Raw genomic sequence first — 56,557 nt, forward strand, 5'->3', positions numbered from 1 at the left:
GGCTGGTACGCCGACACGGTCCTCGACGTGACCGGGCGGCACCGGGCGGCGGCTGAGCAGCCCCGCTCCAGCGCGCTGACCGTGTGCACCGGTCCGGTCGCCGTCACGTTCGCCGCGGCGGCGCTGTCCGACAGGCCGAGCGATCTCGCGCACGTCTCGTCCGGTCCGGGAGCGTGCGCATGAGCGTCATCGACCTGATCGACGTGCTTCGCGAGCACCCGGCCCTCGCCGTGCTCATCGCCCTGGTGCTCCTGTCGCTGCGCGCGGTGTTCGGCGGCAGTGACCGTACTGCACGGACCGACCCGCAACGGCTGTTCACCGCTGCCCAGCGCGCGCAGGCGTTCGCCCGCGCCGGGCAGCAGTGCGAGCACAAGCCGATGCTGGGTTTCCGGTGCTCAGCACGCCCCACCCACGGCGACCACATCCACCCCTGGTCTAAGGGCGGGGCCACCACCTTGTCGAACTGCGCGGCGCTGTGCGCCCGGTGCAACCGACGCAAGGGCGCGAAGGTGCCCTCGCGCGCGTACATCTGGCGGCTCGAGCGTCGCCGCCGTCGCTATTTCCCGACGGGCGCGAACCCGCGTGTCGAGTGGCGGATCGGCGTCTCCGCCTGACCCCGGGGCCGGGACGCGTTCGCCGTCCCTTTCTCCGGTGAGAGGACCAACCACCTGGAGGAGACGTGGCGGTGCTGACCATCCGCGAACTGGCGACCGACCGTGTGACGCACGGCGGCTGGAGAAGCATCATCGAGCTGGCCCAGACGCATGCCGTGGTCAACCTGCAGGGCGGGCCGCCTGCCCGCGACCGGTACGCCGGGGCGCTCATCCGCGCTGCACTGCGCCGCTCGGGCCCGGGCAGCGACGCGGTCGTCACCGCACCCGGCGTCGATGTCCGGGTGCGCCTGGACGTCGACGAGTGGGCGCAGTGGGCCGCGGCCAACCCTCTCCCGGGTGGTGCATGGTGAGCGTCTGGGTCTGCTCGGACCTGCACCTGGGGCACCGACGAGTCGCCGAGCTGCGGGGCTTCGACTCTGTCGACGAGCACGACGACGCGATCGCGACCGCCTGGGGCGACGTGGTGCGCGACGGCGACCAGGTCTGGGTGCTCGGCGACCTTGCCGGTGGCTGCCCCACGGGGGCGCTCACCATGCTCGAGGCGCTGCCAGGGGAGAAGCACCTCGTCTGGGGCAACCACGACCAGGGGCACCCGATGCACCGCAACGCCCACCGCAAGGCAGGGCAGTACCTCCAGGTCTTCGCGTCGGCGTCCGCGGCCGCCCGACGGCGCATCGGTGGGCGAGAGGTGCTGCTGTCGCACTTCCCCTACGCCGCCCCGGCCTCCGAGGCGGACCACACGTCCGACGTGCGGCACACCCAGTGGCGTCTGGCCGACGAGGGTCGGTGGCTCGTCCACGGGCACACCCACCGGCACGAGCAGCGGGTGCACGGACACCAGATCCACGTCGGCTGGGACGCCTGGCAGCGCCTCGTCCACCTGGACGAGATCGGGGCGATGATCCGCGGGGGAGTGGGAGCGCCGTGAACGTCACGCCGCGAGGTCTGGCGCTCAGGCGGCTGCGTCTGATCGCTGGTCTCACTCGCGCTGACCTCGCCGACCGTGTGCACCGCACGGGCACACCCATGAGCGCGGAGCGCGTGCGCGACGTCGAGCTCGGGAGCGGCGATCCGACGCTGGGGGAGCGCATCGCGTGCGCGTGGGTGCTGACCGCGGCCATCGAAGAGATCGCCGGAACTGCACCCGGCGGGCGCCGCCTACGGTTCCTGCTCCGTCTCGATGGCCGCGCAGCGCACGCGTGGAAGGTCGCGTCGTGAGCTTCACTGACCCCTACCGCAACTCCAGCGCCAACGCGCATCGCGCGCGGCGGGCCCTGTACGAGGCGCGCGCCGAGCGTCCCGACGTCGAGCTCAGCGGCGCCGAGGTGGCACGCCTGGCGGCGCGTGCACGTCAGATCGAGCCGGGGTGCGGGTACTTTCGGCACTCGCTCGTGCTGACCTGGCTCACCGATCCCGACTGGTGCCCGTTCGTCGACGAGGTGCTGGTCGAGCGTGCCGCCGCGTTCGACTGGGACGCGATCCGCACGTTGAACCATGTCGAGTACGAAGAGCTGCTCGACCGCCTCGCCCGCAGGTTCGACCCGTTCGGCGACCTCGACGTCGACACCTCGCACCGCGCATCGCTGTGGGAGCAGGACGACCGCGAGGTGCGGATGGGAGATCGTGCCCGGGCGTTTCGATCGGCCAGCGTCCAGGACCGTCGCACACTGCGGCGCGCGCTCGCCGCGCGGGTCGCCAAGCCCGTCGCTCCGGACGGTGCTGGCCCGGCGCGGACCCAGGCACAGATGGCTGCCGAGCTCGGCGTGTCCCCCTCGACGCTACGCGCGGCGTTCGCACGGTGCGGAGCGCGCAAGGTGCGCGGGCGGTGGGTCGTTGACGATGCCGTCTTCGAGCGCGTACGCAAGACCGTGTCACGTCCCAGCGAGTGCTCGGTCGACGGGTGCCGCAGATCTCCGCGCCGAGTAGGGATGTGCGACATGCACTCCCAGCGCGCCCGCCGCGCGACGCCGGACGCAGCACCCTCGCTGCAGGCGGTCGCCGCGTGATGGAACCCTCGACACAGTCCCCGAAAGGCATGAGATGAGCCCGACCTACGCAGCATCGACCGAGGTCCCGTCCGAGCGTTCGCGCGCCGAGGTCGAGCGGACCCTGGTGCGCTACGGGGCAACGGGCTACCAGTACGCGTGGGAGCCTGGTCGGGCCGCGGTTGGGTTCGTCATGAACGACCGTCGGATCCGCCTTGTGCTTCCGCTGCCGGACCGTGAGGATGCGGCCTTCACGGTGACCCCAAGCGGACTGGAGCGCAAGCCGTCGGCGGCGGCCGCCGCGTACGAGCAGGCGGTGCGTCAGCGCTGGCGTGCGTTGGCCCTCATGGTGAAGGCGAAGCTCGAGGCGGTGGAGTCCGGGATCGTGACGTTCGAGGACGAGTGGCTCGCGCACACCGTCATGCCGTCCGGGCGCACGGTCGCCGAGGAGGTGCGTGAGCAGGTCGACGCTGCCTACCGGCTCGGGAAGGTCGCTCCCCTGGAGATCGGTGACTGACCTCGCACGTCAGGTTAGGAGGCCGCTGCTTCGAACGCCAGCGCAGACCAGATGTCGGGCTTGTCGGGGTTCCATCCATGCAGGGCGAGGGCGAGCTCGTCGGCGAACCTGGCCGATTCACGGGTCTGGATCGCACGCAGCAGCAGGTGCAGCTCCCGGACGAGCGCGTAGACGTCCGACTCGGGGTCGCGCAACGCCTCTTCGAGACGCGTCATCGCCTGGGTGGTCTCCGGCTCAGTCGGGCGCCGGCGCCGCAGGTACACGCTCAGCGCCTCCTGCATGGGCCAGACCGAGACCTCGACCGGAACGGGCTCGGTCATGGTGCCACCGCCGCGGCGGACGACGTCGCGAGTGACCCGCCGGCCAAGGGATCGCGCTGCAGGACAGCGACCGGTCCGTGGCCCGGGATCAGGACGCGGTCCGTGGGACGTACGACGCTCGTCACGAGCGCGTGAGCGTGCTCCGGGTCGGAGTGGAACATGGCCGGCAGCGCATGTGGGCCGCTCACCATGCCCGACAGCGGATGGCTGGTCACCAGCGCGTCCCCGGACATCAGGACGTCCCCGGACCGCAGCACCATGTGCCCGGGCGTGTGCCCACCCGTGACAGAGACGACGGGGGCTCCGGGAAGATCGAGCCGGTCACCATCGGGCACGATGGACGGCGACCCCAGGGCGACGTCGCGGATGCCTCCCGCGCGGAGCGCGTGCACGACCCAGCCCAGCACCGACGGGCGCCACAGGTGCGGTGCCGCGTCCCGGAACGTGACCTGGTGGATTTCCTCGCGCGTGGCGTTGGGTGCCTCGAGCTCGCTGACCCACACGGTGGTTCCGTGCTCGCGGGCAAGTCGTGCCGCGCCGCCGATGTGGTCCGCGTGGGCGTGGGTGACCACGACGCCGGCGACGCGCTGCGGAGTCGAGCCGACGTGGCGCAGGCACCGCTCGAGCAAGGGGAAGTCGGCGGGGTAGCCGGAGTCGACCAGTGCGACGTCACGCCCGTCGACGAGCATGGCCCAGTTCGAGCTCCGCCCTTGGACGGTGAAGACGCCCGGTGCGACCTCGGCCAGCACTGACACGGCCTCACGCATGGCACACCTCGCGGATCGAAGCGGTGGCGTAGAGCTCGGTGTACACCCGGGCGCACTCCTCGGCGTCGAGCTCCACGCGTCGGCCTTCGACCTCGCGGACGAGCCCGAGCGCGTCGAGCTCGTGGAGGGTGGCCTCGACGAGCTGAGGGGACATCCCGGTTGCGGTGGTGATCTGGGACAGCGGCAACGGGCCGTGCAGGCGCAAGGCTCTGCACACCCGTGTCGATTCGCACGAGATCAGGGAAAGAATGCGGCGCACGGCGTAGACCCCCATGGATGAGTGGTTCGTCGCTACCGCGCCAGCGCCGCCGGTCGGGTACGCCGTGAACCTAGCACGGGGATTTCACCCTGTCCTCGTGAACAGGGCAGGGGTCGCATTGTGAGATGCGGCGGCCTGCTTATCCACAGATGCGCGACATGTCCGACGTACCGCGTGTCGAGCGCGTCATGATATGCCCATGGCTGGCCTGGACATGAACCCTGCAGGAGAGTGGTTCCTCCTCGACCGCAACGGAAAGCTGCTGTTCGTCGACGACCAGCACTTCGATCAGGACCTCAGCGCGAACAAGCATCTGGGTCGTGTCGCCCGCAAGCTGGTCTTCCCGGCGGTCGAAGACGCGTTGAGCGCGCGCCGGGTACGTCGCACCGAGGTGCTGGACGGCGTGGAGTACACGCTGCGTGCGGTGCCGCTGCGCACACCGGAGTCGGCGTGGATCGTCGGTGTCCTGGTGTACTACGGGCTGCGCGAGCGGCCGGTGCCCGAGATGCCGCTCGTCGGGACGTGGGAGTGGGAGATCGACGGCCCGGACATCAAGGTGCACTGGGACGCGCTGATGTTCGAGCTGTACGACATCGAGCAGCCGACGGACGAGCAGGGGCCGTGGTCACCGCCCACCTGGTTCGACACGGTGGTCGACCCTGCGGACGGCATCCGGCTCAAGAACCAGATCGAGCGGGGGCTGAGCTACGAGGGTGAGCAGGTGCACGCCATCTCCTACTCGGTGACCGCCGGGGCCGGGACCTCGCGGGAGCGGTCGGTCGAGCTGCGGCTCGCAGGCTTCTCGGATCGGCACGACGGACACGCGAGCCTTCGCGGGATGAGCTACGAGGCGTCAGGTCTGCTGCGCGAGATCGGACCGGCGGTGCAGGGCGTCCGGACGGACGCGTACCTCGCCGCTGTGTTCGAGCTCATCGAGGCGAGCGCGATCGGGCTCGTGGACCTGCGGTACATGCACCTCTATCGGACGTCGGCCGGCTGGGACTCGTTGGGGCTGATCCAGACGAAGGGGCGCACGATCCACGATCTGGTGCACGATGCGGACCACGAGTGCCTGGGCGCGTTGCTCTCGAACGACGGCGGGCAGTGCTCCACGGTGCTGCGCATGGCGACCGGCGACGAGCAGTGGGCGGAGTTCAAGGTCGCGGCGCGGCCTGTCATCGGGACGAGCGACGTGATGATCGAGGTGTCCGCTCAGTCCTGATCCCTGAGCACATACTGCGAGTGGGCACGCACGAGCTCGGCAACGCGTTGTCGTTCGAGGGCGTAACGGGGACCCCGTCCCCGACGCTCGCCGGGCGGGAGGTCGACCGAGACGACCCCGAGCTCCTCGAGCTCGGCGAGGTGCTTGGAGAGGTTGGCCGCGCTCACCGGTACCTCGACGTGGACGTCGCGGAAGGTGGATGCCTCGCGCGATCCGAGGGCTCTGATGACCTCAAGGCGTGTCGGGTGTCCGAGCGCCCTGATGGCGTCTTCGACGATGCGTGGCAGGCGGTTCGTGTCCGGGGTGGCTGGCACGGGAAGCATTCTGCCTGAAATATCAACTATTGGCACTCCGCTCTCCCATCCGAACCTCCATCTCTTCACGTGAGGTCTAACTCTCCCATCAGTTGTATGTCTCTCGGATCGCGGTTAGCGTGCGAGCATGATCTCACCCCAGCTCCAACACGCGCCCGTCTTCGCCAGGCGGAGAGAGCCGCGCCCAGCGCCTCGCCCCAGTGAGGGCCGAGCCGCGGTCGGGCAGAGACGTCCGCAGCGTGCGCCAGAGCGCGGCGGACGAACGAGCGCGCGATGGCCAATTGGCGGAGTAGCGAGTGCATCCGCTGCCGCTCGCACGCTTCCTACGCCAATAAACTCCCGAATGTCGCGTACGAACCGTTTGGGCTTTCGCGGGCTACCCGATCGCGAGCTCACGACGGATCGCCTCCAGGCTCGGCCCGTACTCGACCGAGACGCCCCTGAGCCATCGCGTCACCACGTCCGCCGCCCGAGTCGCCGAGCCGGATTCCCGGGACCGCGCGATCGTGTCGTCGACGTCACCTGCGAACCACCACGGCGTCAGGTCCCGGTAGAGCTCGAGCAGCGCCACGACCGACGACGACAGGACCGAGTCGCTTCGCGCTGCCTCCGGGTCGAAAAGCTCGTCGAGCAGGCCGACGAGCTCCGTCGCGCCCGCCGCGAGGGCCGCATCCTCGACGACCTCGGTGATCGTCACGGCCGTCGCCTGGACCTCGTCGGTCACGGCCAGCAGAGGTCGCAGGTCGATCCCGTCCAGCTCCGGGACCGGATCCCCTTCCAGCCAGTCCCTGACCAGGCTCAGGTCCTCCTCCGACGTCCGGTCCAGTCCCGCGCTCGACAGGACGTCGAGCCACGTGCCGTCGACCGGGTCGTACAGACCGCATGCCATCGCGGCCAGGCACAGGCGGATGGCGAGCATCTCGTCCGTCTCGTCCACCTGGCCGCCGCCCTCGAGGTCGATGCGGCGCCGCGCCGCGACCTCCGGCGGCAGCCACATCATCGGGAACCACATCACCTCGGGCCGGAATCCCGGCCAGCGCCCGCTCTCGTCCCGCAGCGCGTAGTCCGGAAGCGGCGTTCCCACGACCGAGGTGACGATCCACGAGTCGACCCCCACTCCGGACGTCGACGCGAGGTTCGCGTGCAAGTCGTCGAGGTCGAGCAGCGAGGTGCACAGGAGCAGCCCTTGCCCCTGCCCGCTGTTCGCCCCGATCGCAACTCGCTCGGGCTTGGCATGTGCCAGCGACATCATGACTCCTGTTTTCGCCGGGGGCGGCTCTTCCCGCCGCCCCACCTACCGTGCATCAGGCACACGAGGAGAGGCCTATGAGCCGGCCACAGACTCGCGTCGACGACGAGACCGGCTGGTGGCGCGAGCATTATCGGCACGTGCTGGCGCACGTCACCCGTCGGTGTGGTACGCGCCATGCCGAAGATGCCACCGCGCGGGCAGCGGAAAAGGTTCTGGTGCGGCTGCGCACGCGAGGAGGCGTGCGAGACGTGCGGGCGTACTGGACCCGTGCCGCGGTGAACGAGGCAATCTCAATGGCACGCACGGACGCACGCACGGTCCTGACCGACCTTCCTCCAGAACCACGCGACGCTCCGGACGACGCGGTCGATTCCATCGTCGAGACATGCTCCCGAGAGCGCAACGTCGCCGCGATGCGCCAGGCGCTCGGAGAGCTCGGGCCATCCGACCAGGGCCTGCTGCTGGCCCGGCACGTCGACGAGCAGAGCCTGGACCAGATTGCCGCCGCCGAAGGAACCTCCGCGCGAACCGTGTCGATGCGGCTCACGCGCGCCGCGACGCGTCTTAGCGACCAGTTCGTCGCGACGCACACCCGCCGCTCGAGCTCGGCGGACTGCCGAACGACCGCGGTACGACTCCGTCGGTACTACCGCGGCACGCTCGGTCCTGTCGCGCAGACCGAAGTCGAGGGCCATCTCGCGATCTGCACCGGATGTGCGGCGGCTGGCGGCGAGGCCGTCGACCTGGTGAGCCGGGTCCGTGCGGCCGCCGTCTTGCCGTTCGTAGTGATGATCGCAGCGCTGATGCGGCGCCTTCCAGAACGCGTGCCTGGAGCAGCTGGAGGACTGTCCGCACTCGCCCTCGCCGTCGGCGGCGCGTTCGTCGTCGCATTCGCGGTAGCAGTCGGAGGCGCGGTGGTCTTGGCCGCACCCACGGGCACGAGCGCGGTCGAGGTGAGCGCCGCGCCGGAGGTCACCGTCGTGAAGGACCCTGGTCCCGTGCTCCCGGCGACGACCACGGGCACAGATACTTCTGTGCGTGAAGACCGCGCGGTCGACATCCGCGTGGAGCGCGAGCGGGAGGCGATGCTCACGCGGGCACTCACGGACGAGACGCCACTTCACCACCCGCATGACCGTCCGGTGCGTCCGGGGCCGTGACCTGCTCGCACCGCGCTGGTCCAGGCCGTCGAGGACCAGCGCGGACCAGCGGCGGACCATCCCTCGGCTGGTCCGGTTCGCGGCGGCGAAACACCAGTTCACGACCACTATCTCTCTACATCTATTGATGAGACCAGTCAGACCAGCTCATACCCCTATACGCCATGCGCGCTAGGCATATAGGTTCTCGGGGATCGTCTTCAGGTAAGTACATATGTCCCTTCCCCCTATAGGGCCTACCCCCGGGCCGGTCCGGCTGGTCCACCCCGGACTGACGCACGTTTTCGAACACTGACCAGCACAAACACCGGACCAGCCGCGGGCTGGCCCTGCGCTGGTCCCGCTGGTCGACGAACCGACCTTCGTGTGCCTGATCTCCAACGAGCGCGCGCCGAACACGGCCGACCGGACGAGAGGGCACCAGTGGCGATCGAACGGCTGACCGTGAACCTGCCCGACGGCTTCGACGCCGGCCGGCACGTCAACGGCCTCATCGCCAAGGTCTCCGAGGTCAAGGGCTCCGGGTGGGAGCTCGACTCGATCGACCCCGACGCGCACACCGCCGTGCTCACCCGTCAGGTCGTCGCCACGGAGGTGCGCACTGCGAAGGGCGCCGCGCGCACCAAGGCGGTCAACCTGCCCCGCGGGACGAAGCCCTCCGACGGTGACAAGATCGCCGCCCGCTTCGAGGACGCCCACCGCGGCTACTACCTCACCAGCTTCGAGCCGTACCTCGGCAAGGCCACGCTGACCAAGCTCAGCGACGACGAGGCGCGCTGCCGCGGTGCAGTCGCCCTCGCCCTCGGCGTCAAGGCGTGGGACGTGCAGGTCCGCGCCACGCCCGACGGCGGATTCGGCCTCGACCTGCCGCGGACCTACGTCCCCAGCAAGCATCTGTCCAAGCTCGAGGAGGTCGCCACCGTCGTCGTCGGCCGGGACGGCTGGTACGTCGACGTCGACACCAAGGGCCTGTCCGCCCGCATCGTGCCGGCCGAGCCACCCACCTTCGCCCCGGTCATCCCCTACTCGCTCGCGTCCACGCCGCGCCCCGGGGACTGGTCCATCCCGGTCGGTCAGCAGCTCGCCGAACCTGGCGCCACCCCCGTCGAGCTCGCCCTCGACTTCGGCGCCACCCCAGGCGCACTCGTGGTCGGCACCGCCGGGTCCGGGAAGTCGAGCGCGATCAACGCGCTCATCGCCGGTGCGCTTCAGCGCGGGTTCGAGCTTGCCATCGGCGACGTCCCGCACAAGGCCGTCGACTTCACGTGGTGCAAGGAGTTCTGCCGCCCGGGCGGATGGGGGTGCGACTCGCCCGAGCAGACGCTGACGATGCTGCGCCTGATCTACGAGGAGGGCCAGGCCCGAGCCCGGTTGCTCGCCGAGCGCGACGTCCAGAAGGTCCAGGACTTGCCCCCGCACCTTCAGCCCCGCCCGATCCTGGTCGTGCTCGACGAGGTCACGGGGATGTTCGCGCTGGAGGAGGTGCCCAAGGGGATCGGCAAGGACCACCCGCTCGTGCTGGAGGCCGTTACCAAGAACCTCGTCGTCCAGCTCATCAAGTCCACCGTGGCGAAGATCCCTGCCGAGCTGCGGTTCGTCGGCATCCGCATCATCGTCGCCACCCAGATGGCGCAAGCGAACACCGGGATCTCCGTCCCGCTCAAGACCAACCTCGCCAACCGGATGCTGCTCGGCTCGAACCCCAACGAGGCAGCACGCGGGCACGCCTTCCTCGACCCCCGCTCGGCTCCGACCATCCCCGAGAACGTCAAGGCGGACCCGGGCGCCGTCCGCGGTGTCGGCGTCGCCGAGTTCGAGGGGCACATGCCCGTGGTGTTCAAGTCCTACCTGGCGACGTCCGCCGACTACCGCGCACGACTCGAGCTGGCGCAGATCCCCACGACCGCACACCCCGAGCCGACGCCGGCCCAGGTCGCCAAGCACACCCCCACGCTCGACGGCGCCAGCGACGACCGTCCCGCTTCGCGGCTCGACGGAGGCGGATGGGGAGAGCCCGACGGGCGTGACGCACCCGAGCCGCGACTGCGGGGCGCGGCGGCCGCGGCGCACGCGCTCCGCGCCGAGGCGAACTGACCCCGCAACGAGAGGAACCCAACATGATCCGCACGCTCGACCTCGACTACGAGCCCCGGCTCCACGGGCCACTGCTGGTGTACGGACCGTCAGGCAGCGGGAAGACGACGCTGCTGGCGCAGATCGCGACGAGCGCGGACGCACGCGGCCACGACGTGTACGCGATCGACTCCCGCGGCGACCTCACGTCCTACCTGCGCCACGTACGCGGCGAGGTCACCTCCACCCCCGAGCGCGCGCTCGCGAACCTGCGACAGGTCCTCGACCGCATCGGCTCCCGCCGGCGCTCCGCCGCCGCCCCGACGAGCAGCGATGAGCGCGAGCCCCAGGACGTGACCCCCGCGCTGCTCGTCGTCGACGATGAGCACGACCTCTTCGCGGGTATCCATGGGGCCGAGATCGCCTCCGCGGTGCTCGCCGTCGCCCGGCTCGCACGCGCGACCGGCTGCGGCCTCGTGGCCGCGGCCCACTCGCCGCTCACGTGGAGCACCGAGGGACACGACCTGCGCAGGCAGGCACGGTCGCAAGTGGTGTTCGGTCACGCACCTTCCGAGATCGTCCGGCTCGCCACCGGCGCCGACACACCTGTGCAGCACGGTCACGCACTGGTGGCGATGGGCGGGGCCCCGCCCCGCAACGTGGCGCTGTAGGACCACACGCTTCGACCACGCTCGATCGCGCACAGGACTGACGACGGGTGACCAGCACCCAGGCTCACGAGAGGAGACACGATGTCTCGGATCATCGCACTGGGCGGGTACGCCGGCGCCGGCAAGGACACCGTCGGCCAGCACCTGGTCTCTGCCCACGGGTTCCGCCGGTTCGCGCACGCCGACGTGCTGCGTGACGTCCTGGTCGAGCTCGACCCATTCGTGGACGGCACCACCAGGATCTCTGCGATCGGCAAGTCCGGGCAGTACCTGCTCGACGACCGGCTCTTCGGGGCCGAGGTGCGGCGCATCAGCGGGCTGTTCGCCGACGACCTGCTCCCCGTCGAGCTCGACGTCCAGCCACCGGCGCTCGACCACGCGCAGGAGATGACCGTGACGCTCGACCCCCTGGTCGACGGCGGCACGACCGTGCAGGGCCTGGTGTCCGAGCTCGAGTGGGACGGTGCGAAGAGACACCGAATCCACGGCCCCGAGGTGCGCCGACTCCTGCAGGCGCTGGGAGACGTGCTGCGAGCGGCGTTCGGTCAGGAGCTGCTCGTGCACGCTCTGATCGAGCGCGTCGCTCTCGCCTGGGCGCAGGACGGCGTGTTCGACGTTGTGGTGACCGACGCGCGCGGTGACGCAGAGACCTCGACGCTCGTCGAGCGCGGCGCCGAGGTCTGGTGGGTGGATCGTCCCGGCGTCGGACCCGCGAACGACCACCACACCGAGCGGCCGATCTCCATGCACCTGATCGACCACGTCCTGAACAATGACACGACCGTCGCCGGACTCGGCGCCGCTGTCGACGATCTGCTGAACCGGGCCGGCGCCCGGGTCGCCTGAGGAGATCCCGTGATCATCGCCACCGCCGACGTCCGCCACGACGCGCCCGCACATCCGACGCCGGGCCGCACATGGCCGTTCGCCCTCGTCACCGAGCAGTCGACCTGGTTCGCGGACTCCCTCACCGAGCTCGTCGGCGTGCTCGTCCCCGGGTACGCGCAGATGGGCGACGAAGAGGCCCTGGGCGCCCGGTGGGCGTACGCGGCTGCCGTCGCGGACGTCGCTCAGGCCGAGCTGGCGGCACGTGCAGGGCTGGAGGACCTGAGCGAGGACGAGCTGCAGGTGGTCCTCGCCCCGCGCAGCGCGACCGTGCACCTCGAGAGCTGGTCGTCGTCACGGGTCCCGCTCGTGCTGGTCCGTACCGACTACGCGCCGTTCACCGACGTCCCGGTGCCTGCCGGGACGGTGCGACTCATCGACCCGTCCGGCGAGCGCGAGCTGCTCGAGACGCTGGCGTCCCTGGGCACCGTCGTCCTGCTCGCTCGCCCGGACGACGTCTGACCGACGTGGATCAGCGACCGCGACACTCCTCCCCACGGACAGGAACGCGGCGTTGATCGCGCGCTGACGGCCCGGGCGCACCGCGCGCTGCACGGCGGTGCGCCCGTTCGTGTGCCTGATGCGAGGTATGAGCGATCAGACGCCCGAAGAGCCCGTGGAAGGGGCCGGCGAGGACCCATCGGTCCCCGCCGAGCCCGCCGCGCGCCCGGGCGGTCGGCGCGCAGGCAGCGCTGCGGACCGCCTCGTCCGCCGCGCCGCGGCGAACCGCAGCGCCGGGCAGCCGCGCGGCGGGCCGGCGGCACCTGAGCCGGGTCAGCGCGGCGCACAGGGTGCCGCACCGGCCCGGCCGAAGACCAGGACGCCCAGCGGAGCGTCGGGCAGCAAGCCCGCGGCTCCCGGCCCGGTGCCAGCGCCGGGTAGCGCCCCCGGTGGGGCGAGCGGCGGCGCATCGGGCTCCGCGGCGGGCAACGCGACGAGTGCGGTGCGTGCGGGCAAGGCGCTCAAGGGCGCAGCACAAGGGGCTCCCGCGGCGAAGGCGGCGGCGCCTCCCGGCTCCACGCCACAGGGGAGCCCGACGGCGCCCGGGGGCTCCCGATCCGGACCTGCAGGCGCCGAGGCAGGGGCGAACGGCAAGCAGGTCGCGCTGGGGGCGGCCAAGACAGCGGCCAACGCTGCAGCGGGAAACACCGCAGGTGCTGTCGCCGAGGGCGTCACGACGGTCGCTGGCACCAAGACCGGCAAGCGGCTCATCGGCGCGATCGCGACCGTCGCCACCGCGCTGATCGCGGTCGTCGTCATGGTCCCGGTCGCGTACATCGGTGCCGCACAGTCCGACGCCTCGAGCGCGGCACGCTCCTCGACGGTCGCAGCACAGGACTCCGGACTGGACGAGCACACCATCTCCAGCGCGCACTCCGCGGTCACCGGGACCGGGCTCCCCTGGCAGGTCGCCGCAGCGCTCCGCCTGGTGCCCGGCGACGGTGAAGGGACCTACGGTGTCGACCCTGCGAAGGCAGACGAGGCCGGCGTCGACACCGAGGACGACGCAGCGGTCGAGCGCTGGCTCGCGCTGACCCTGGCCGACACCGGGGTCGCGGACAGCGGAAGCCTCCTCACCGGATACGTGAAGGGGCTCGACGACACCACCGGGCTGCCCGACGGCACGATGGTGCTCGCGACCTCGGACGCGGCCGAGCGTCAGCACGACGACGTGGTCAAGGCGTGGGTCGAGGCGGTCGCGTCGCTGCCGGTCGGCGGGGCCGACACCGCGTGGGCCACCGAGGTCGTCGACGCGGCACAGCGTCTGTCAGCTGGGCAGGAGGTGTGCACGGCGCAGACCGTGCCGGTCACCACCACGTCGCCGTCGCCGTCGGACACGGATACGCCCGCAGCCGATGGCGAGGCTGCGCCGAACACGGAGGCAGCCGCGTCCCCCGAGCCGGACACGACCGCTGAAGAGCCGGATACCGACGACCCCACCCAGGTCGAACCGGCTGCGGTCCCAGCGGTCGAAGGGTTCAACGAGGCGCAGGTGCGCAACGCGTCCACGATCGTCGCCGTGGCGGCCGAGCTCGACGTTCCCCGCAAGGGCGTAGTCATCGCCTTGATGACGGCGCTGCAGGAGTCACGCCTCAAGAACTACGCCAACAGCGGGGAGAACCGCCGCGGGTACAGCGGCTTCCCCGCTCCGGGGACGGAGCACTGGCTCGGTGTCGTGCGCATGTCGCTCGACTACCCGCACGACGCCGTGGGCAACGACGCCGACTCCGTCGGCGTGTTCCAGCAACGCCCGTCGGCCGGGTGGGGCGGGCCGATCACCGACCCGCCGAAGGCCATCATGGACAACCTCATGGACGTCGAGTTCCAGGCGCGAGCCTTCTTCGGCGGTCCGGACGGTCCGCTGGGCCCCAAGCGCGGGCTGCTCGCCCTCGCCGGCTGGGAACAGATGGCCCCCGGAGACGCCGCGCAGCGGGTCCAGGTCAGCGCCTTCCCCGACGCGTACGCGAAGCACGAGAACGACGCCAACCGGCTCCTCGACGCCGTCGGCGACGGGAAGATCTTCGGATCGAGCGGGTCGACCGCCGCCACCTGCGGCACCACGGACGCCAGCACGCAGTTCAGCACGCCGAACCCCGGAAGCTCGGACGGAGTGATGAACGGCGGGGCCTGGGGCGGACACCAGAACGGGCGAATCCCCCTGGACGCGCTGTGCCCGATCCCCTGGCACCGGACCGAGCAGCTGCGCTGCGACGCCGCCGCCGCACTCATCACCCTCAACGACGCCTACCGAGCGGACCTCGGCACCGACATCGCGATCACCGACGCCTACCGCGACTACCAGACGCAGGTCGTCCTCAAGGCTCAGAAGGGGTTCCTCGCGGCGACCCCGGGCACGTCGAACCACGGGTGGGGACTGGCGCTGGACCTCGGCGGAGGGATCAACACCTTCACCTCCGCCTCGCACCTCTGGATGGCAGCCAACGCCCCCAGGTACGGCTGGGTGAACCCGAACTGGGCTCGGCCGGGCGGCGGCAAGGAGGAGCCGTGGCACTGGGAGTACGTAGGCGCAGCACCTGCTCAGGGTTGACGTCCGACCACGCAGTCCCTTGGAGGGGATCAGCATGAACCGGTTCTGGGTCTGGGTCGCCGTCGCGGCCGTCGTCGCGGCGGTCGTGGGCGTCCTGGTCTTCAGGCAGGCCCCGTCACCGCCGACGGACGAGCAGTCTTCGCCGCCTCCGCGCGCAGTGCTGCCGGACGCCGCGCCGGTCCCGTCCGCGACCGACGATCCGCTCGACGAGGCGCCCGACGGGCCCGACGGCGGCGATCCCACCGAGACCTCTCCGCTCGACGAGCCAGAACGCACCGCCTACGTGCCCGAGGCCGTGCGTGAGAACCCGCCCGAAGGGCACTGGTACGTCCTGGACGCGTACACAGGTGAGTGGATGCTGCTCGAGGACTCGTGGCTGGTCACCGCGCCGAAGGCCAACGACCGGTTCGGGTGGGACGTCCAGCACTGGCAGGACGCCCGTGCCGCCGGGGCGAGGTTCGCCTCGACCGTAGGGTCCTACAGCGCCGAGAAGTGGGCCGACGAGTCCTACCGGGCCGCGGCCCGGCTCGCTACACCGCGCTTCGCTGACGCGCTCGACGAACGTGCGCGCCAGGTCGGCGTGCCGTCTCAGGGCGACATCGACGCCGGTCTCGTCGTCGACGCGAGCGTGGACTACGCCGTGCTCGTGGAGAGCTCTGCGATCAGTGACGTCGGAACGGTCGACGACACGCACGCCGTGGTGATGGTCGTCTGGCGCACCTGGACGAAGGAGGGCGCCTCCGGCGCGTTCCAGCCGCAGGGGACGACGACCACCACCTGGTACCAGCTCGTGTACGACGAGAGCGTGTGGCTCGTCGACGACGAGCTCGACCCCGTGTGGCCGGAGGGCGACGAGCATGCGCACGGCGACTGAGGCGGGCCGAGTGCACCGCTCTGTCCTACCGACCGGCCGAGGCGTCGAAGTCGATCGCGAGGCGCTTCCACATGCACGGCGCGATCGGGGTAGGAGCGAACATGGACCTCGTCACGGACGTTGAGGTTGCGCTGGAAGTTCCCGAGGGGTGGGAACCTAGCGAGGAGGCGTTTGCCGTTGCGGGGCGGATCCTTCTGGCGGCCGCGGAGCGTGCGCGAGCCGGGCAGAATGAAGCGACCGCGGCCTAGAGAACGGATACTCCACCCATGAGGCTCGCCTTCTACGGACGCGTATCGACAGAGGATGCCCAGGACCCGCAAGCCTCGCGCGCCTGGCAGATGAAGCGCTCTCGTGATCTGGTAGGTCCCCTCGAGCATGAGATCGTGGCCGAGTTCTTCGACATCGGCCAGTCTCGTTCTCTGCCCTGGCGGCGTCGCCCGGAGGCCGCGGCTTTGCTCGCGGAGGTCAAGAGCGCGACTCGGCGCTTCGACGGCATCGTCATCGGCGAGCCGCAGCGCGCGTTCTACGGTCACCAGTTCTCGATGACGTTCCCGGTGTTGACCCACTATGGCGTGTCGTTGTTCGTCCCCGAGGTGGGTGGCGCAGTCGACCCGGACTCGGACGCGCACGAGATCGTGATGTCGCTGTTCGGTGGGATGTCGAAGAGCGAGCGAACCCGGATCCAGAAGCGTACGAAGTCCTCGATGCACGAGCTCGCGCGGAACACCGATCGGTTTCTGGGTGGGCGACCGCCCTATGGCTACAGACTTGCGGACGTCGGGCCGCACCCCAACCCTTCGAAGGCGGCGGCCGGGCAGCGTGCTCACAAGTTGGTGCCTGACGGCGTTGCCGCGCCGGTCGTCGCACGGATCTTCTCCGAGTTCCTGGACGGGCGCGGCTTGCGCTCGATCGCGCAACGCCTCACCGATGAGGGCATCCCGTCGCCGTCGGCCCACGATCCCGCGCGCAACAGTCACCGTGACCAACGCGGCTGGGCGCACGCGTCCGTGCGGGCCATCCTCGCGAACCCCACGTACTCGGGCATTCGGATGTGGGGTAAGCAGGCCAAGGTCGAGACCTTGGCGGACGTCGATGACGTGGCGGCTGGCAACGTGACTCGCATGCGGTGGCGCGACAAGGACGAGTGGGTGCGGCCCGAGGGCGGACGCACCCACGAACCGCTCATCGACGACGCAACGTTCGAGCAAGCGCAACACCAGCTGCAGTCACCAGGAGGGCCACGGACGGGACGGCCACGCTCCTCCCGCCGCACCTACCCGCTCTCGGGACGCGTGTTCTGCACCCTGTGCGGTCGGCGGATGCAGGCCAAGTTCATGCCGAACCGCACCCCTGGCAGCGGGCGAACGCTCTATCAGTGCGACCTGGGGCGGGCGCGGTCCGTTCCTCGCGAGCTGGACGATCACCCGAAGTCGGTCTACCTGAACCAGGCGCATGTGCTCCCGCCGATGGATGCCAAGCTGGGTGCGCTGCTCTCCGATCCCGATCGACTGCTCGAAGCTATGACCGTGCGAACGGGAGTCACGTCCGACGTGGTCCGGTGGCGAGCCGAGCTTGCTGACACGGAGACGGCGATCGCGAATCTCGTCGGCGTGCTCGCCCGCGGCCTGCAGTCGGATGCTGTCGTATCGGAGCTGACCGCCAAGGAGGCGTTGGCGGCGACGCTTCGAGCGCGACTGGAGCGTGCGGAACCGTCTGCGGCGGGACCGAGCCGGGCGGAGATCGCGCGAGCGATCGCGGAGCTCGGGTCGATGGGCGGAGCGTTGGCTCTGGCGACCGACGAGGAGCGCGCCGAACTGTACGCCTCGCTCGACCTGCGGGTCGACTACGACTCAACGACGAAGCGGGCCCAGGTTTCCCTGGACCCGCTGCGTAACTTTGGTCGTGTCCGGAGGGGGACTTGAACCCCCACGCCCGATAAAGGGCACTAGCACCTCAAGCTAGCGCGTCTGCCATTCCGCCACCCGGACGAGTGGACCTTCCCGGCGTTCCCGCCGTTCCGGTGCGGGGAAAAACATAGCACGGTTGGCGGGTGCATCCCGCATCGCGTCCGACCCGCCGGACCTGCGCCGGGAGAGCGTGACGACCGCCCGCTCGACCGTCGCCCGGCCCGTGCGTCGTGCCCGGCGAGAGGGGACGACCTGGGGCACACTGGGCGGATGAGGGTGATCACGGGACGGGGCCAGGCGTGACGGACGAGCAGCGGCCTGCGAGCGGGCCCGTGCCCACGCCGCGTCCGGGCTCCGGCTCCGAGCGCTCGGCGGCGTCCGTCAAGCACCTCGCCGGGGCGTCGCGCGAGGCGCGCAAGGTGGCGGGAGCGCGTCGGAACCCGTCGGTCGTCGGGTACGACGAGACCGTCCCGGCGTGGCTGCGCACGACCGCGGGCTGGTCGTGGCGTCTGCTCATGGTCGTGGCCGCCGTCGCCCTGATCTTCTACGCGACCGCCCAGGTCCAGCTGGTGTTCGTCGCCGTGTTCCTGGCGCTCGTCATCTCCTCGGTGCTGCGGCCGGTGACCGACTTCTATGCGCGCATCATGCCGCGCGGCCTGGCGACCGCGCTCGCGATCCTCTCGGCGGTGCTCTTCATCGCGGGCCTGCTCACCTACATCATCACGTCCGTCGCGGGCCAGTGGCAGAGCCTCGCGGACCAGTTCGACCAGGGCATCGGCCAGATCCTCGACTTCCTCGAGAACGGCCCCCTGCCCGTGACGATCACGTCGGACGACTTCGACGGGTGGATCGAGAACGGCCAGCAGTGGCTCAGCGAGCACGGCGGTGACATCGCGAGCCAGGCGGCCGCGAGCGCCGGCTCGGTGTTCGAGGCGTTCGCCGCGATCGCGCTCGCGACCTTCCTCACCGTGTTCTTCCTCGCGCGCGGCAAGGACATGTGGACGTGGTTCCTCAACCAGCTCCCGGCTCGCTCGCGCGACAGCTGGAAGATCGCCGGCGGGGCCGGCTGGTACACCTTCTCGGGGTACGCGCGCGGCACGGTCATCATCGCGATCATCGACGGCATCCTCGCGGGGATCCTCCTGGCGATCCTCGGCGTCCCGCTCGCGGCACCGCTCGCGGTGCTCGTGTTCATCGGTGCCTTCATCCCGATCATCGGTGCGCCGCTCGCCATGATCATCGCCGCCGTCGTCGCGCTCGCCGCGGAGGGCATCGTCACCGCGCTCATCGTCACGATCGGCATCGCGCTCATCGGGCAGTTCGAGGGCCACATCCTGCAGCCGCTGATCATGGGCGCCCAGGTGTCGCTGCACCCGGTGGTGGTCGCGCTCGCGGTCACGGCCGGGACCCTGCTCGCCGGGATCCTCGGGGCCGTGGTGTCCGTCCCGCTCGTCGCGGTCGCCTGGGCGGTGTTCTCGAAGCTGCGGCACAAGGACCCGCCGATGGAGGACGAGATCCCCACGGCCAAGGAGATCGCGCTGTCCGACGGCCCGTCGCCGACACCGCCGACCCGCGACGCGGTCTGATCGCCGGGGACGGGAAGCCGGACGGCGCCCGGCGGTCGGTCAGCGCCGGATCGCCGAGACCTCGGCCGCGAGCCGGAGGCTGACGTGGACCCGGTCGCCCACGCCCTTGCCGAGCCGGTCGCGGACCGCCCGCAGGACGGCGAGCAGGTGCGGGCCGCCGTAGGCGACCAGGGACGCGTGGTACGCGACGTCGTCGACCTCGACCCGCACGGGGACGCGCCCGCGCGTGCCGAACAGCTCCGTGGTGTCGAGGGGCACCTCGACGAACACGCCCGAGGCGGTGCCGGCGGCGGTGAGGACGGCGTCGAACTGCACCTCGCCGGGGTCCGTCCACGTGGGCATGGCCCGACGGTAGCGGACGGGCCAGGCGTGCGGAACCCTCCGCGTCGGGGGCGCCCACCCGCCGTCGTGCGCGGTGGGGCGCCCCGCGACGACACTGGACCATGAGGATCGGGATACCCACCGAGGTCAAGAACCACGAGGACCGCGTCGCGCTCACCCCCGCCGGCGCCCACCACCTCGTGCGGGCCGGGCACGACGTGCTCGTCCAGTCCGGGGCCGGTACCGGTTCCCACCTGCCCGACGACGAGTTCGAGCGTGCGGGCGCGCGCGTCGTCGCGACCGCCGAGGAGGTGTGGGGCGAGGCGGAGCTCGTGTGCAAGGTCAAGGAGCCGGTCGCGAGCGAGTACGGCCACCTGCGCGAGGACCTGCTGCTGTTCGCCTACCTGCACCTCGCCGCCGACGCCGCGGGCACGCGCGCGCTGCTCGACGCCGGCACGACGTCCGTCGCGTACGAGACCGCGCAGGCCCCGGACGGGAGCCTGCCCCTGCTCGCGCCGATGAGCGAGGTCGCGGGGCGCATGGCGACCCAGGTGGGTGCCTGGCTCCTGCAGCGCCCGGCCGGCGGGCGCGGCGTCCTGCTCGGAGGCGTGCCCGGGACGCCGCCCGGCCGGGTCGTCGTGCTCGGCGGAGGGACGGCAGGACGCAACGCCGCCGAGGTCGCGGTCGGGATGCGGGCCGAGGTGACGGTCCTCGACCTGTCGCTGCCGGTCCTGCGCGCGCTGGACCTCGAGTTCTCCGGCCACGTGCGGACCGTCGCCTCGAGCCTGTACGCCGTCGAGCGCGCCGTGCTCGAGGCCGACCTCGTGGTCGGGGCCGTGCTCGTCGCCGGTGCCCGCGCGCCACGGCTCGTGAGCGACGACCTCGTCGCCCGGATGCGCCCGGGAGCGGTGCTCGTCGACGTCGCGGTCGACCAGGGCGGGTGCCTCGAGGGCTCGCGGCCCACGACGCACGACGACCCGACGTTCGCCGTCCACGGCACGACGTTCTACTGCGTCGCCAACATGCCCGGCGCCGTCCCGGTGACGAGCACGCAGGCGCTGACGAGCGCGACGCTGCCGTACCTCGCGGCGCTCGCGGACGGTGGCCTCGACGCCGTCCGTGACGACCCGCTCCTGGCGTCCGGCGCGTCGACGCACCGCGGTGTGCTGCTCAACGAGGCCGTCGCGGCGGCGCACGGGCTGGGGTGGTCGCCTCTCGCGGAGGTCCTCGACGACTGACTCCCGCGCGACGGCACGGCACGACGTCCGACCTGCCGGAAAGGACGTGAGGCGTGGCGACGCACCGTGGCAGGGTGGCCCGGTGCAGCCCTTCGCCCTGGACGACGGCGTCGTCCACCTCGCCACCCCGACCCTCGACGACGTCGACGCGATCACCGCCGCGTGCCAGGACCCGGACGTGGCCGCCTGGACCGTCGTCCCCGACCCGTACACGCGCGAGGACGCGCTCGGCTTCGTGCGGGACTACGTGGCGCCCGGCTGGGAGCGCGGGAACATCTTCACGTGGGCGGTGCGCGAGTCCGCCGGGCGGTCGGGCGTGCCGGGGCCGGAAGGGGTCGGACGGCTGCTCGGGATGTTCGGCCTGGGCCTCGACGACGCCCCGGACGGGCAGCGCTCGGCCGAGATCGGCTACTGGATGTCGCCCGCGGGTCGGGGACGCGGCCTCGCGACCGCCGCGGGGCGACTCGTCGTCGACTGGGCGTTCGACCCGGAGGGCCTCGGCCTCGCACGCCTGTCGTGGGAGGCGTACGTCGGCAACTGGCCGTCGCGGCGTCTCGCGTGGCGTCTCGGCTTCCGGGTCGAGGGCACCGTGCGCGGCCACTCCCTTCAGCGCGGGGTCCGCCGCGACGCGTGGGTCGCGACGCTCCTCCCGGACGACCCGCGCGAGCCGGTCGAGCCGTGGCCCGACGGCGCACCTCGCCTCGCGACGACGTCCTGAGGTCCGTCGCGCAGCCCGGGTGGAATCCGTTTCACCCGGGCACCGCCGCGGGGCGAGGATGGGGCCATGACGTCTCAGCCTCTCGCGCCCACCGGCGCAGACCTCGACCTCGATCCCGCCAACCCGTTCGCCGCTCCGTCGCCGCTGCCGTACGAGCTGCCCGACTACACCGCGGTCCGCGAGGAGCACTACGTGCCCGCGCTGCGCGCGGCGATGGCCGCCCAGCGCGCTGCCGTCGAGGCGATCGCCACCGACCCGGAGGCCCCCACGGTCGCGAACACGCTCGAGGCGCTCGAGCGCTCGAGCCGCAGCCTGTCGCGCGTGGCCCACGCGTTCTACAACCAGCTCAGCGCCGACGCGACGCCCGGGCTGGAGGACATCGAGGAGGAGCTCGCACCCGAGTACGCGGCCCACCACGACGCGATCTACATGGACGCGCGTCTGTACGCCCGGGCGCGGGCGCTCCAGGCGGCCGCCGACGCCGGCGACGAGACGCTCGAGCCCGACGCCGCGTGGCTGCTGCACACCCTGCTCACGGACTTCCGCCGCTCGGGCGTCGAGCTCGACGCGGCGGAGCAGGAGCGTCTGCGCGAGATCAACGGGCGCCTGACGAGCCTCGAGGCCGCGTTCGGGCGCAAGCTCCTCGCCGGGGCCAACGCGGCGAGCGTGCTCGTCACCGACCGGGCCGAGCTCGCCGGGCTCGCGGACGACGCGGTCGCGGGCGCGGCCGAGGCCGCCGCCGCGCGCGGCCACGAGGGCGCGTGGCTGCTCGAGATGCAGCTCCCGACGCAGCAGGGCGTGCTCGCGTCCCTCACGGACCGCGACGTGCGCGAACGCGTGCAGCGGGCGTCGGAGGGCCGCGGCGCGACGGGCGACGACCACGACACGCGCGAGATCGTCCTCGAGACCGTGCGCCTGCGTGCCGAACGCGCGCGCCTCCTCGGGTACGAGCACCACGCGGCCTACGTCGCCGAGGACGCGACGGCGAAGACGACCGACGCCGTGAACGCGATGCTGTCCCGGCTCGCGCCGGCCGCCGTCGCGAACGCCCGCCGCGAGGCCGCGGACCTGGAGGCGGCCCTGCAGGCCGACCACGCCGACGCCAGCCTGCGTGCCTCCGACTGGTCGTACTACGCCGAGCGTGTGCGCAAGGACCGCTACGCGCTCGACGACGCGCTCCTGCGCCCGTACCTCGAGCTCGAGAAGGTCGTGCACGACGGCGTCTTCCGCGCCGCGAACCGGCTCTTCGGCATCTCGTTCACGGAGCGCACGGACCTCGTCGGGTACCACCCCGACGTCCGCGTCTTCGAGGTCTTCGACGCCGAGACGCCCGGCGCCGCGGGGGAGGGGATGGGCCTGTTCCTCGCCGACTGGTACACCCGCGAGTCCAAGCGTGGCGGCGCGTGGATGAACAACCTGATCGACCAGAACCACCTGCTCGGCCAGAAGCCGGTCGTCGTGAACAACCTCAACATCGTCAAGCCGCCGGCCGGGCAGCCCACGCTGCTCGTGTGGGACGAGGTCATCACGCTGTTCCACGAGTTCGGGCACGCGCTGCACGGGCTCTTCTCCGACGTGCGGTTCCCGTCGCAGTCGGGCACCGACGTGCCGCGCGACTTCGTCGAGTACCCCTCGCAGGTCAACGAGATGTGGGCCTGGGAGCCGGAGATCCTGCGCGCCTACGCCGTGCACCACGAGACCGGGGAGCCCCTGCCGGCGGAGTGGGTCGACACGATGCTCGCGTCGCGCCAGTTCAACGAGGGCTTCGGCACGACCGAGTACCTCGCGGCGGCGCTGCTCGACCAGGCCTGGCACCAGCTCTCGGCCGACGCCGTGCCGACGTCGGTGGAGGACGTGCTGCCCTTCGAGGCCGCCGCGCTCGACGGCGCGGGCGTGGCGTTCGCGCCGGTCCCGTCGCGGTACCGCACCACCTACTACAACCACGTGTTCGGCGGCGGGTACTCGGCCGGGTACTATTCGTACATCTGGTCCGAGGTGCTCGACGCGGACACGGTCGAGTGGTACCGCGAGAACGGCGGCCTGACGCGGGAGAACGGCGAGCGGTTCCGCCGCGAGCTTCTCGCGCGCGGCGGCTCGCAGGACCCGCTCGCGTCGTTCCGCGCGCTGCGCGGGCGCGACGCGGACATCGCGCCGCTGCTCGCCCGCCGCGGCCTCGACGCCTGAGACGTCCGCGAGGTAGAGCCCTGGTCGTGACCACGGCTCTACCTCGCCGACCACGGCTCTACCTCGCCGACCACGGCTCTACCTCGCCGACCACGGCTCTACCTCGCGCTCCGGCCCGGGTAGCGTGAGCCCATGACCAGCGCTCGTCCCGAACCTGTCGCCGTGCCCGTCCCCACCGCCGAGGACGAGGTGGTGCGCATCTGCCAGGACCTGCTGCGCATCGACACGTCCAACTTCGGCGACGGGTCGGGGCCCGGCGAGCGCGCGGCGGCCGAGCACGTCATGGCGCTGCTGCACGAGGTGGGCCTCGAGCCCGAGCTCTTCGAGTCCGCACCAGGTCGCGCGAGCGTCGTCGTGCGGCTCGAGGGAGCGGACCCGACCCGGCCCGCGCTCGTGCTGCACGGGCACCTCGACGTCGTGCCCGCGCAGGCGTCCGACTGGTCCGTCGACCCGTTCGCGGGCGAGGAGCGCGACGGCCTGCTGTGGGGGCGCGGCGCGGTCGACATGAAGGACATGGACGCGATGATCCTCGCGGTCGTGCGCCAGATGGTGCGCGAGGGGCGCAAGCCCGCGCGCGACGTCGTCGTCGCGTTCTTCGCCGACGAGGAGGCGGGCGGGACGTACGGGGCGCGCTACGCCGTCGACCACCGACCGGAGCTCTTCGAGGGCGCGACCGAGGCGATCAGCGAGGTGGGCGGGTTCTCCGTCGAGGTCGGCGGCCGGCGTGCGTACCTGCTGCAGACCGCGGAGAAGGGCATCGCGTGGCTCCGGCTCGTCGCCGACGGCCGCGCCGGGCACGGCTCGCAGGTCAACCACGACAACGCGGTGACGCGGCTCGCCGAGGCGGTCGCGCGCATCGGGACCCACCACTGGCCGAACACGCTCACGCCGACGGTCGACGCGCTCCTGCGCGGCGTCGCCGACCTCACCGGCCTGCGCTACGACCCCGAGGACCCGCGCAGCGTCGACGCGCTCGTCGCCGCGCTCGGTCCCGCGTCGCGCTTCGTCGGCGCGACCGTGCGGCACACGTCGAACCCCACCCAGCTCGCCGCCGGGTACAAGGCGAACGTCATCCCGGGGCGGGCCGAGGCCACGATCGACGCGAGGCTGCTCCCCGGGCACGAGGAGGACGGTTTCGAGCGCTTGCGCGAGCTCGCGGGCGAGCACGTGCGGGTCGAGGAGATCCACCGCGACATCGCGCTCGAGGTGCCCTTCACGGGCGACCTCGTCGACTCGATGGTCGACGCGCTCGTCGCGGAGGACCCGGAGGCGACCGTCCTGCCGTACACGCTCTCGGGCGGGACGGACAACAAGTCGCTCGCGCGCCTCGGCATCACCGGGTACGGCTTCGCGCCCCTGCGCCTGCCCGGCGACCTCGACTTCTCGGGCATGTTCCACGGCGTCGACGAGCGCGTGCCCGTGGACTCCCTGCGGTTCGGGGTCCGCGTGCTCGACCGCCTCCTGCGCACCTGCTGACGCGTCAGCGGTCGTCGAGGAGCGCGGCGACCGTCGCGCGCAGCTGCGCGCGGTAGCCGCCGCCGAACAGCACGGCGTGGACCGCGACAGGGTAGACCTGGTGCAGCGCGACCCGGTGCCGCCACCCGCGCGCCAGCGGACGGACCTCCTGGTAGCCCGCGACGATCTCGTCGAGGTGCGGGGCGCCGAAGAGCGCGAGCATCGCGAGGTCGGATTCGCGGTGCCCGCCGTGCGCCGCCGGGTCGATGAGCACGGCCTCCGCCTCCGGGGAGCCGTCCGGCGCGGCGTCGGTCGGTGCCGCCCACAGGACGTTGCCCGACCACAGGTCGCCGTGCAGGCGCGCGGGGGAGTCGTCGAGCGCCGGTCGAGCGAGGTCCGGGAGACGGTCGGCCAGGCGCCCGAGGAGCACCGCGTCGTCGCCTCCGAGCGCCCCGCGCGCGCGACCCTGCTCCACGACCGGCGCGAGCCGGGCCTCGGCGTAGAACGTCGGCCAGTCCGCCCAGGCGCCCGTCGGCATCGGTAGCGGGTCGTCGAGCGGACCGAAGAACCCGTCCCCGTGCCAGCCGGCGGGCGGTGCGCCCCAGGCGGGCGCCCCGGCGTCGTGCACGACGGCGAGGCGGCGCCCGAGCGCGCGGGCGGCCGACGGCGTCGGGCGGGCGGGCTGCAACCGCTCCAGGTCGAGGTGCGTCCGGCCCGCGCCGCGGACCTCGACGACCCGCGGACCACCCGGCACGCGGAGCCACGCGAGCCCGGCGGCCTCGCACGCGAAGAACCCCTTCGGTGCGTCGGCACGGGACTTCGTGAAGACGTCGTTCACGCGTCCCACCGGGCCGACGTCACAGCGTCGAGCGCACCCGGATGATCTTGCGCCGCAGCCACACACGGCGCTCCCCCCCGACGTACAGGCGCGTGCGGGCCAGCTCCCACCGGCCGTACTCGGCCTCGTCCGTCAGCAGCCTGGTCGCGTCGGACCGGCTCGTCGAGCGGTCGATCGTCAGGACGCGGTACTCGTACTGCCCACCCTGCGCGACCCTCTCGGGCCGCCGGCGTGACGTCGACCTGTTCTCCACGTGTCACCGTCCTCGTTCCGCTGGTCGTGTCGGCGACCGGACGTGGTCGGCCACCGGCGACTTTCGAGTGCCATTGTGCCCCGCGCAGGGCTACCGTCAGGGTATGACCGCTGACCCGCGTGCCGCGCTCGACCGGTTCATCGCCGCGCTCGAGGCCCACTACAACGCCGTCGCCGCCCGTCGGGGGGACGACGACCCGTCCGTGGACGACGCCTACTACGTGCTCGCGGACGCCTTCGAGGTCTACGACGAGGCCCTCGGCCAGGTGCACGGAGAGGCGACGCCGTTCTACCTCGCCGAGGAGGACGACGAGGACGACGACGAGGACGAGGACGACGAGGACGGCCTCGACGAGGCGGACGAGGCGATCGACACGATCGACGACGACGAGCTCGCGAGCGAGCTCGAGACCGACGGGGCGCGCTGACCTCTCGCGGTCACCACCTCTCGGGGTAGCCGACCTCGATCTCGCTGACGTCGTCGAGCGCCGCGCGCACGGCGTGCGGCAGCTCGAGGTCGGTCGCGTCGAGCGACGCGCGCAGCTGGGCGGGCGTGCGGGCACCGACGAGGGCGCTCGCCACGGTGGGCCGGCCCAGCAACCAGGACAGGGCCACGTCGAGCGGCGCGCGCCCGAGACCCTCGGCAGCGGTCACGACGGCCTCGACCACGCCCGACGACCCGTGGTCGAGGTACGGCTCGACGAACGCCGCGAGGTGCGGTGACGCGCCGCGCGAGTCCGCGGGCAGCGAGCGCCGGTACTTGCCCGTGAGCACCCCGCGCCCGAGCGGCGACCAGGCGAGCAGGCCGAGTCCCAGGGCGTCGGCGGCGGGCACGACCTCGCGCTCGGCGCCGCGCTGCAGGAGCGAGTACTCGACCTCGACGGCCGCGAGCCCCACGTCGTCGGTCCCCCCGAGGAGCGCCGCGGCCTGCGCCGTCGCCCACCCGGGGTGGTTGGACAGCCCCACGTAGCGCGCCCGGCCCGACGTCACCGCGTGGCGCAGCGCGGAGAGCGTCTCCGTGAACGGCGTGCCGGCGTCGGGCGCGTGGACGAGGAACAGGTCGACGTGGTCGGTGCCCAGCCGGTCGAGCGAGTCGTCGAGCGAGTCGAGCAGCGCGCCGCGCGACGCGTCCACGACCGGGCCCTGCGCTGTGTGCCGCACGCCCGCCTTCGTGCACAGCAGCACGTCGCGCCGGGACACCTTGCTCCCCAGCAGGGAACCGAGCAGGGTCTCGGCGTCGCCGTCGGCGTACGACGCCGCGGTGTCGACGAGCGTCCCGCCCGCGTCCACGAAGTCGCGCAGCTGCTCGCCGGCGTCGAGCTCGTCGGTGTCGCGGGCCCACGTCATCGTCCCGAGGCCGAGGACGGACACGCGCAGGCCGGTGCGGCCGAGCTGGCGGAGTTCCATGGGAGCCGAGGGTACCGGCGCGCACCCGCTCGCGCGGGCCGGGCGCGCGCCGTCGGACCCGGACCCGGACAGGTTCACCCGGTGGTCGGGACCGGCCTCCGCGCCCGGTATCGTGGCCGCTCGTGAATGCGTGGGAAGCCGTCCTCCTCGGCCTCGTCCAGGGCCTGACCGAGTTCCTCCCGATCTCCTCGAGCGCGCACCTGCGCATCGTCGGGGAGCTCATCGGGTCCCAGGACCCGGGTGCGGCCTTCACGGCCATCACCCAGATCGGGACGGAGACGGCCGTCCTGCTCTACTTCCGGCGGGACATCGCGCGCATCTGCGTCGCCTGGTGGCGGTCGCTGCGCGGCGACCACGGCACGGACTGGCGTTCCCGCATGGGTCGCGGCGACCACGACGCCCTCATGGCGTGGTACATCGCCCTGGGCTCGGTTCCCATCGTGGTGCTCGGCCTCCTCTTCCAGGACGCCATCGAGAACACGTTCCGCAACCTCTACCTCACGGCCCTCATGCTGGCCGTCTTCGCGCTCCTGCTCGGCTGGGCGGACCGCGTCGGCGCCAAGCGCCGCGCGCTGCGCGAGCTCACGCCCGGGCAGGCGGTCGCGTTCGGGTTCGCGCAGGCGCTCGCGCTCGTACCGGGCGTCTCGCGCTCGGGCGGCACGATCACGGCGGGGCTCCTCATGGGGTACACGCGAGAGGCCGCGGCGCGCTACTCGTTCCTCCTCGCGATCCCCGCGGTGCTCGGATCGGGGTTCTACCAGCTGTTCAAGTCCGCGGGGGAGCCCGTGCCGGGCGCCCCGGGCGCCGGGGCGACGCTCATCGCGACGCTCGTCGCGTTCGTCGTGGGCTACTTCGTCATCATCGCGTTCCTCAAGATCGTCTCGACGTTCAGCTACACGCCGTTCGTCGTCTACCGCCTCGTGCTGGCCGCGCTCCTCGTGCTGCTCCTGCTCACGGGCGTGCTCGAGCCCGGCGGCTCGACCGCCACGACCGGCTGACCGGCAGCCCGCACCGGGTGCGGGCTGCCGCGCGAGGTGGGGTTCGTCACGTCAGCACCGTCGCGCGGCGGCGCAGGCCGTGCCCGTGCGGGACACCGGCGCGTGGCGTGCGACCGGGCCGTTATGGTGGTCGCGTGCACAGCTGGCCCGCCCCGCAGATCCCCGAGCTCCCCGGCCGTGGCCGCCCCGTCCGGGTGCACGACTCGACTACCGGCGGGCTCGTCGTCGCCGCCCAGGGTGACACCGCGACGCTCTACGCGTGCGGCATCACGCCCTACGACGCGACGCACATCGGTCACGCGAACACCTACGTCGCCTTCGACCTCCTCGTGCGCGCCTGGCGCGACGCCGGGTACGAGGTCACGTACGCGTCGAACGTCACGGACGTGGACGACCCCCTGCTCGAGCGCGCCGCGGCCACCGGCGTCGACTGGCGCGCGCTCGCGGCGGAGCAGATCGCGCTCTTCGCCGAGGACATGACGGCGCTGGGCGTCGTGCCGCCCGACGTCTGGGACGGCGCGGTCGAGAGGATCCCCACCGTGGTGGAGGCCGTCTCCGCGATGCTGGCGGCAGGGACCGCGTACCGCGTCCCGGTCGAGCCCGGCGCCGGCGGCACCGACGCGGGGCTCGGGGACGTCTACGCCGACCTGTCGGCCGACACGGCCTTCGGCTCCGTCTCGCGCTTCGGGCGCGACGTCATGGAGCGGCTCTTCGCCGAGCGCGGGGGAGACCCGGACCGCGACGGGAAGAAGGACCCGCTCGACCCGCTGCTGTGGCGGCGCGAGCGACCGGGCGAGCCGGCGTGGGACGGGGGCGAGCTCGGCACCGGGCGCCCGGGCTGGCACATCGAGTGCTCGGTCATCGGGCGCGACGCGCTCGGGCTGCCGTTCGACGTCCAGGGCGGCGGGGCGGACCTGCTGTTCCCGCACCACGAGATGTCGTCGTCCCACGACCGCGTCCTGTCCGACGGCGCCGCGCCGCGCGTGCACGTGCACGCCGGCCTGGTCGCCTACGAGGGCCAGAAGATGAGCAAGTCGCTCGGGAACCTCGTGCTCGTGTCGAACCTGCGCGCCACCGGCGTCGACCCCATGGCGATCCGCCTCGCGCTCCTGGCCCACCACTACCGCACCGAGTGGGAGTGGACCGACGACGACCTCCCGTCCGCCGCCGCGCGGCTCGAGACCTGGCGCGACGCCGTCTCGGGCAACGGCGGCCCGGACGCGACCGCGATGCTCGACGCCGTGCGGGCGGCGCTGGCGACGGACCTCGACGCGCCCGCGGCGCTCGCCGCGGTCGACGCGTGGGCCGCGGAGTCGCTGCGGCCCGGCCGCGACACAAGCGCCGACGACGAGGGCGCGCCCGGCGTCGTCGCCCGGACGGTCAACGCCCTGCTGGGCGTCCGGCTCTGACGGCTCGGCAGCCGGCGGCGGGGTCCTAGACCGTCGGACCCTTGCCGCGCTCCCCGGAGCTGCCCGGGTCACGACGCCGCAGGTACCGCTCGAACTCGCGCGCGATCGCCTCGCCGCTCGCCTCGGGGAGCTCGGCGGTGTCCTTGGCCTCCTCGAGCTGCTGCACGTACTCGGCGATCTCCGCGTCCTCGGCCGCGAGCTCGTCGACGCCGTGCTGCCACGCCTGCGCGTCCTCCGGCAGCTCGCCGAGCGGGATCGCCTCCGACACGAGCTCCTCGACGCGCGCGAGGATCGCGAGGGTCGCCTTGGGGGACGGCGGGTGCGCGACGTAGTGCGGGACGGCCGCCCACAGCGACACGGACTGCATCCCGCGCTCGGCGGCGGCGTGCTGCAGGACCCCGACGATGCCCGTGGGCCCCTCGTACGTGCTCGGCTCGACGTCGAGCACGGCCTGCAGGCCCACGCTCTCCGACGTGGCCGTCATGGGGATCGGGCGTGTGTGCGGCACGTCGGCGAGCAGCGCGCCGAGCGTCACGACCGTGCGGACGTCGTGCTCGACGGCGATGTCGAGGATCTCGCGGCAGTAGGTGCGCCACCGCATCGACGGCTCGATGCCGTGGACGAGGACGACGCGGCGACCGCTCGGCGCGATGGTCGCGGTCGCGATGGTCGTCGTGGGCCACGTGATCTCGCGGCGGCCGTCCTCGTCGGTCGTCACGACCGGGCGGTTCACCTGGAAGTCGTGGAACTCCTCGGGGTCGAGCTCGTCGACGTCCTCCGCTCCCCACACCTCGTGCAGGTGCGCCAGCGCGGACGTCGCGGCGCTCCCCGCGTCGTTCCAGCCCTCGAACGCCGCGATCATCACGGTCTGGCGGGCGCCGTCGTGCACGTTCTCGCTCATCGCCCCAGCCTATGCGGACCGGCCCGACGGCGGCGGGAGGGGTTCGCCCGTGGCGTACCTGCCCGCCGCGTAGGGTGGGAGCGGGCCGGCGCCCCGGCGCGGCCTCGCACCGACCCCCACCCCTGGAGCCCGAGTTGACCTCGCCACGCCCTGCCCCCGCACCCGTGCCCCGCGACGCGCTGCCCGCCGCCGTCCTGTGGGACATGGACGGCACGCTCGTGGACACCGAGCCGTACTGGATCGCGGCGGAGCACGAGCTCGTCGACGCCCACGGCGGCACCTGGACCCACGAGGACGCGATGTCGCTCGTCGGCAACCCGCTGCTCACCTCGGCGCAGATCATCCGCGAGCGCGGCGGCGTCGACCTGCCCGTCGAGGAGATCGTGCAGTTCCTCATCGGCCGCGTGATCGAGCAGGTCCGCGTCGAGGTGCCGTGGCAGCCGGGTGCGCGCGAGCTGCTGGCGTCGCTGCGCGAGGCGGGTGTCCCGTGCGCCCTCGTGACGATGTCCTACCGGGAGCTCGCCGAGCCCGTCGCTGCGCTCGCGCCCGCGGACGCGTTCCAGGTGCTCGTGTGCGGGGACGAGGTCGAGCGCGGCAAGCCCGACCCGGAGCCCTACCTCCTCGCCGCGGAGCGCCTGGGCGTCGACATCGCGCGGTGCCTGGCGATCGAGGACTCGCCGGCGGGCATCGCGTCCGCCCTCGCGTCCGGCGCCGCGACGCTCGGCGTCGAGGCCGTGGTCCCGGTCGACCCGGCGCCCGGCCTGAGCCGCACGCCGTCCCTCGAGCACGTCCACCTCGACCTGCTCGCACGTCTCGTCGACGGCGAGGTCGTGGACCTCATGCCCGTCGGCCGCTGACCGGGGGACCTCCCGGTACCACGCGCCCGGCGTCGCGCCGGTACATCGCCGCATGCTCGTGCAGCTCCGGGCGGCCGGTCGCACTCGCGTGCTCGTCGGTCCAGTCGGCGAGGTCCAGGAGGCGACGGCGCACGGTCGTCAAGACCTCGTCGGGAGCCGGCGCGAGATCGCGACCGTAGCCGTCGAGCAGGACGGTCAACCGGTCCCGTGGTGCGATCTCGGGCGCCGGTGGACCGGGGACGGGCATGTCCTCGCACCACCCGCACATCCGGTACGCGAGGTACGCCAGGTCCCAGACCCGGGGACCGGGGGAGGCCATGTCGACGTCGATGAACCCGACCAGACCGCCGTCGGCGTGGACCATGTTGTAGGGCGCGGCGTCGTTGAGGCACACGACCTCCGCCGGCTCGCGCACGGGGGAGCGCCACGTCGCGCCGTCCGCGGCGAAGCCGACGGTGGCGTCGTGCCACTCCCGCAGCATCGCGCCGGCCGCACGCAGGGTGTCCGGGTGCCAGACCCAGTCCGGGACCGGCCAGCCGCCGACCTCGCCCTCCAGCCACGTCAGGACCTCACGGCCCTGCGCGTCGAGGCCCAGCGGCGCCGGGACCGACGTCACCCCGTGCGCCCGTACCCACGCGAGCAGCGCGTGCACGGTCGGCGTCCACGGACCGGCGGTCCGGTGGACGGTGTCTCCGACGCGCACGACGTCGTTCACGTTCCCGCCCGGCAGCGGGCTCTCCGGGGTGTCGGCGTCGTCGGTGCGCACGGGGCGATGGTCGCACGAGCCGTCCCTCCGCTGCGAGGTCGGGGAGCCGAGGCAGTGCAGCTCAGAGCAGCGGCTCAGAGCAGCGGCTCAGAGCAGCCCGGCGAGGATCGCGGCGGCGCGCGCGGCGCCGTCGGTCTCGACCGGCAGGGTGCGCCGGTCGCGGCCGCCGGAGAGCTCGGCCACCATCGCCGCAGCGAGCGCGTCCGGGTCGGACGCCTCGGCGAACTCCACGCACCGGCCCGCGCCGTAGCGCTCGAGCCGGTGCCGGACGTGGACGTTCTGCTCGAAGTGGTGCCGGAGCGGGACGTAGAGGAACGGCGTGCCCGCGGCGGCGAGCTCCATGCACGTCGTGAGGCCGCCCTGCACGACGGCGAGGTCGCACGCCGCCAGGTGCCGGTACAGCTCGGGGACGTAGCCGCGGTACGTGACACCGGCCCGTCGCGGCAGGCTCGCGGGGTCGATCCGGGGGCCGGTCACGACGAGGACGTGCAGCCCGTCGACCAGCCGTCGCGCCGTCGGGACGGCGTCGAGCACGCGCCGCAGGAGCGAGGCGCCCACGCCGGAACCGCCGACGGTGACGACGCACAGCACGTCGTCGGCGCCGTAGCCCAGACGGTGCCGCAGCTCCTCGCGCTCGCCCACGCTCGGCGGGACGAACCCCGTGACGTAGCCGGCGAAGTCGAAGTTGTCCTCGGTCCACTCCCGGATCCCCGGGAGGCCGGGGCCGAGCGGAAGGTCGACCACGTCGGCCGGGTCGCCGACGAAGACCGAGCGGTCCCGGACCCGCCGGTAGCGCGCCCGCTGCTCGACCATCTCGGCGTTGTAGTCCGCGGTGAGCGCGGCCTCCCGGGCGCCGCCGTCGGGCATCGGGACCCAGCCGACGAAGTCGGTCATCCACGCGAACGAGAACCGCTTGAGCTCGGGGTTCTCGTGCAGGAAGTGGTCGACGTCCCACGCCTCGTCCCCGACGACGAGGTCGTAGTCGCCGTCGGCCACGACGTCGGCGAACACCATGAAGTTGGCGACCATGATCTCGTCCATCCGGCGGATCGCCTGGAACGCGTGCAGGTCGTGGTCGGCGGACTCGTCCTCGACGTGGGCGGACTCGTTGGCGAGCCACGCCGAGGCAGGGTGCACCCGCTCGCCGGCGTCGGCGAGCACGCGGGTCACCGGGTGTTGCGTCAGCCAGTCGACCTCGAGATCCGGGTGGTGCTCCCGCAGCGTCTGCACGACCGCCAGGTCGCGCCGGGCGTGGCCGAGGCCGATCGGGGAGGACAGGTACAGGGCCCGGCGGCGCCGGCGCTGCGCGTGCGTCCAGGTCAGACGGCGCGGCGAGAGCGGGTTCTCGGTCGTCGCGGTCCGCTCGACGAACTCCCGGACCAGGAGGTTGACCCGCACCGGGTCGCGCGCCGGCAGCCCGTGCCCGCCGCCGTCGACGAGGACGAGCTCGCCCCCCGTGAGCGCGGCGAGCCGCTCCCCGATGGCGGCGGGACGGACGGCGTCCTGCGTCCCGTGCACGACGAGCACCGGGCAGCGGACCTCCTCGCACAGGGGGTCGAGCGGCGTCCGCGTGGCGCCCTCGAGCCCGAGCCGACCGGCCGTGGTGTCGGCGAGCGTCTGCGGGCTGACCTCGTGGGCCCAGCCGACGACGTCCTCGATCTGCTTCGTGGAGTGGGGCTCGGTGAACATCTTCCCGGCGAAGAAGTCGACGTAGTCGTCGTACCCGCCGCCGAGCCAGTACTCCTTGTTGTACTTGGCCCAGCCCTCCGTGGTGTCGTGATGGTGGTCCCACGCGTACTGCTCGCGCTCCGGCATCGAGACCGCCAGCCCGCACGAGGGGGCGATGGCGACGATCCCCTGCACGCGCGCCGGGTGGGCCACCGCCAGGTGGACCGCCCAGGCCGCCCCGCAGGAGTACCCCACGACGACGGCCCGGTCGGTCTCCGTGTCGTCCAGCACAGCGGCCGCGTCCGCCGCGTACTGCTCGTCGGTGTAGGCCGCGGCGCCCTCCGGCCGGCCGGCGTCCCCGCTGCCGCGGCCGTCGAACGTGACGACGCGGAAGGAGCGCGACAGGAAGGGCACCTGGGCCTTCCAGAACCGGGACCGCACGAGGGACCAGGTCGGCAGCAGCAGCACGGTGGTCTCGCCGCTGCCGTGGACGGCCCAGGGGAGCCGCACGCCGTCCCGGACGGCGACGCCGGTGCGGTCGGGCGGGCGTGCTGGCCGCGGCTCCCTCAGTTCCATACTCATTCCTACTCCTCCTGGCCCCCGAGCGTCAGGCCCGGATCTCCAGGACGCGGTTGAACGGCGTCTCGGCGACGGACGCGAACCGGCCGAAGCCCGCCGCGGTCGCGACGTCCCGGATGCGGGCCGGGCCGGCCTGCGTGCCGAGCGCGAGCCCGACGTCCTGCGACAGCGACGCGGGCGTGCACAGCAGCGTGGAGAAGCCGTAGTACGCCCGCCCCACGGGGTTGAGGTTGTCCTCCACGTGGTCCCCGGCCATCGGCTCGACGACCATCCAGGTGCCGTCCGGAGCCAGCGCGCGCCGGACCTGCTCGGCGGCCCCGACGGGGTCGCCCATGTCGTGCAGGCAGTCGAACATCGTCACGAGGTCGAACCCTGTCCCGGGGAGCTCCTGGGCCGAGGCCACCTCGAACCGGACGCGGTCCGAGACGCCCGCGTCCGCCGCCCGCTGCCGTGCGGTGGCGATCGACTCGGGGTGGTAGTCGGAGCCCACGAACCGCGACCGCGGGAAGGCCTGGGCCATGAGCACGGTCGACGCGCCGTGCCCGCAGCCCACGTCCGCGACGAGGGCGCCTGCCTGCAGCTTCTCGACGACCCCGTCGAGCGCGGGGAGCCACTCGTCGACGAGGTGCGCGTGGTAGCTGGGGCGGAAGAACCGCTCGCAGCCGACGTGGACGTCGGTGACGTGCTCGTGCCAGCCGAACCCGCCGCCGCTCCGGGCGGCGTCGAGGACGTGGTCGACGTCGTGCACGGTGCCCAGGGCGATCTGGAAGAAGCCGGGCAGGAACGCCGGGCTGTCCTCGACCGTGAGCGCGACCGCCTGCTCGGGCGGGAGCGTGTACCGGCCCGACGGCGGGTCGTACGTCAGGTAGGCGCCCGCGGCCTGGGCGTTGAGCCACTCCCGCGCGTACGGCTCGGCGGTGCCGGTGCGCTGGGCCAGCTCGGCCGGCGTGGTGGGGCCGTGGGCGGCGAGGTCCCGGTAGTAGCCGAGCTTGTCGCCGAGGACGACGAGCGCCGCGTTGAGGGTCGCGCCGACCTCGTCGACGGCGCGGAAGACGAACGCCATGAGGGCGTCCATGTCGAGGGCCGGGGGCGCCTCGCTCGAGGTGGTCATCGGATGCTCCTGTGGTGTCGGTGTCCCGGCGGGTGCCGGTACCGGCGAACGTAGGCGTGGGCCCGTTCCGCCCGCGTCAGGTGGCCCCCCTGGTCGTCCGAGACGCAGAGGCTCGTCCCGTCGGGCCTGGCGGGCGCCTCTCTAGACTCATGGACGTGGTGCTCCTCGGCAGGGCCGCCGAGCAGGAGACGGTCTCCCGCCTCCTCGCCTCGGCGCGTCTCGGCCGTGGTGGCGCGCTGGTGGTCACGGGGGAGCCGGGGATCGGCAAGACCGCGCTGCTGTCCGACGCGGTCGCGACCGCCGTCGGCGACGGCGGGGTCACGCGTGTGCTCGAGGTGACGCCCGCGGAGGTGGAGCGGGACCTGCCGTTCGCGGCGCTCCACGCGCTGCTGCTGCCCGCCCTGCCGCTGCTCGACGACATCCCCGGCCCGCAGGCCCGCGAGCTCGGAGCGGCGCTCAGCCTCCGTCCCGGCGACGGGAGGGACCGGTTCGCGATCGGCGCGGCGACCCTGAGCCTGCTCAGCCGCTACGCCGAGGACGGCCCCGTCGTCGTCGTGCTGGACGACGTGCACTGGGCGGACCGGCCGTCGGTCGACGCGCTGGCGTTCGCCGCCCGCCGCGTGCGCGACGACCCGGTCGCAGTCCTTGTCGCGGGGCGCAGCGGCGAGCTCCCGGAGGCCGTGCACGACCTGCCGGCGCTCGCGCTCGGCGGCATCGCCCCGGACGCCGCCGCACGGCTGCTCTCCGCGGCGTATCCGGACGGGCCGTCGCGCGCGCTCGACGAGCTGTACCGGGAGACGGGCGGGAACCCCCTCGCGCTGCTCGAGCTCGCGGCCGAACCGGGGGACGACGCGACCGCGGGCGACGCCGCCGCAGGGTTCCCGCCCACCCTCCCCGAGAGGCTCCAGAGGGCGTTCGGGCGGCGGCTGGACGCCCTGTCGACGGCCGAGCGCGCGGTCGCCCTCGTGGCGACGCTCGCCGGGGGCGACCTCCGGCTGACCCGTGCCGCGTGCCGTCGGCTCGACCTCGACCCCGCAGGCTTGGACGGTGCCGCCCGGGCCGGGCTGCTGACGGTCGGTGGCGAGCACGTCACCTTCCGGCACCCGCTGCTGCGCTCGGTCGTCTACGGCGCGGCCGACCGTGAGCTCCGACGGCGCGCGCACCGGAGCCTCGCCACCGAGCTCGCGTCCGTGGACGCCGACCGCCGCGCGTGGCATCTGGCGGCCGCCACGACCCGGCTCGACGAGGACGTCGCGACGCTCCTCGAGCAGCTCGGGGACCGGGCGGCGGCACGGACGGCGTTCACCGTCGCGTCGACCGCGCTCGAGCGTGCGGCCCACCTGAGCCCGGCGCCCGAGAGGGCACGTTCGCGGCTCCTCGCGTCCGCCCGGGCAGCCTGGGACGGAGGCGTGCCGGAGCGGGCGCTCGCGCTGCTGGACGACGCCGAGCCCTCGAGCGGGCCACCCTCCGCTCCCGGTGCGGAGCTGCGTGCCACCATCGCGATGCGCTCGGGCTCGGTGCGCGACGGGCTGGACCTGCTCGAGCGGGCGGCGGACCTCGCCTCGGTCGACGAGCGCGTCCTGCTCCTCGCCGAGGCCACGCGCGCCTGCATGTACCTCGTCGACACGACCGCGCTGCGCCGTGTCGAGGCACGGCTCGTCGCGTCGCTGCCCGACACGACGGATCCCGTGGCCCGGGCCGTCGGGCTCGCGTCGTCCGGGGCGTCGGGCGTCCTGCTCGGGCGCGACAGCACCGCCCGGCTCCGCGCCGCCGTCGCGCTGCTGGCCGAGCACGCCGACCCGCTCGCGCACCCCGCGGCGCTGCCGTGGTTGATGCTGGCGCCGCTGTTCCTGCGCGATGCCGTCGACGGCGCACGGCTGCGCGACCTGGTGGACCAGGTCCGCACGCGCGTCGGGGTCGGGGCCTTGCCCGACGTCCTCTTCCACGTCGCCCGGGACCAGGCGACGTCGAACGCCTGGGAGCGGGCGGCCGCCAACTACGACGAGGCCGCACGGCTGGCCCGGGAGACCGGTCAGGGCGGGGAGCTGGCCATGGCGCTCGCCGGACTCACCTGGCTCGAGGCGCGCGCCGGGCGGAGCGCTGCGTGCCGGGAGCACGCGGCCGACGCGTCGGCGCTCTGCCGCGAGCGGTCGATGCTCTTCGGCGAGATCTGGTGCGAGCTCGCGCTCGGTGACCTCGCGCTGTCGGAGGGCACACCGGGCGAGGCGGCAGACCGGCTCACGGCGCTCGCAGCGCGGCTCAGGGAGCTGGGCGTCGGCGACCCCGACCTGCACCCGGGGCCGGAGCTGGTGGACGCCCTGGAACGCACAGGGCGGGCCGAGGCGGCCCGGGCGGTCGCTGCGCAGTTCGCGGTCGCGGCGACCGCGAGCGGCCGCCCGTGGACCCGTGCCCGCGCCGACCGGGCGCTCGGCCTCGTCGCCGCCGAGGACGAGTTCGCGGCGCACTTCGGGTCGGCCCTCGCGCGTCACGCGCAGACCCGGGACGTCTTCGAGCGGGCACGGACACAGCTCGCCTTCGGGATGCGGCTGCGCCGTGCGGGGCGGCGCGTGGACGCCCGACCGCTCCTGCGGGACGCGCTGGGGACGTTCGACACGCTCGGTGCGGTCGTCTGGGCCGAGAACGCCCGGACCGAGCTCGAGGCGACCGGCGAGAAGGTCGCGCCACGTGGTGTCGTCGGCCCAGGTGCGCTCACGCCGCAGGAGCTGCAGGTCTGCCTGCTCCTCGCCGAGGGACGGACGACGCGGGAGGCGGCGGCGGCCCTGTTCCTCAGCCCCAAGACGATCGAGTACCACCTGCGCAAGGTCTACACGAGACTCGGCATCCACTCCCGGGAGGAGCTCGCCGACGTGCTCCGGGGAGCGGACCCGCCGACCGCATAGTCTGTGCCGGTGGACGGACCAGAGCCCCGAGCCCCCCGCACGCCCGCACGTCAGGACGCGCCCGGGCGCACCAAGGGATGGGTGATCGGTCGTGTGTCGGGTGCCCCCGTCATCCTCACGCCGTCGTGGTTCATCGCCGCCGCGATCCTCACCGTGCTGTTCGCGCCGACGGTCGAGAGCCTGGCCCCCCACCTCGGCCGCGAGCGGTTCCTCGTGTCGTTCGCGTTCGTGCTGCTGCTCTTCGGGTCGGTCTTCCTCCACGAGGTCGCGCACGCGCTCGTCGCCCGTGCGCGGGGCCAGCACGTGACCGAGCTCGCCGTCACGCTGTGGGGCGGCCACACCGCGTACTCCGGCACGTCGGCCCGTCCGCTCGACGGGTTCCTCATCTCCGTGGTGGGTCCGCTCACCAACCTCGCGCTCGCCGTCGTGTTCTGGGTCAGCTTCCAGGCCATGGACGTCTTCTCCGTCCCCGCGCTGCTGCTCTACGCGGGCGCGTTCTCCAACGCGTTCGTCGGCTTCTTCAACCTCCTGCCCGGGCTCCCGCTCGACGGCGGGCAGATCCTCGAGTCCGCCGTGTGGGCGGCGACCGGCTCGCGGACGAAGGGCACGGTCGCGGCGGGCTGGGTCGGTCGGGCCGTCGCCGTGGGAGTTGTCGCGTGGGCGCTGCTGTGGCCGCTGTCGGTCGGCCGGCAGCCCTCCCTCTGGACCGTCGCCTGGGCGGCCCTCATCGGCGCCTTCCTCTGGTCCGGCGCGGGGCAGGCGATCGCGGCCGGGCGGACGCGCGAGGCGGTCTCGGGCCTGTCCGTGCGGGCCCTTGCCGGTCCGGCTGTCCCCGTCTCGTCCGGCGCGTCCGTCGCGGCGGTCGGCCATGCTGTGGCGCTCGCGGGCGGGCCGCACGTCCTGGCCGTGCTGGTCGACGACGGTGGGCGGACCGTCGGGTACGTCGACCCGGCCGCGGCCGCCGCGGTCCCGCCCGACGTCGCCGAGACGACGCCCGTCGGCGCGGTCGCCGTGCCGCTGCCGCCCAGGACCGCGGTGGACGCCGCCCTCGCCGGGCAGGAGATGTTCGCCGCGCTCGCCCGTGTGGGGCGGCAGGCGGCCGTCGTCCCCGTGACCGACGGCGGCCGCGTCGTCGGGGCGCTCGAGGTCGCCCGGGTCGTCGCCGCGCTGCGCGACGCACGACGGCGCTGAACCCGTCCGCCACGGGTGGTCCGGAGCGCACGGGCGGGGCTCGCAAGGCCCGCGCAGGCGGCCCCGTAGGATGGTCGCCCGTGACCGACGAGCCCACCGCCACCCCGCCCGGCCAGCCCTCCGCCCCCGAGACCGCGGACGGCCCAGCGCGCGCCGTCGCGACGGGCGCCGACCAGCGGCGCGGTCCGCTGCGCGTGGGGGACAAGGTGCAGCTCACGGATCCCCGGGGCCGCCTGCACACCATCACGCTCGCCCCGGGCGCCACGTTCCACACGCACAAGGGCTATCTGAAGCACGACGATCTCATCGGGGCGCCCGAGGGCTCGGTCGTGCGCAACACCGCGGAGATCGAGTACCTCGCGCTGCGCCCGCTGCTGTCCGACTACGTGCTGTCCATGCCGCGCGGTGCCGCGGTGGTCTACCCCAAGGACGCCGGACAGATCGTCGCGATGGCCGACGTCTTCCCCGGTGCGCGCGTGATCGAGGCCGGCGTGGGCTCGGGTGCGCTGACCATGTCGCTCCTGCGCGCCGTCGGCGATACGGGCGACCTCCACTCGATCGAGCGGCGCGAGGACTTCGCGGCGATCGCGCGCGGCAACGTCGAGAACTTCTTCGGCGGCGAGCACCCCGCGTGGACGCTCTCGGTGGGCGACCTCGCCGACGTCCTGCCGACCGTCGCCGCCGACGGCACCGTGGACCGCGTCGTGCTCGACATGCTCGCACCGTGGGAGAACCTCGACGTCGTGGCGCGCGCTCTCGTGCCCGGCGGGGTGCTCGTCTGCTACGTCGCGACGACCACCCAGCTGTCCCGCCTCGCCGAGGACCTGCGCTCGGACGGCCGGTACGCCGAGCCGGTCGCGTGGGAGTCGATGGTCCGTGGCTGGCACCTCGAAGGGCTCGCGGTGCGCCCGCAGCACCGCATGATCGGGCACACCGGGTTCCTCCTCACGGCGAGGCGTCTGGCGGACGGCGTCGCACCGCCCGAGCGCAAGCGCCGGCCCGCGAAGGGCGCGTACCCGACCGACGCCGAGCAGTGGTCCCCTGAGGAGCTCGGTGAGCGCCCCGTGTCCGAGAAGAAGATCCGCCGCGTGCGGCGCGACGTCGGGCAGGCGCCCGGAGAGGCGACGGGTGCGGGCCCGGATGCTGGCCCGGCTGCCGGCCCGGCCGCCGCGGAGGGGCCCACGGACGACGTGTCGGGTGCGTGACGTTCCGGTAACGATCGGTACCGCGTCGTCTCACCGTGGGTGTCGTCCGTGTACGCGGACGAGAATTGTGCCTAAGGTCTAGACCCGATCGCCGGTGGTGGCCGACCACGGCACGGTCGCGGCGCAGGCCGCGCGCCGTCCGGCCGCCCGCGGCGACCGGGTGACCCGCCGGCGAGAGGGGAACACCCGATGAGCGAGACATTCGGCCGCAGCGACGAGGGCGCGCCCAGCGGCGCGCGAGAGCTCGCGCTGCTCTCCGCGAAGAACGAGAGGCTCGCCGAGGCGCTGCGCGCCGCCCGCGACCAGATCCTCGACCTCAAGCGCCAGATCGACGACCTGGCCAAGCCCCCGGGCACGTACGCCGTGTTCCTCGCGGCGCACCCCGACGGCTCGGTCGACGTGTCCGCGTCGGGGCGCAAGATGCACGTGGGCGCGAGCCCGAGCCTCGACGTCGAACGCCTGCGCCCCGGCCAGGAGGTCAAGCTCAACGAGGCCATGACGGTCGTCGCCGCCGGCGGCTACGAGCGCACCGGCGAGATCGTCACGGTCAAGGAGGTCCTCGACGCCGACCGCGCGCTCGTCGTCGGGCGTGCCGACGAGGAGCGGGTCGTGCGCCTCGCGGGCTCCGTCGCGCACACCACGCTGCGCGTCGGCGACTCCCTGACGATCGACACGCGTTCGGGCTTCGTGTTCGAGGTCATCCCGAAGTCCGAGGTCGAGGAGCTCGTCCTCGAGGAGGTGCCGGACATCCGGTACGAGGACATCGGAGGCCTCGGCCCGCAGATCGAGCAGATCCGCGACGCCGTCGAGCTGCCGTTCACGCACCCCGACCTGTTCCGCGAGCACGGGCTGCGCCCGCCGAAGGGCGTCCTGCTCTACGGGCCGCCCGGCTGCGGCAAGACGCTCATCGCCAAGGCGGTCGCCAACTCGCTCGCCCACACCGTCGCCCGCTCGCGCGGCGAGGACGTCGAACCCGGCACCGCGAAGAGCTTCTTCCTCAACGTCAAGGGCCCGGAGCTGCTCAACAAGTACGTCGGCGAGACCGAGCGGCACATCCGGCTGATCTTCGCCCGAGCACGCGAGAAGGCGTCCCAGGGCACGCCCGTCGTCGTGTTCTTCGACGAGATGGAGTCGCTCTTCCGCACGCGCGGCACGGGCCTCTCGTCGGACGTCGAGACGACGATCGTGCCCCAGCTCCTCTCGGAGATCGACGGCGTCGAGCGCCTGGACAACGTCATCGTCATCGGCGCCTCGAACCGCGAGGACATGATCGACCCGGCGATCCTGCGCCCGGGACGTCTCGACGTGAAGATCAAGATCGAGCGACCCGACGCCGAGGGAGCGAAGGAGATCTTCGCCAAGTACCTCACCGACGACCTGCCGATCCACGCTGCGGACCTCGCCGAGCACGGCGGCGACGAGCGCGAGGTGCTCGACGCGATGATCCGCTCCGTCGTCGAGCGCATGTACTCCGAGGACGAGGAGAACCAGTTCCTCGAGGTCACGTACGCGAGCGGCGACAAGGAGATCCTCTACTTCAAGGACTTCAACTCCGGCGCGATGATCCAGAACGTCGTCGACCGCGCGAAGAAGTCCGCGATCAAGGACCTCCTCGCCACCGGCCAGCGCGGCATCCGTGTCGATCACCTCCTGGCGGCGTGCGTCGACGAGTTCAAGGAGAACGAGGACCTGCCGAACACCACCAACCCCGACGACTGGGCGCGCATCAGCGGCAAGAAGGGCGAGCGCATCGTCTTCATCCGCACGATCGTCCAGAAGAAGGGCGAGGGCGGCTCCCCGCGCACCATCGACACCGTCACGAACACCGGCCAGTACCTGTAGCGCTCCCGGGTCGGCCGAGCCGGGGTGTAGGTGGCGCCGGGTCGTGGCACTCCGGGGCGGCCGTGCGGCCGCCCCTCCGGCCACGCCCCGGCGCCGTCGCGCACGGACGTCACCGTGCGCGGTGGTGAGGGAGCGGATGAGCGGGTGGGGCGACGTCGGATGCGAAGGGCGTCAAGGCCGCGCTCCTCGAACCCACGGCCGGATGACCGTGGTGACGGCGCGGCCAGCCCGAGCACCGACGACGCGCCACCCGCGGACCCGGGCACCACGACGCGCAGCCAGCCCGAGCACCGACGGGCGCGGCCGTGGACACGGCCGACGCGTCGTCGCAGGTGCGGCTTAGGGTGGGCGCGTGAGCGTACGACGGGTCATGGGGATCGAGACGGAGTACGGCGTGCTGCAGCCGGGACAGCCCCTGGCGAACCCGATGCTCATGTCGAGCCAGGTCGTCACGACGTACCGTGCGCTCGCTGCACGCAGCGACGGGGCTCGGGGCCGTGCGCGCTGGGACTACGACGACGAGGACCCGCTGCAGGACGCGCGGGGGTTCCACGTGCCGCGCGCGTCGGCGCACCCGTCGCTGCTCACGGACGACCCGGCCGCGCCGGCGCCGTCGGGACCGGTCGCGAGGGACGGGGCCGACGAGAAGGACGCCTCGTTCCAGGAGGTCGCGCGGCCGACGACGGAGGAGTACGACGACCCGAGCGCCGCGAACGTGATCCTCACGAACGGCGCGCGGCTGTACGTCGACCACGCGCACCCGGAGTACTCGTCGCCGGAGGTCACGGTGCCGCACGACGCGGTGTGCTGGGACGTCGCGGGGGAACGGGTGATGCTCGCGGCGTCGCGCGAGCTGGCGAACGCGCCGGGCGCTCCGGTGGTGCTCTACAAGAACAACGTCGACGGCAAGGGTGCGAGCTACGGCACGCACGAGAACTACCTCGTGGAACGGGCGGTGCCGTTCGGGGTGATCGTGGAGATCCTCACGCCGTTCCTCGTCACGCGACAGGTGTTCGCTGGCTCGGGGCGGGTGGGGCTCGGTCCCACGGGCGACGAGGACGGGTTCCAGGTCTCGCAGCGCGCGGACTACGTCGAGGCCGAGGTGGGTCTGGAGACGACGCTGCGGCGCCCGATCGTCAACACCCGCGACGAGCCGCACGCCGACCGGCAGCGGTGGCGGCGGCTGCACCTCATCATCGGCGACGCGAACCTCTTCGAGCCGGCGACGTACCTCAAGACGGGCACGACGTCGCTCGTGCTGTTCGTCGTCGAGCACCTGGAGGAGCTCGGCGCCGCGGTGCGGTCCCGGCTCGCGGGCCTGCGGCTCGCCGACCCGGTGGGCGACGTGCAGCGCGTGAGCCGCGACCTCGACCTGACGCAGGGACTGCGGCTCGCCGACGGCCGGACGCTCACCGCGCTGGAGATCCAGCGCGAGTACCTCGAGGTCGCGGTCGACGCGTCCCGGCGTCTGGCGGACGCCGACGGTCCGGACGCGCCGACGCGCGACGTGCTGGAGCGCTGGGAGTCCGTCCTGACGCGCCTCGCGACCGACCGGGAGTCGTGCGCGCGTGACGTCGAGTGGGTCGCGAAGCTGCGTCTGCTCGACCGGTTGCGCGAGCGCGACGGTCTGGACTGGGGACACTCGCGGCTCGCGGCGCTGGACCTGCAGTGGTCCGACGTGCGGCCGGAGCGCGGGATCTACCACCGTCTGCTCGCGGCCGGTGCGGTCGACCGGGTCGTCACGGAGCGTGAGGTCGGGGCGGCGGTGCACCACGCGCCGGAGGACACGCGCGCGTACTTCCGCGGCGAGGTCATGGCGCGGTTCGGGGACCAGGTGTCGGCGGCGAGCTGGGACTCGGTGATCTTCGACGTGCCCGGCTCGCCGTCGCTGCAGCGCGTCCCGATGATGGACCCGTTGCGGGGCAGCCGCGCCCACATCGGCGCGCTGCTCGACGCGAGCCCTGACGCGGCGTCCCTCCTGGCGGGTCTCGCGGCACCGGGGTGACGGTCAGGAACTAGGCTGGACGCACGACGGCGCCCCGCACGGGGCGTCGCGTGCGAGCAGGAACCGCTCGCGGCCGGGCCGCGTGCGGGTCGGAGGACGAGCGCCGGTCACGACCGGCGGACGAGGAGGCCACCATGGCGGGTACGGAACGCACCCACGCGTCGCACGAGGACCGTCGTCCCGACGACGAGCCGGACGCACCGGAGGTCCCCACGGCGCCGCAGGCGCAGTCACGCGATGCCGAGGTGGACGCGCTGCTCGAGGAGATCGACGAGGTCCTGGAGACGAACGCGGAGTCCTTCGTCCGGGGCTTCGTGCAGAAGGGCGGCGAGTAGGAAGCGTGGCGGACCGCTGATGAGCACCCACCAGCCCGATCGCCTTCCTGGGCGGCTCCCCGACGCGTTCACGACCCCCGGGTCGTCGTCGTTCCTCGACTTCCTCTCCGGGCACGCTCCTGACCTGCTGCCGTCGCACCGCGCGGCGTCGCACGCGGGCTCCGGCGCGGCGCCCGCGGCCCCGCACGCCACGACGATCGTGGCGTGCACGTTCGGGGCCGACGGCGCGGGCGGCGTCGTGATGGCCGGCGACCGGCGCGCGACGATGGGCTCGATGATCGCGCACCGCGAGATCGAGAAGGTCTTCCCGGCGGACGAGTTCTCCGCAGTCGGCATCGCCGGCACGGCGGGCCTCGCGGTCGAGCTCGTGCGCCTGTTCCAGCTCGAGCTCGAGCACTACGAGAAGATCGAGGGCACGCTGCTCTCGCTCGACGGCAAGGCGAACCGCCTGTCGACGATGATCCGGCAGAACCTCGGCATGGCGATGCAGGGCCTCGCCGTGGTGCCGCTGTTCGCGGGGTTCGACCTCGACCGCGGGCAGGGCCGCATCTTCTCCTACGACGTCACGGGCGGGCGCTACGAGGAGCGCGAGCACCACAGCGTCGGCTCCGGGTCGGTGTTCGCCCGGGGTGCGCTGAAGAAGCTGTGGCGACCGGGCCTGGACCGCGACGCGGTCGTCCGGGTCGCGGTCGAGTCGCTGTTCGACGCCGCGGACGACGACTCCGCGACGGGGGGACCCGACACGGTCCGCCGGATCTGGCCGATCGTCGCCGTGGTGACGGGGGCCGGGTACGAGCGGGTCCCGGAGGCCGAGCTCGAGGCGGTCGTCGAGGAGATCGTCGCCGAGCGTCGCGGACTCGCGGGCGGTCGCGGCACGACCGAGCACGGAGGTGACCTCGCATGACGATGCCGTTCTACGTCTCGCCCGAGCAGCTCATGAAGGACCGGGCCGACTTCGCGCGCAAGGGCATCGCCCGGGGCCGTTCCGTCGTCGTGCTCGCGTACGAGGACGGGATCGCGTTCGCGACGGAGAACCCGTCGCGCGCGCTGCACAAGATCTCCGAGATCTACGACCGCATCGCGTTCGCCGCGGTCGGCAAGTACAACGAGTTCGAGAACCTGCGCGTCGCGGGGGTGCGCTACGCCGACCTGCGCGGCTACTCCTACGACCGCACGGACGTCAACGCGCGGGGACTGGCGAACGCGTACGCCCAGACGCTCGGCACGGTCTTCACTACGGAGTCCAAGCCGCTCGAGGTCGAGCTCGTCGTCGCCGAGGTCGGGCCGACGTCCGCGCAGGACCAGATCTACCGCCTCTCCTACGACGGGTCCGTGGCCGACGAGCAGGGTCACGTCGTCATGGGCGGGCAGTCGGAGCAGCTGGGCCGCATCCTCGACGACGCGTGGCAGCCCGGCCTGTCCCTCGGGGAGGTGCTGCGGCTCGCGGTGCGGGCCCTGGGCTCCGGCGGCGAGGGCGAGCCGGTGCGGGAGATCGCGGCGAACCAGCTCGAGGTCGCGGTGCTCGACCGCACGCGACCGCGGCGCGCGTTCCGCCGCCTGTCGGGGACGGTTCTCGAGGGCCTGCTGCAGGCACCGCCCGGCGAGACCCCGGCGACGGGCGACGACGCCGAACCCGCGCCCGGCGCGGCGAGCGAGGGGTAGGACGCCATGGAGCGCAGGATCTTCGGGCTCGAGACGGAGTACGGCGTCACGTGCGCGTCGGACGACGGCCGCGGGCTCTCTGCCGACGAGGTCGCGCGCTACCTGTTCCGCAAGGTGGTCGCGTGGGGGCGCTCGTCCAACGTGTTCCTGCGCAACGGCTCGCGCCTGTACCTCGACGTGGGGTCGCACCCGGAGTACGCGACCGCCGAGTGCGACGACGTTCGGCAGCTCGTCGCGTACGACCGCGGCGGTGAGCGGATCCTCGAGGGCCTCGTGGCCGACGCGCAGCAGCGCCTCGAGCACGAGGGCCTGCCCGGGAAGATCCACCTGTTCAAGAACAACACGGACTCGGCGGGCAACTCCTACGGCTGCCACGAGAACTACCTCGTGCGCCGTCAGGGCGACTTCGCGCGGCTCTCGGACGTGCTCGTGCCGTTCCTCATCACGCGTCAGGTGCTCACCGGGGCCGGCAAGGTGCTCTCGACCCCGCGGGGCGCGGTCTACTGCTTGTCCCAGCGCGCCGACCACATCTGGGAGGCCGTGTCGAGCGCGACCACGCGCTCGCGGCCCATCATCAACACGCGCGACGAGCCGCACGCCGACGCGGAGAGCTACCGGCGGCTGCACGTCATCGTGGGCGACTCGTCCATGGCGGAGACGACGACCATGCTCAAGGTCGGCACGACCGATCTCATCCTGCGCATGATCGAGGCCGGGGTGCCGATGCGGGATCTCGCGCTGGAGAACCCGATCCGGGCGATCCGGGAGATCAGCCACGACATGACAGGCAAGCAGCCCGTCCAGCTCGCGAGCGGGCGCACGGTCACGGCGATCGACCTGCAGGGGGAGTACCTGCAGCGCGTCAAGGAGTTCGTCGAGGCGGGGGGCTCCACGACACCGGTCGTCAAGCAGGTCCTCGACCTGTGGGAGCGCGGGCTGCGCGCGCTCGAGTCGGGCGACCTCTCGCTCGTCGACCGCGAGCTGGACTGGGTCATCAAGTACCGGCTCATCCAGCGCTACCAGGCCAAGCACGGCCTCGAGCTCGACGACCCGCGCATCGCCCGGCTCGACCTGGCCTACCACGACATCTCGCGCACCGAGGGCCTGTACAACCTCCTCGCGGCGCGCGGCATGGTCGAGCGGATCACGACCGACCTCGAGGTCTTCGAGTCCACCGCGGTCCCGCCGCAGACGACGCGTGCCAAGCTCCGCGGCGACTTCGTGCGCGCCGCGCAGGAGGCCCGCCGCGACTACACGGTGGACTGGGTGCACCTCAAGCTCAACGACCAGGCGCAGCGCACGGTGCTGTGCAAGGACCCCTTCCGCAGCGTCGACGAGCGCGTGGAACGACTCATCGAGTCGATGTGACGTGCGGGGCGTGATGTGAGGACAGGGGTTCCGGCGGTCGTGCGGCCCTTCGGGGAGACGGCACGGCCGGTACGACGGCGCGCGCGCGGTGCGCTCGCGACCGGCCTGGTGCTCGTCGCCGCCCTCCTGCTGGGCGGGTGCGAGGAGCCCGAGGACACGCCGTCGACCCCCGCGAACACCGCGCTCGAGGTGACCGGCTCCGCGGGCGCGCCCCCCACGCTCGAGTACACGACCCCGCTCGACGTGCCCCAGGTGCGCTCGGAGGTGGTGTGGCCGGGGACGGGACGCGAGCTCGCGGACGGCGATCCCGTGCTGCTCAACCTCTACGCGCAGGACGCGCGGGACGCGACGGTCCTGCAGAACACCTACGCGGACGCCCCGCAGTGGCTCACGCTCGACGACTCCTCCGTGGGCAGAGAGCTCGCCGACGAGCTGCGCGGGCAGCGCGTCGGGGCGCGCCTCGTGCACGTCGAGGAGGACGACGGCGTCCCCGTCGTCCTGGTCGTCGACGTGCTGCCGACCCGGGCGGACGGGGAGGCCGTCGCGCCCGAGGCCGCCGAGGGCGTACCCACGGTGACGCTCGCCGAGGACGGCGCCCCGACGATCACGATCCCGCCGGACGCCGCCCCGCCGGGCGACCTCGGGATCCGGCCGTTGATCCGTGGCGACGGACGTCAGGTGGAGGCCGGCCAGGTCGTCACCGTCCGGTACACCGGGGTGCGCTGGTCGGACGGCGAGGTGTTCGACACCTCGTGGGCCCCGGACGCGGCCCCGTCGTCCGTGATGATCGGCCTCGGCGAGGTGATCGAGGGCTGGGAGCAGGGACTGCTCGAGCAGTCGGTGGGCAGCCAGGTCCTGCTCGTCGTCCCGCCCGAGCTCGGCTACGAGGGCACCGCGAGCCCGCTCGCGGGCGAGACGCTCGTGTACGTCGTCGACATCCTCGACGCGCACTTCCCGGTGAGCGCGGAGGAGGCGGCGGGCGGCACCGACGGCGCCGAACCTGCCGCGACCGACCAGACCGGCGAGGCGCCGGCCGACCAAGGAGAGACCTCATGACCGTCGCGATCCGCGTGATCCCGTGCCTCGACGTCGACGCCGGCCGCGTCGTCAAGGGCGTGAACTTCGAGAACCTGCGCGACGCGGGCGACCCCGTCGAGCTCGCGTCCCGCTACGACGGCGAGGGCGCCGACGAGCTGACCTTCCTCGACGTCTCGGCGTCGTCCGGCAACCGCGAGACGACGTACGACGTCGTGCGCCGCACGGCCGAGCAGGTGTTCGTCCCGCTCACGGTGGGCGGCGGCGTGCGCGCGGTCGAGGACGTCGACCGGCTCCTGCGCGCGGGGGCGGACAAGGTGGGCGTGAACACCGCCGCGATCGCGCGGCCGGAGCTCATCGCGGAGATCGCGGACCGCTTCGGCAGCCAGGTGCTCGTGCTGTCGGTCGACGCGCGACGCGTCAGCGGCGACGCCCGCACGGAGTCCGGCTACGAGGTGACGACGCACGGCGGACGGCGCGGCACGGGCATCGACGCGGTCGAATGGGCGGCACGAGCGGCCGAGCTCGGCGCGGGCGAGATCCTGCTCAACTCGATGGACGCCGACGGCACGACGTCGGGCTTCGACCTCGAGATGTTCGCCGCGGTGCGCCGCGAGGTGCGCGTTCCGCTCATCGCGAGCGGGGGAGCCGGCACGCCGGAGCACTTCGTCGACGCCGCACGGGCCGGCGCCGACGCCGTCCTCGCCGCGAGCGTGTTCCACTTCGGCGCGCTCACCGTCGGCCAGGTCAAGGACGCGCTGCGCGAGGCGGGCATCGCCGTGCGCTGAGGCGGGCGCGAACCGGACGGACGGCCGGTTCGCTGTGAGAAGATCGTCGGATCCCGAACGAAAGACGAGGTACGTCCCGTGCCCGGCAGCACGACGCGCCCGAACGGTGCCGACGCCCACCCCTCCGACTCCCTCCCCGCAGAACCGAAGGTCCGCCGTCCCCACGCCCTGACCGGGTCGCGCGTGCGCCGCTCGCTCGCTCTGATGGGTCGTGGCATCCGCGACGAGCCGCGCACGTACGTCCTCGCGATCGGCTCGTCCGCGATCTTCGGTGCGCTGACCGTCGGCGTGAGCAGCGCGATCGGTACGGTGACCGACGAGGTCGTCGTCCCGGCGCTCGCGGGTGACGAGGCCGCGCAGGACCGCATCTGGGTCGCGGGCCTCGTGCTCGCGGGCATCGCGGTCTCGCTCGCGGCGAGCGTCGCCGCACGGCGCATCTTCGCCGGGAACGGCTACGCGGCGCTCCAGGCCCGCCACCGGACGGCGGTGACGCGGCAGTACCTGCGGCTGCCGATGTCGTGGCACCGCGCGCACCCGGCGGGGCAGCTCCTGTCGAACGCGAGCTCCGACGTCGAGGCCGCGACCGGGGTCTTCAACCCGCTGCCCTTCGCGCTCGGCGTCGTCGTGATGATCGGCGTGTCCGCCGTGATGCTGTTCCGGATCGACGTCTGGCTCGCGTGCGCCGCGCTCGTCGTCATCCCGGTCGCCGTCGCCGTGAACGTCGTCTTCCAGCGCTACATGTCGCCCGCGATCACGCGCGCCCAGCAGCTGCGCGCCGAGGTGGCCGACGTCGCGCACGAGAGCTTCGAGGCGGCCCTGCTCGTCACGTCGCTCGGCACCGCGGACCGCGAGGAGCGCCGCTTCGCCGAGCGGACCGACACGCTGCGCGGCGCGAACGTCCGGGTGGGCGTCGTACGGGCCTTCTTCGACCCGGTCATCGAGCTGCTGCCGTCCCTCGGGACGCTCCTCGTCCTGGGGGTCGGCACCGTGCGCCTCGCCGCGGGCGGCGTCCAACCGGGGGAGATCGTCACCGCGGCGTACCTCCTGACGATCATGGCGGTCCCCGTGCGCGCGTTCGGCTGGGTCCTCGGCGAGCTGCCGCGCGCCCTCGTCGGGTACGAGCGCATCAGCCGCGTCGTCGACGCCGGGACGGGTCTCGTGGCGGGGACGCAGACCGTCCCCGGCACCGGCGGGCTCCGCGTGCGGTTCGAGGGCGTCGGCGTGGACGTGCGCCCGGGCGGTCGTCCGGCCACGCTCCTCGACGGGGTCGACCTCGACCTCGCGCCCGGCAGCACGGTCGCCGTCGTCGGCTCCACGGGTGCCGGCAAGACGACGCTCGTGTCTCTCCTCGCGCGCCTGTCCGACCCCACGCGGGGCCGGGTCACGCTCGACGGCACCGACGTGCGCGACGTCCGGCAGTCCGACCTCACCACGCAGGTCGCGCTCGTCGCGCAGCACGCGTTCGTGTTCGAGGACACCGTGCGCTCGAACGTCACGCTCGCCGACGAGGGCACCGGGCCCGACGACGCCCAGGTCTGGGAGGCCCTGCGCCTCGCGCGCGTCGACGACGTGATCGAGCGGCTGCCCGGCGGGCTCGACGCCCCGCTCGGCGAGCGGGGCGCGAACCTGTCCGGCGGGCAGCGTCAGCGGCTCGCCATCGCCCGCGCCCTCGTCCGGCGCCCACGCCTCCTCGTGCTCGACGACGCGACCTCCGCCGTCGACCCGCGCGTCGAGCAGCAGATCCTCGCCGGGCTGCGGGACGAGGGCCGTGACCGGCCGACGGTCGTCATGGTCGCCTACCGGATGGCGAGCGTGGCGCTCGCGGACGTCGTCGTGCACGTCGGGTCGGGACGCGTGGTCGACGTCGGGACGCACGACGAGCTGCTCGCGCGCGACCCCGGCTACCGCGAGCTCGCGACCGCCTACGCGCGTGAGGCGGAGCGCCGCGCCGCGGACGAGCAGGACGCCGCGGACGACGAGATCCGCCGGCACGAGGAGCAGGCGGCCGGCGAGACGGCCGACGTCGACGTGCCGGAGGACCTCGAGCGGCGGGAGAACGAGGAGACGGACGACGTGGCGCGTCGGGCCGAGGCAGGGGCGCTGGAGGAATGACGACCACGACGACCCGGGTCCCGGGCACCACCACGGGCGCGACCGCCGACTCGCGCATCGCCTCGGCGAGCACGCTCGGCGTGCTCGCGACGCTGCGCCGCGGCGTGCAGGTCTCGCCGCAGATCCTCGACGGGCTGTGGATCACCCTCGGCCTCGCCCTCGCGGCGGCGCTCGGGCGCGTCGTCGTGCCCGTGACCGTCCAGCAGACGATCGACACCGGCATCCTCGCCGACGGCGGGCCCGACACCGGCCGCGTCGGGCTGCTCGTCGGCGCTGCCGCGGCGGTGCTCGTCGTCGCGGGCCTGTGCTCGGCGCTCGTCAACGTCCGCCTCTTCCGGTCGACGGAGGCCGGGCTCGCGCACCTGCGCGTGCGCGCGTTCCGCCACGTGCACGACCTGTCGGTCCTCACGCAGAACACCGAGCGACGCGGTTCGCTCGTCTCCCGCGTGACGAGCGACGTCGACACCATCTCGCTCTTCGTGCAGTGGGGCGGCATCATGCTGCTCGTCTCCGTGCTGCAGATCGGCGTCGCGACGGTGCTCATGGCGATCTACTCGTGGCAGCTCACGATCGTCGTGTGGGCCTGCTTCATCCCGCTCTTCCTCGTCCTGCGTCCCGCGCAGCGGCGCGTCAACGACGCGTACACGACCGTGCGGGCGCGCGTCGGCGCGATGCTCGGCGCGATTTCCGAGTCGGTCGTCGGCGCCGAGACCATCCGTGCCTACGGCGCCGGTGCGCGCACCGCGCGGCGGATCGACACCGCGGTCGACGGCACGCGCCGCGCCATGGTCCGCGCGCAGAAGCTCGTCGCGGTGGTCTTCTCCAGCGGTGTCCTCGTCGCGAACCTCGTCCTGGCCGTCGTCGTGGTCGTCGGCTCGCTCCTGGGCGTCGCGGGCGACATCTCGGTGGGCCGGCTCCTCGCGTTCCTGTTCCTCGTCCAGCTCTTCACGGGCCCGGTCCAGATGGCGACCGAGATCCTCAACGAGCTGCAGAACGCCGTCGCCGGGTGGCGCCGCGTCCTCGCGGTGCTGGAGACCCCGGTCGAGGTCGTCGACCCCGGTGAAGACGGTGTCACGAGCCCCCGCGGACCCGCGCACGTGCGTCTCGAGGGCGTGCGGTTCGCGTACCCCGACGGACCGGAGGTGCTGCACGGCGTCGACCTCGACCTGCCGGCCCGCGCCTCCGTGGCCGTGGTCGGGGCGACGGGGTCCGGCAAGACGACGATCGCGAAGCTCGTCACGCGGCTCATGGACCCCACCGCGGGCCGGGTGCTGCTCGACGGCGTCGACCTGCGCGAGCTCCGCACCGCGAACCTGCGCGAGCGTGTCGTGCTGGTCCCGCAGGAGGGCTTCCTGTTCGACGGCACGCTCGCCGACAACGTCGCCTACGGCCTGCGCGGCGACGTGGGCGACCCCGCGGCGGGCACGCCGGAGCGCGGACAGATCGAGGCGGCGGTCGACCGGCTGGGGCTCGCCGACTGGGTCGCGGACCTGCCGGACGGCCTCGACACGGAGGTCGGCCAGCGCGGCGAGTCGTTGTCGGCGGGCGAGCGCCAGCTCGTCGCGCTCCTGCGCGCGTACCTCGCCGAGGCCGACCTGCTCGTCCTGGACGAGGCGACGTCCGCCGTCGACCCGGCGACCGAGGTGCGCATCGCGCGCGCCCTGGCGTCGCTCACGGCGGGACGGTCGACGCTCACCATCGCGCACCGCCTCTCGACGGCCGAGGCGGCCGACCTCGTCGTCGTCGTCGACGCGGGGCACGTGGTCGAGCTCGGGCACCACGCCGAGCTCGTCCGCGCCGGGGGCGTCTACGCGCACATGCACGACGCCTGGGTCTCGCAGACACGGTGACGCGCGCACACGACGGGCGGTCGGCCGGGCCCGACGAGACGACGCGCCGCGCGGGCGCCCGCGTCTGGCAGGATTCTCGGGTGCCCGACGACACCCTGCCCGCACCGTCCCTCGACCCCGACGTCGCGGCGCGCCTCAAGCGCGACGACGCCGGGCTGGTGGCGGCGATCGTCCAGCAGCACGACACCGGCGAGGTGCTCATGCTCGGCTGGATGGACGACGAGGCGCTGCACCGCACGCTCACGAGCGGACGCGTGACGTTCTGGAGCCGCTCGCGGCAGGAGTACTGGCGCAAGGGCGACACGTCCGGTCACGTCCAGGTCGTGCGCTCGGTCGCGCTCGACTGCGACGGTGACGCGCTCCTCGTGCGCGTCCACCAGGTCGGCGCCGCGTGCCACACGGGGACCCGCACCTGCTTCGAGGCCGGGGGAGACCTCGGCGCGGTCGTCGGGGAGCTCCCCGACGCGGTCGCCGAGACGACCCCCGACGCCACGGCGGACCGCACGACCGACGCGACGACCGACCCCGCGACCGATCCCGAGGAGGAGAACCAGTGAACGCGACCGCGCAGGCCGAGCCCACGACCGTCCCGGCAGGCGGACCGGCGTGGGGCGAGACCTGGCCGGTCGCCGCAGGCTTCCGCGCCCTCGCGTCGACTCGCCGCGTCGTCCCGGTGGTCCGTCGTCTCCTGGCCGACGACGTCACGCCCGTCGGGCTGTACCGCACCCTCGCGCAGGGTCGCCCGGGCACGTTCGTGCTCGAGTCCGCCGAGTCGGACGGCACGTGGGGGCGCTGGTCGTTCGTGGGCGCCGCGTCGCGCGCGACGCTGACGTCGCGCGACGGCCGGGCCGTCTGGTCGGGCGACGTGCCGGTCGGGATCCCGACCGAGGGCGACGTCGTCGAGGTGCTCGACGCCACGCTCGAGGCGCTGCGCACGCCGCCCATCGACGGACTGCCGCCGCTCACCGGCGGTCTCGCGGGAGCGATCGGCTGGGACGTCATCCGGCACTGGGAGCCCACGCTGCCCGCCGCGGCCCCCGACGAGCTCGGCGTCCCCGAGCTGACGCTGTGCCTCGCGACCGACGTCGCCGCCGTCGACCACCGCGAGGGCAGCGTGTGGCTCGTGGCGAACGCGATCAACTTCGACGACACCGACGAGCGCGTCGACGAGGCCTACGCGGACGCGGTGGCCCGGCTCGACGCGATGCAGGCCCGGCTCGTCGCCGGTGGCGCGCACGTCGTCTCGGTGGGCGCGGACGTCCCCGAGCCGCAGCTCGAGTTCCGCTCGACGCGCGAGGAGTTCGAGGCGTCGGTCGTGGCGGGCAAGGACGCGATCCGCGAGGGCGAGGTCTTCCAGGTCGTGCTGTCCCAGCGCCTCGACCTCGACTGCCCCGCGGAGCCGCTCGACGTGTACCGCGCGCTGCGGACCATCAACCCGAGCCCCTACATGTACTACTTCCAGCTCACCGACCCCGACGGCCGAGACTTCGCCGTCGTCGGGTCGAGCCCCGAGACGCTCGTCAAGGTGACCGCCGGTCGCGTCGTGACCTTCCCCATCGCGGGGTCGCGGCCGCGCGGAGCCACGCCCGAGGAGGACGTGGCGCTCGGCGAGGAGCTCCTCGAGGACCCCAAGGAGCGCGCCGAGCACATCATGCTCGTCGACCTGTCGCGCAACGACCTCGTCAAGGTCTGCGAGCCGACGTCCGTGGAGGTCGTCGAGTTCATGGCGACCAAGCGGTTCAGCCACATCATGCACCTGTGCTCGACCGTCGTGGGCACCCTGCGCGACGGCGCGACGGCGCTCGACGCGTTCCGCGCGACGTTCCCCGCCGGCACGCTCTCGGGTGCACCCAAGCCGCGAGCCATCGCCCTGATCGACGAGCTGGAGCCCGCGCGCCGGGGGATCTACGGCGGCACCGCCGGGTACTTCGACTTCGCGGGCGACATGGACATGGCGATCGCGATCCGCACCGCGCTCATCCGCGACGGCCGTGCGAGCGTCCAGGCCGGGGGCGGGATCGTGGCCGACTCGGTCCCCGCGCTCGAGTACGCGGAGTCTCGGAACAAGGCCGCGGCCGCCGTCCGGGCGGTCCAGGTCGCCGCACGG

At 73.0% G+C, this 56,557-nt stretch carries 52 protein-coding genes, 1 tRNA gene and 1 pseudogene (2 of these 54 running past the window's edge); 40 read left to right on the forward strand and 14 right to left on the reverse strand.

What is annotated here, in order from left to right; all coding sequences use genetic code 11:
* The 7 genes from AC4H2G_RS12040 to AC4H2G_RS12070 all read left to right on the forward strand — a co-directional run.
* Positions 1–183, forward strand: the 3' portion of a protein-coding gene (locus AC4H2G_RS12040; RefSeq protein ID WP_494365976.1) for a hypothetical protein. The gene continues 165 nt to the left of window position 1, outside the view; 183 of the gene's 348 nt are visible here — the last part of the coding sequence; its start codon lies off the left edge, out of view; the stop codon is at positions 181–183.
* Complete coding sequence (locus AC4H2G_RS12045) at positions 180–614, forward strand: HNH endonuclease (RefSeq protein WP_494365977.1); 435 nt, start codon at positions 180–182, stop codon at positions 612–614. The genes AC4H2G_RS12040 and AC4H2G_RS12045 overlap by 4 nt, the downstream gene beginning before the upstream one ends.
* Positions 615–679: 65 nt before the next feature.
* Positions 680–964 (forward strand): hypothetical protein, encoded by a 285-nt coding sequence (locus AC4H2G_RS12050; RefSeq protein WP_494365978.1) that lies wholly within the window; start codon positions 680–682, stop codon positions 962–964.
* Positions 958–1,542, forward strand: coding sequence for a metallophosphoesterase family protein (locus AC4H2G_RS12055; protein WP_494365979.1), 585 nt, complete (start codon positions 958–960; stop codon positions 1,540–1,542). Before AC4H2G_RS12050 ends, AC4H2G_RS12055 begins: the two co-directional genes overlap by 7 nt.
* 98 nt (positions 1,543–1,640) lie before the next feature.
* A complete protein-coding gene (locus AC4H2G_RS12060; protein WP_494365980.1) occupies positions 1,641–1,832 on the forward strand; it encodes a hypothetical protein in 192 nt (63 codons plus the stop codon).
* Positions 1,829–2,620, forward strand: a complete 792-nt coding sequence (locus AC4H2G_RS12065) for a hypothetical protein (protein ID WP_494365981.1) — start codon at positions 1,829–1,831, stop codon at positions 2,618–2,620. The genes AC4H2G_RS12060 and AC4H2G_RS12065 overlap by 4 nt, the downstream gene beginning before the upstream one ends.
* A gap of 34 nt (positions 2,621–2,654) precedes the next feature.
* Positions 2,655–3,116, forward strand: coding sequence for a hypothetical protein (locus tag AC4H2G_RS12070; RefSeq protein WP_494365982.1), 462 nt, complete (start codon positions 2,655–2,657; stop codon positions 3,114–3,116).
* Between the two features lie 14 nt (positions 3,117–3,130).
* Here the strand turns inward: AC4H2G_RS12070 and AC4H2G_RS12075 are convergent, their stop codons facing one another.
* From AC4H2G_RS12075 to AC4H2G_RS12085, 3 genes are read right to left on the reverse strand one after another with little or no spacing between them, the layout of a single operon-like run.
* Positions 3,131–3,436, reverse strand: coding sequence for a hypothetical protein (locus AC4H2G_RS12075; protein WP_494365983.1), 306 nt, complete (start codon positions 3,434–3,436; stop codon positions 3,131–3,133).
* Positions 3,433–4,203 carry an MBL fold metallo-hydrolase gene (locus AC4H2G_RS12080; protein WP_494365984.1) on the reverse strand — a complete coding sequence of 257 codons (771 nt, stop codon included), beginning with the start codon at positions 4,201–4,203 and terminating at the stop codon, positions 3,433–3,435. The genes AC4H2G_RS12075 and AC4H2G_RS12080 overlap by 4 nt, the downstream gene beginning before the upstream one ends.
* Positions 4,196–4,477, reverse strand: coding sequence for a hypothetical protein (locus tag AC4H2G_RS12085; RefSeq protein ID WP_494365985.1), 282 nt, complete (start codon positions 4,475–4,477; stop codon positions 4,196–4,198). Before AC4H2G_RS12085 ends, AC4H2G_RS12080 begins: the two co-directional genes overlap by 8 nt.
* Positions 4,478–4,661: 184 nt before the next feature.
* Here AC4H2G_RS12085 and AC4H2G_RS12090 point away from each other — a divergent pair, with 184 nt between their 5' ends.
* Positions 4,662–5,684: a hypothetical protein gene (locus AC4H2G_RS12090; RefSeq protein ID WP_494365986.1), complete on the forward strand. Its 1,023-nt coding sequence runs from the start codon at positions 4,662–4,664 to the stop codon at positions 5,682–5,684.
* Here AC4H2G_RS12090 and AC4H2G_RS12095 read toward each other — a convergent pair.
* Complete coding sequence (locus AC4H2G_RS12095; RefSeq protein WP_494365987.1) at positions 5,675–5,998, reverse strand: ArsR/SmtB family transcription factor; 324 nt, start codon at positions 5,996–5,998, stop codon at positions 5,675–5,677. The genes AC4H2G_RS12090 and AC4H2G_RS12095 overlap by 10 nt on opposite strands.
* A 376-nt stretch (positions 5,999–6,374) precedes the next feature.
* Positions 6,375–7,247, reverse strand: coding sequence for a hypothetical protein (locus AC4H2G_RS12100; protein ID WP_494365988.1), 873 nt, complete (start codon positions 7,245–7,247; stop codon positions 6,375–6,377).
* A gap of 77 nt (positions 7,248–7,324) precedes the next feature.
* Between AC4H2G_RS12100 and AC4H2G_RS12105 the strand changes: the two genes are divergently transcribed.
* The 8 genes from AC4H2G_RS12105 to AC4H2G_RS12140 all read left to right on the forward strand — a co-directional run bounded on the left by AC4H2G_RS12105 (position 7,325) and on the right by AC4H2G_RS12140 (position 17,884).
* Positions 7,325–8,410: an RNA polymerase sigma factor gene (locus AC4H2G_RS12105; RefSeq protein ID WP_494365989.1), complete on the forward strand. Its 1,086-nt coding sequence runs from the start codon at positions 7,325–7,327 to the stop codon at positions 8,408–8,410.
* 423 nt (positions 8,411–8,833) lie between these two features.
* Positions 8,834–10,504, forward strand: coding sequence for a P-loop NTPase family protein (locus tag AC4H2G_RS12110; RefSeq protein ID WP_494365990.1), 1,671 nt, complete (start codon positions 8,834–8,836; stop codon positions 10,502–10,504).
* Positions 10,505–10,527: 23 nt separating this feature from the next.
* A complete protein-coding gene (locus tag AC4H2G_RS12115; protein ID WP_494365991.1) occupies positions 10,528–11,154 on the forward strand; it encodes an ATP-binding protein in 627 nt (208 codons plus the stop codon).
* Positions 11,155–11,235: 81 nt separating this feature from the next.
* Positions 11,236–12,000, forward strand: a complete 765-nt coding sequence (locus AC4H2G_RS12120; RefSeq protein ID WP_494365992.1) for a deoxynucleotide monophosphate kinase family protein — start codon at positions 11,236–11,238, stop codon at positions 11,998–12,000.
* Between the two features lie 9 nt (positions 12,001–12,009).
* Positions 12,010–12,501, forward strand: a complete 492-nt coding sequence (locus AC4H2G_RS12125) for a hypothetical protein (protein ID WP_494365993.1) — start codon at positions 12,010–12,012, stop codon at positions 12,499–12,501.
* 127 nt (positions 12,502–12,628) lie between these two features.
* On the forward strand, positions 12,629–15,088 hold the full coding sequence (locus tag AC4H2G_RS12130) for a M15 family metallopeptidase (RefSeq protein ID WP_494365994.1): 2,460 nt from the start codon (positions 12,629–12,631) through the stop codon (positions 15,086–15,088).
* 34 nt (positions 15,089–15,122) lie between these two features.
* Positions 15,123–15,962, forward strand: a complete 840-nt coding sequence (locus AC4H2G_RS12135; RefSeq protein WP_494365995.1) for a hypothetical protein — start codon at positions 15,123–15,125, stop codon at positions 15,960–15,962.
* Between the two features lie 266 nt (positions 15,963–16,228).
* Complete coding sequence (locus tag AC4H2G_RS12140) at positions 16,229–17,884, forward strand: recombinase family protein (protein WP_494365996.1); 1,656 nt, start codon at positions 16,229–16,231, stop codon at positions 17,882–17,884.
* Here the strand turns inward: AC4H2G_RS12140 and AC4H2G_RS12145 are convergent.
* Positions 17,866–17,950: transfer RNA gene (locus tag AC4H2G_RS12145), tRNA-Leu, on the reverse strand. The two genes, AC4H2G_RS12140 and AC4H2G_RS12145, sit on opposite strands and share 19 nt — an antisense overlap.
* Before the next feature lie 218 nt (positions 17,951–18,168).
* Between AC4H2G_RS12145 and AC4H2G_RS12150 the strand changes: the two genes are divergently transcribed.
* On the forward strand, positions 18,169–19,455 hold the full coding sequence (locus AC4H2G_RS12150; protein ID WP_494365997.1) for an AI-2E family transporter: 1,287 nt from the start codon (positions 18,169–18,171) through the stop codon (positions 19,453–19,455).
* Positions 19,456–19,494: 39 nt separating this feature from the next.
* Here the strand turns inward: AC4H2G_RS12150 and AC4H2G_RS12155 are convergent, their stop codons facing one another.
* Entirely contained in the window at positions 19,495–19,797 is a 303-nt protein-coding gene (locus tag AC4H2G_RS12155; RefSeq protein WP_494365998.1) for a DUF1905 domain-containing protein, read from the reverse strand.
* Positions 19,798–19,898: 101 nt separating this feature from the next.
* Here AC4H2G_RS12155 and ald point away from each other — a divergent pair, with 101 nt between their 5' ends.
* The 4 genes from ald to AC4H2G_RS12175 all read left to right on the forward strand — a co-directional run bounded on the left by ald (position 19,899) and on the right by AC4H2G_RS12175 (position 25,392).
* Complete coding sequence (gene ald / locus AC4H2G_RS12160; RefSeq protein ID WP_494365999.1) at positions 19,899–21,014, forward strand: alanine dehydrogenase; 1,116 nt, start codon at positions 19,899–19,901, stop codon at positions 21,012–21,014.
* Between the two features lie 82 nt (positions 21,015–21,096).
* Positions 21,097–21,732, forward strand: coding sequence for a GNAT family N-acetyltransferase (locus AC4H2G_RS12165; protein WP_494366000.1), 636 nt, complete (start codon positions 21,097–21,099; stop codon positions 21,730–21,732).
* A 66-nt stretch (positions 21,733–21,798) separates the two neighbouring features.
* Positions 21,799–23,916 carry a M3 family metallopeptidase gene (locus AC4H2G_RS12170; protein WP_494366001.1) on the forward strand — a complete coding sequence of 706 codons (2,118 nt, stop codon included), beginning with the start codon at positions 21,799–21,801 and terminating at the stop codon, positions 23,914–23,916.
* 132 nt (positions 23,917–24,048) lie between these two features.
* The gene (locus AC4H2G_RS12175; RefSeq protein ID WP_494366002.1) at positions 24,049–25,392 is read left to right on the forward strand and encodes a M20/M25/M40 family metallo-hydrolase; all 1,344 of its coding nucleotides are present in this window, start codon (positions 24,049–24,051) and stop codon (positions 25,390–25,392) included.
* A 4-nt stretch (positions 25,393–25,396) separates the two neighbouring features.
* Here AC4H2G_RS12175 and AC4H2G_RS12180 read toward each other — a convergent pair whose 3' ends face one another.
* Together AC4H2G_RS12180 and AC4H2G_RS12185 are read right to left on the reverse strand one after the other, a co-directional pair.
* A complete protein-coding gene (locus AC4H2G_RS12180; RefSeq protein ID WP_494366003.1) occupies positions 25,397–26,209 on the reverse strand; it encodes a fructosamine kinase family protein in 813 nt (270 codons plus the stop codon).
* A gap of 19 nt (positions 26,210–26,228) precedes the next feature.
* Positions 26,229–26,462 (reverse strand): DUF5703 family protein, encoded by a 234-nt coding sequence (locus tag AC4H2G_RS12185; protein ID WP_494366004.1) that lies wholly within the window; start codon positions 26,460–26,462, stop codon positions 26,229–26,231.
* Positions 26,463–26,565: 103 nt separating this feature from the next.
* Between AC4H2G_RS12185 and AC4H2G_RS12190 the strand changes: the two genes are divergently transcribed.
* Positions 26,566–26,889, forward strand: a complete 324-nt coding sequence (locus AC4H2G_RS12190; RefSeq protein ID WP_494366005.1) for a primosomal protein — start codon at positions 26,566–26,568, stop codon at positions 26,887–26,889.
* A 10-nt stretch (positions 26,890–26,899) separates the two neighbouring features.
* Here the strand turns inward: AC4H2G_RS12190 and AC4H2G_RS12195 are convergent, their stop codons facing one another.
* Complete coding sequence (locus AC4H2G_RS12195; protein WP_494366006.1) at positions 26,900–27,868, reverse strand: aldo/keto reductase; 969 nt, start codon at positions 27,866–27,868, stop codon at positions 26,900–26,902.
* A gap of 122 nt (positions 27,869–27,990) precedes the next feature.
* Between AC4H2G_RS12195 and AC4H2G_RS12200 the strand changes: the two genes are divergently transcribed.
* Both AC4H2G_RS12200 and mshC read left to right on the forward strand, forming a co-directional pair.
* Complete coding sequence (locus AC4H2G_RS12200; protein ID WP_494366007.1) at positions 27,991–28,866, forward strand: undecaprenyl-diphosphate phosphatase; 876 nt, start codon at positions 27,991–27,993, stop codon at positions 28,864–28,866.
* 134 nt (positions 28,867–29,000) lie between these two features.
* Positions 29,001–30,275: a cysteine--1-D-myo-inosityl 2-amino-2-deoxy-alpha-D-glucopyranoside ligase gene (gene mshC / locus AC4H2G_RS12205; RefSeq protein ID WP_494366008.1), complete on the forward strand. Its 1,275-nt coding sequence runs from the start codon at positions 29,001–29,003 to the stop codon at positions 30,273–30,275.
* A gap of 25 nt (positions 30,276–30,300) precedes the next feature.
* Here mshC and AC4H2G_RS12210 read toward each other — a convergent pair whose 3' ends face one another.
* A complete protein-coding gene (locus AC4H2G_RS12210) occupies positions 30,301–31,176 on the reverse strand; it encodes a PAC2 family protein (protein ID WP_494366009.1) in 876 nt (291 codons plus the stop codon).
* Positions 31,177–31,310: 134 nt separating this feature from the next.
* On the opposite strand from AC4H2G_RS12210, the gene AC4H2G_RS12215 reads away from it, so the two are divergent.
* Positions 31,311–32,033, forward strand: a complete 723-nt coding sequence (locus AC4H2G_RS12215) for an HAD family hydrolase (RefSeq protein WP_494366010.1) — start codon at positions 31,311–31,313, stop codon at positions 32,031–32,033.
* Here AC4H2G_RS12215 and AC4H2G_RS12220 read toward each other — a convergent pair.
* From AC4H2G_RS12220 to AC4H2G_RS12230, 3 genes are all read right to left on the reverse strand, one after another.
* Positions 32,014–32,799, reverse strand: a complete 786-nt coding sequence (locus tag AC4H2G_RS12220) for an aminoglycoside phosphotransferase family protein (RefSeq protein ID WP_494366011.1) — start codon at positions 32,797–32,799, stop codon at positions 32,014–32,016. The genes AC4H2G_RS12215 and AC4H2G_RS12220 overlap by 20 nt on opposite strands.
* An 87-nt stretch (positions 32,800–32,886) precedes the next feature.
* A complete protein-coding gene (locus AC4H2G_RS12225; protein ID WP_494366012.1) occupies positions 32,887–35,049 on the reverse strand; it encodes an alpha/beta hydrolase in 2,163 nt (720 codons plus the stop codon).
* Positions 35,050–35,074: 25 nt separating this feature from the next.
* Entirely contained in the window at positions 35,075–36,157 is a 1,083-nt protein-coding gene (locus AC4H2G_RS12230) for a class I SAM-dependent methyltransferase (RefSeq protein ID WP_494366013.1), read from the reverse strand.
* Positions 36,158–36,312: 155 nt separating this feature from the next.
* Between AC4H2G_RS12230 and AC4H2G_RS12235 the strand changes: the two genes are divergently transcribed.
* The 15 genes and pseudogenes from AC4H2G_RS12235 to AC4H2G_RS12305 all read left to right on the forward strand — a co-directional run.
* Positions 36,313–39,057 carry an ATP-binding protein gene (locus AC4H2G_RS12235; protein ID WP_494366014.1) on the forward strand — a complete coding sequence of 915 codons (2,745 nt, stop codon included), beginning with the start codon at positions 36,313–36,315 and terminating at the stop codon, positions 39,055–39,057.
* A 9-nt stretch (positions 39,058–39,066) separates the two neighbouring features.
* On the forward strand, positions 39,067–40,248 hold the full coding sequence (locus tag AC4H2G_RS12240; RefSeq protein ID WP_494366015.1) for a site-2 protease family protein: 1,182 nt from the start codon (positions 39,067–39,069) through the stop codon (positions 40,246–40,248).
* 194 nt (positions 40,249–40,442) lie between these two features.
* Positions 40,443–41,453, forward strand: a complete 1,011-nt coding sequence (locus AC4H2G_RS12245; RefSeq protein WP_494366109.1) for a tRNA (adenine-N1)-methyltransferase — start codon at positions 40,443–40,445, stop codon at positions 41,451–41,453.
* A gap of 189 nt (positions 41,454–41,642) precedes the next feature.
* The gene (gene arc, locus AC4H2G_RS12250; protein ID WP_494366016.1) at positions 41,643–43,295 is read left to right on the forward strand and encodes a proteasome ATPase; all 1,653 of its coding nucleotides are present in this window, start codon (positions 41,643–41,645) and stop codon (positions 43,293–43,295) included.
* A gap of 370 nt (positions 43,296–43,665) precedes the next feature.
* Positions 43,666–45,300, forward strand: a complete 1,635-nt coding sequence (dop, locus tag AC4H2G_RS12255; protein WP_494366110.1) for a depupylase/deamidase Dop — start codon at positions 43,666–43,668, stop codon at positions 45,298–45,300.
* Positions 45,301–45,434: 134 nt separating this feature from the next.
* Positions 45,435–45,635 carry a ubiquitin-like protein Pup gene (locus AC4H2G_RS12260; RefSeq protein WP_069386939.1) on the forward strand — a complete coding sequence of 67 codons (201 nt, stop codon included), beginning with the start codon at positions 45,435–45,437 and terminating at the stop codon, positions 45,633–45,635.
* Between the two features lie 19 nt (positions 45,636–45,654).
* The gene (gene prcB / locus AC4H2G_RS12265; protein WP_494366017.1) at positions 45,655–46,539 is read left to right on the forward strand and encodes a proteasome subunit beta; all 885 of its coding nucleotides are present in this window, start codon (positions 45,655–45,657) and stop codon (positions 46,537–46,539) included.
* The gene (prcA, locus tag AC4H2G_RS12270) at positions 46,536–47,297 is read left to right on the forward strand and encodes a proteasome subunit alpha (RefSeq protein ID WP_494366018.1); all 762 of its coding nucleotides are present in this window, start codon (positions 46,536–46,538) and stop codon (positions 47,295–47,297) included. Before prcB ends, prcA begins: the two co-directional genes overlap by 4 nt.
* Before the next feature lie 6 nt (positions 47,298–47,303).
* The gene (gene pafA / locus AC4H2G_RS12275) at positions 47,304–48,665 is read left to right on the forward strand and encodes a Pup--protein ligase (RefSeq protein WP_494366019.1); all 1,362 of its coding nucleotides are present in this window, start codon (positions 47,304–47,306) and stop codon (positions 48,663–48,665) included.
* Between the two features lie 39 nt (positions 48,666–48,704).
* Positions 48,705–49,721, forward strand: a complete 1,017-nt coding sequence (locus AC4H2G_RS12280; RefSeq protein WP_494366020.1) for an FKBP-type peptidyl-prolyl cis-trans isomerase — start codon at positions 48,705–48,707, stop codon at positions 49,719–49,721.
* Positions 49,718–50,488, forward strand: coding sequence for an imidazole glycerol phosphate synthase subunit HisF (gene hisF / locus AC4H2G_RS12285; RefSeq protein WP_494366021.1), 771 nt, complete (start codon positions 49,718–49,720; stop codon positions 50,486–50,488). The genes AC4H2G_RS12280 and hisF overlap by 4 nt, the downstream gene beginning before the upstream one ends.
* A 204-nt stretch (positions 50,489–50,692) precedes the next feature.
* Positions 50,693–52,600: an ABC transporter ATP-binding protein gene (locus tag AC4H2G_RS12290; protein WP_494366111.1), complete on the forward strand. Its 1,908-nt coding sequence runs from the start codon at positions 50,693–50,695 to the stop codon at positions 52,598–52,600.
* Positions 52,597–54,450 (forward strand): ABC transporter ATP-binding protein, encoded by a 1,854-nt coding sequence (locus AC4H2G_RS12295; protein ID WP_494366022.1) that lies wholly within the window; start codon positions 52,597–52,599, stop codon positions 54,448–54,450. The genes AC4H2G_RS12290 and AC4H2G_RS12295 overlap by 4 nt, the downstream gene beginning before the upstream one ends.
* Positions 54,451–54,530: 80 nt before the next feature.
* Positions 54,531–54,905: pseudogene (gene hisI, locus AC4H2G_RS12300) on the forward strand (phosphoribosyl-AMP cyclohydrolase); the annotation flags it as partial.
* A 98-nt stretch (positions 54,906–55,003) separates the two neighbouring features.
* Positions 55,004–56,557, forward strand: the 5' portion of a protein-coding gene (locus AC4H2G_RS12305) for an anthranilate synthase component I (RefSeq protein ID WP_494366023.1). The gene runs 15 nt beyond the window's last position; only the first 1,554 of its 1,569 coding nucleotides appear in the window; the start codon lies at positions 55,004–55,006; the stop codon falls past the right edge of the window.

Source organism: Cellulosimicrobium sp. BMG9.23 (assembly GCF_059159985.1).

What these genes read in the sequence shown, in the direction of transcription:
- AC4H2G_RS12045 (WP_494365977.1), top strand. Translation starts at nt 180, where the DNA reads ATGAGCGTCATCGACCTGATCGACGTGCTTCGCGAGCACCCGGCCCTC.
- AC4H2G_RS12055 (WP_494365979.1), top strand. Translation starts at nt 958, where the DNA reads ATGGTGAGCGTCTGGGTCTGCTCGGACCTGCACCTGGGGCACCGACGA.
- AC4H2G_RS12060 (WP_494365980.1), top strand. Translation starts at nt 1,641, where the DNA reads ATGAGCGCGGAGCGCGTGCGCGACGTCGAGCTCGGGAGCGGCGATCCG.
- AC4H2G_RS12070 (WP_494365982.1), top strand. Translation starts at nt 2,655, where the DNA reads ATGAGCCCGACCTACGCAGCATCGACCGAGGTCCCGTCCGAGCGTTCG.
- AC4H2G_RS12075 (WP_494365983.1), bottom strand. Translation starts at nt 3,436, where the DNA reads ATGACCGAGCCCGTTCCGGTCGAGGTCTCGGTCTGGCCCATGCAGGAG.
- AC4H2G_RS12080 (WP_494365984.1), bottom strand. Translation starts at nt 4,203, where the DNA reads ATGCGTGAGGCCGTGTCAGTGCTGGCCGAGGTCGCACCGGGCGTCTTC.
- AC4H2G_RS12085 (WP_494365985.1), bottom strand. Translation starts at nt 4,477, where the DNA reads ATGGGGGTCTACGCCGTGCGCCGCATTCTTTCCCTGATCTCGTGCGAA.
- AC4H2G_RS12090 (WP_494365986.1), top strand. Translation starts at nt 4,662, where the DNA reads ATGGCTGGCCTGGACATGAACCCTGCAGGAGAGTGGTTCCTCCTCGAC.
- AC4H2G_RS12100 (WP_494365988.1), bottom strand. Translation starts at nt 7,247, where the DNA reads ATGTCGCTGGCACATGCCAAGCCCGAGCGAGTTGCGATCGGGGCGAAC.
- AC4H2G_RS12105 (WP_494365989.1), top strand. Translation starts at nt 7,325, where the DNA reads ATGAGCCGGCCACAGACTCGCGTCGACGACGAGACCGGCTGGTGGCGC.
- AC4H2G_RS12115 (WP_494365991.1), top strand. Translation starts at nt 10,528, where the DNA reads ATGATCCGCACGCTCGACCTCGACTACGAGCCCCGGCTCCACGGGCCA.
- AC4H2G_RS12120 (WP_494365992.1), top strand. Translation starts at nt 11,236, where the DNA reads ATGTCTCGGATCATCGCACTGGGCGGGTACGCCGGCGCCGGCAAGGAC.
- AC4H2G_RS12130 (WP_494365994.1), top strand. Translation starts at nt 12,629, where the DNA reads ATGAGCGATCAGACGCCCGAAGAGCCCGTGGAAGGGGCCGGCGAGGAC.
- AC4H2G_RS12135 (WP_494365995.1), top strand. Translation starts at nt 15,123, where the DNA reads ATGAACCGGTTCTGGGTCTGGGTCGCCGTCGCGGCCGTCGTCGCGGCG.
- AC4H2G_RS12140 (WP_494365996.1), top strand. Translation starts at nt 16,229, where the DNA reads ATGAGGCTCGCCTTCTACGGACGCGTATCGACAGAGGATGCCCAGGAC.
- AC4H2G_RS12155 (WP_494365998.1), bottom strand. Translation starts at nt 19,797, where the DNA reads ATGCCCACGTGGACGGACCCCGGCGAGGTGCAGTTCGACGCCGTCCTC.
- ald (WP_494365999.1), top strand. Translation starts at nt 19,899, where the DNA reads ATGAGGATCGGGATACCCACCGAGGTCAAGAACCACGAGGACCGCGTC.
- AC4H2G_RS12170 (WP_494366001.1), top strand. Translation starts at nt 21,799, where the DNA reads ATGACGTCTCAGCCTCTCGCGCCCACCGGCGCAGACCTCGACCTCGAT.
- AC4H2G_RS12175 (WP_494366002.1), top strand. Translation starts at nt 24,049, where the DNA reads ATGACCAGCGCTCGTCCCGAACCTGTCGCCGTGCCCGTCCCCACCGCC.
- AC4H2G_RS12190 (WP_494366005.1), top strand. Translation starts at nt 26,566, where the DNA reads ATGACCGCTGACCCGCGTGCCGCGCTCGACCGGTTCATCGCCGCGCTC.
- AC4H2G_RS12195 (WP_494366006.1), bottom strand. Translation starts at nt 27,868, where the DNA reads ATGGAACTCCGCCAGCTCGGCCGCACCGGCCTGCGCGTGTCCGTCCTC.
- AC4H2G_RS12210 (WP_494366009.1), bottom strand. Translation starts at nt 31,176, where the DNA reads ATGAGCGAGAACGTGCACGACGGCGCCCGCCAGACCGTGATGATCGCG.
- AC4H2G_RS12225 (WP_494366012.1), bottom strand. Translation starts at nt 35,049, where the DNA reads ATGAGTATGGAACTGAGGGAGCCGCGGCCAGCACGCCCGCCCGACCGC.
- AC4H2G_RS12230 (WP_494366013.1), bottom strand. Translation starts at nt 36,157, where the DNA reads ATGACCACCTCGAGCGAGGCGCCCCCGGCCCTCGACATGGACGCCCTC.
- arc (WP_494366016.1), top strand. Translation starts at nt 41,643, where the DNA reads ATGAGCGAGACATTCGGCCGCAGCGACGAGGGCGCGCCCAGCGGCGCG.
- dop (WP_494366110.1), top strand. Translation starts at nt 43,666, where the DNA reads ATGGGGATCGAGACGGAGTACGGCGTGCTGCAGCCGGGACAGCCCCTG.
- AC4H2G_RS12260 (WP_069386939.1), top strand. Translation starts at nt 45,435, where the DNA reads ATGGCGGGTACGGAACGCACCCACGCGTCGCACGAGGACCGTCGTCCC.
- prcB (WP_494366017.1), top strand. Translation starts at nt 45,655, where the DNA reads ATGAGCACCCACCAGCCCGATCGCCTTCCTGGGCGGCTCCCCGACGCG.
- prcA (WP_494366018.1), top strand. Translation starts at nt 46,536, where the DNA reads ATGACGATGCCGTTCTACGTCTCGCCCGAGCAGCTCATGAAGGACCGG.
- pafA (WP_494366019.1), top strand. Translation starts at nt 47,304, where the DNA reads ATGGAGCGCAGGATCTTCGGGCTCGAGACGGAGTACGGCGTCACGTGC.
- hisF (WP_494366021.1), top strand. Translation starts at nt 49,718, where the DNA reads ATGACCGTCGCGATCCGCGTGATCCCGTGCCTCGACGTCGACGCCGGC.
- AC4H2G_RS12290 (WP_494366111.1), top strand. Translation starts at nt 50,693, where the DNA reads ATGGGTCGTGGCATCCGCGACGAGCCGCGCACGTACGTCCTCGCGATC.
- AC4H2G_RS12295 (WP_494366022.1), top strand. Translation starts at nt 52,597, where the DNA reads ATGACGACCACGACGACCCGGGTCCCGGGCACCACCACGGGCGCGACC.